43 protein-coding genes and 2 pseudogenes (1 of these 45 cut by a window edge) are annotated in these 53,142 nt (G+C 46.8%); 26 read left to right on the top strand and 19 right to left on the bottom strand.

The features are described 5' to 3' along the window. The 3 genes from H6F93_RS00635 to H6F93_RS00625 form a co-directional block, all read right to left on the bottom strand. On the bottom strand, positions 1-2,812 hold a 2,812-nt coding region (locus H6F93_RS00635), incomplete at its 3' end, for a P-loop domain-containing protein (RefSeq protein ID WP_199313400.1). A gap of 171 nt (positions 2,813-2,983) precedes the next feature. After that, a complete protein-coding gene (locus H6F93_RS00630) occupies positions 2,984-3,994 on the bottom strand; it encodes a transglutaminase-like domain-containing protein (RefSeq protein ID WP_190678239.1) in 1,011 nt (336 codons plus the stop codon). 25 nt (positions 3,995-4,019) lie between these two features. Next, the gene (locus H6F93_RS00625; RefSeq protein WP_199313399.1) at positions 4,020-5,471 is read right to left on the bottom strand and encodes an alpha/beta hydrolase; all 1,452 of its coding nucleotides are present in this window, start codon (positions 5,469-5,471) and stop codon (positions 4,020-4,022) included. 926 nt (positions 5,472-6,397) lie between these two features. Here H6F93_RS00625 and H6F93_RS00620 point away from each other — a divergent pair. Continuing rightward, positions 6,398-6,583 carry a hypothetical protein gene (locus tag H6F93_RS00620; RefSeq protein ID WP_190678237.1) on the top strand — a complete coding sequence of 62 codons (186 nt, stop codon included), beginning with the start codon at positions 6,398-6,400 and terminating at the stop codon, positions 6,581-6,583. A 201-nt stretch (positions 6,584-6,784) separates the two neighbouring features. Here H6F93_RS00620 and H6F93_RS00615 read toward each other — a convergent pair whose 3' ends face one another. Both H6F93_RS00615 and H6F93_RS00610 read right to left on the bottom strand, forming a co-directional pair. Then, positions 6,785-7,138 (bottom strand): hypothetical protein, encoded by a 354-nt coding sequence (locus H6F93_RS00615; RefSeq protein WP_190678234.1) that lies wholly within the window; start codon positions 7,136-7,138, stop codon positions 6,785-6,787. 47 nt (positions 7,139-7,185) lie between these two features. Further along, positions 7,186-7,494 carry a hypothetical protein gene (locus H6F93_RS00610; protein WP_190678231.1) on the bottom strand — a complete coding sequence of 103 codons (309 nt, stop codon included), beginning with the start codon at positions 7,492-7,494 and terminating at the stop codon, positions 7,186-7,188. A 449-nt stretch (positions 7,495-7,943) separates the two neighbouring features. Here H6F93_RS00610 and H6F93_RS00605 point away from each other — a divergent pair, with 449 nt between their 5' ends. The 5 genes from H6F93_RS00605 (at position 7,944) to H6F93_RS00585 (ending at position 11,139) form a co-directional block, all read left to right on the top strand. Continuing rightward, a complete protein-coding gene (locus tag H6F93_RS00605) occupies positions 7,944-8,291 on the top strand; it encodes a hypothetical protein (RefSeq protein ID WP_190678228.1) in 348 nt (115 codons plus the stop codon). Between the two features lie 80 nt (positions 8,292-8,371). Then, a complete protein-coding gene (locus tag H6F93_RS00600) occupies positions 8,372-9,457 on the top strand; it encodes a hypothetical protein (RefSeq protein ID WP_190678224.1) in 1,086 nt (361 codons plus the stop codon). 117 nt (positions 9,458-9,574) lie between these two features. Further along, on the top strand, positions 9,575-10,294 hold the full coding sequence (locus H6F93_RS00595; protein ID WP_190678220.1) for an S-layer homology domain-containing protein: 720 nt from the start codon (positions 9,575-9,577) through the stop codon (positions 10,292-10,294). A 112-nt stretch (positions 10,295-10,406) separates the two neighbouring features. Beyond that, positions 10,407-10,610: a hypothetical protein gene (locus H6F93_RS00590; protein WP_206755688.1), complete on the top strand. Its 204-nt coding sequence runs from the start codon at positions 10,407-10,409 to the stop codon at positions 10,608-10,610. 46 nt (positions 10,611-10,656) lie between these two features. Beyond that, positions 10,657-11,139: a hypothetical protein gene (locus tag H6F93_RS00585; protein ID WP_190678213.1), complete on the top strand. Its 483-nt coding sequence runs from the start codon at positions 10,657-10,659 to the stop codon at positions 11,137-11,139. A gap of 64 nt (positions 11,140-11,203) precedes the next feature. Here the strand turns inward: H6F93_RS00585 and H6F93_RS00580 are convergent, their stop codons facing one another. The 11 genes from H6F93_RS00580 to H6F93_RS00530 form a co-directional block, all read right to left on the bottom strand. Next, on the bottom strand, positions 11,204-11,422 hold the full coding sequence (locus H6F93_RS00580) for a hypothetical protein (protein WP_190678210.1): 219 nt from the start codon (positions 11,420-11,422) through the stop codon (positions 11,204-11,206). Positions 11,423-11,629: 207 nt separating this feature from the next. Then, a complete protein-coding gene (locus H6F93_RS00575; protein ID WP_190678205.1) occupies positions 11,630-12,187 on the bottom strand; it encodes a hypothetical protein in 558 nt (185 codons plus the stop codon). Between the two features lie 234 nt (positions 12,188-12,421). Beyond that, positions 12,422-13,735 (bottom strand): hypothetical protein, encoded by a 1,314-nt coding sequence (locus tag H6F93_RS00570; protein WP_190678203.1) that lies wholly within the window; start codon positions 13,733-13,735, stop codon positions 12,422-12,424. Next, a complete protein-coding gene (locus H6F93_RS00565) occupies positions 13,732-14,193 on the bottom strand; it encodes a hypothetical protein (RefSeq protein ID WP_190678200.1) in 462 nt (153 codons plus the stop codon). Before H6F93_RS00565 ends, H6F93_RS00570 begins: the two co-directional genes overlap by 4 nt. Continuing rightward, the gene (locus tag H6F93_RS00560; RefSeq protein ID WP_190678198.1) at positions 14,186-14,500 is read right to left on the bottom strand and encodes a hypothetical protein; all 315 of its coding nucleotides are present in this window, start codon (positions 14,498-14,500) and stop codon (positions 14,186-14,188) included. The genes H6F93_RS00565 and H6F93_RS00560 overlap by 8 nt, the downstream gene beginning before the upstream one ends. Next, positions 14,497-14,835: a hypothetical protein gene (locus H6F93_RS00555; protein WP_190678195.1), complete on the bottom strand. Its 339-nt coding sequence runs from the start codon at positions 14,833-14,835 to the stop codon at positions 14,497-14,499. Before H6F93_RS00555 ends, H6F93_RS00560 begins: the two co-directional genes overlap by 4 nt. A gap of 198 nt (positions 14,836-15,033) precedes the next feature. Continuing rightward, entirely contained in the window at positions 15,034-15,609 is a 576-nt protein-coding gene (locus tag H6F93_RS00550; RefSeq protein ID WP_190678192.1) for a hypothetical protein, read from the bottom strand. Between the two features lies 1 nt (position 15,610). Further along, a complete protein-coding gene (locus H6F93_RS00545; RefSeq protein WP_190678190.1) occupies positions 15,611-16,030 on the bottom strand; it encodes a hypothetical protein in 420 nt (139 codons plus the stop codon). 284 nt (positions 16,031-16,314) lie between these two features. Further along, positions 16,315-16,521: a hypothetical protein gene (locus H6F93_RS00540; protein WP_190678187.1), complete on the bottom strand. Its 207-nt coding sequence runs from the start codon at positions 16,519-16,521 to the stop codon at positions 16,315-16,317. Continuing rightward, positions 16,518-16,928: a hypothetical protein gene (locus H6F93_RS00535; protein ID WP_190678184.1), complete on the bottom strand. Its 411-nt coding sequence runs from the start codon at positions 16,926-16,928 to the stop codon at positions 16,518-16,520. Before H6F93_RS00535 ends, H6F93_RS00540 begins: the two co-directional genes overlap by 4 nt. Next, positions 16,925-17,287, bottom strand: a complete 363-nt coding sequence (locus H6F93_RS00530; protein WP_190678181.1) for a hypothetical protein — start codon at positions 17,285-17,287, stop codon at positions 16,925-16,927. The genes H6F93_RS00535 and H6F93_RS00530 overlap by 4 nt, the downstream gene beginning before the upstream one ends. A gap of 98 nt (positions 17,288-17,385) precedes the next feature. Between H6F93_RS00530 and H6F93_RS00525 the strand changes: the two genes are divergently transcribed. The 5 genes from H6F93_RS00525 to H6F93_RS00505 all read left to right on the top strand — a co-directional run bounded on the left by H6F93_RS00525 (position 17,386) and on the right by H6F93_RS00505 (position 24,914). Beyond that, positions 17,386-17,634, top strand: a complete 249-nt coding sequence (locus H6F93_RS00525; RefSeq protein ID WP_190678178.1) for a ribbon-helix-helix domain-containing protein — start codon at positions 17,386-17,388, stop codon at positions 17,632-17,634. A gap of 579 nt (positions 17,635-18,213) precedes the next feature. Further along, a complete protein-coding gene (locus tag H6F93_RS00520; RefSeq protein WP_190678175.1) occupies positions 18,214-21,897 on the top strand; it encodes a primase C-terminal domain-containing protein in 3,684 nt (1,227 codons plus the stop codon). 50 nt (positions 21,898-21,947) lie between these two features. Next, positions 21,948-23,762 (top strand): DEAD/DEAH box helicase, encoded by a 1,815-nt coding sequence (locus H6F93_RS00515; protein WP_190678172.1) that lies wholly within the window; start codon positions 21,948-21,950, stop codon positions 23,760-23,762. Positions 23,763-24,093: 331 nt separating this feature from the next. After that, positions 24,094-24,690 (top strand): nucleotide-binding protein, encoded by a 597-nt coding sequence (locus tag H6F93_RS00510; RefSeq protein WP_190678169.1) that lies wholly within the window; start codon positions 24,094-24,096, stop codon positions 24,688-24,690. Continuing rightward, positions 24,687-24,914, top strand: a complete 228-nt coding sequence (locus H6F93_RS00505) for a hypothetical protein (protein ID WP_190678166.1) — start codon at positions 24,687-24,689, stop codon at positions 24,912-24,914. Before H6F93_RS00510 ends, H6F93_RS00505 begins: the two co-directional genes overlap by 4 nt. A gap of 636 nt (positions 24,915-25,550) precedes the next feature. On the opposite strand, the gene H6F93_RS00500 is transcribed toward H6F93_RS00505, so the two are convergent. Continuing rightward, positions 25,551-26,513, bottom strand: a complete 963-nt coding sequence (locus tag H6F93_RS00500) for a tyrosine-type recombinase/integrase (protein WP_190678164.1) — start codon at positions 26,511-26,513, stop codon at positions 25,551-25,553. A gap of 95 nt (positions 26,514-26,608) precedes the next feature. Next, positions 26,609-27,064 carry a hypothetical protein gene (locus tag H6F93_RS00495; RefSeq protein WP_190678160.1) on the bottom strand — a complete coding sequence of 152 codons (456 nt, stop codon included), beginning with the start codon at positions 27,062-27,064 and terminating at the stop codon, positions 26,609-26,611. Positions 27,065-27,435: 371 nt separating this feature from the next. Here H6F93_RS00495 and H6F93_RS00490 point away from each other — a divergent pair. From H6F93_RS00490 to H6F93_RS00480, 3 genes and pseudogenes are all read left to right on the top strand, one after another. Beyond that, positions 27,436-27,806, top strand: a pseudogene (locus tag H6F93_RS00490) (IS1 family transposase); the annotation flags it as partial. 56 nt (positions 27,807-27,862) lie between these two features. Next, positions 27,863-28,727 (top strand): annotated as a pseudogene (locus H6F93_RS00485) (IS630 family transposase). A 124-nt stretch (positions 28,728-28,851) separates the two neighbouring features. Continuing rightward, a complete protein-coding gene (locus tag H6F93_RS00480; RefSeq protein ID WP_190678157.1) occupies positions 28,852-29,307 on the top strand; it encodes a hypothetical protein in 456 nt (151 codons plus the stop codon). 415 nt (positions 29,308-29,722) lie between these two features. Here the strand turns inward: H6F93_RS00480 and H6F93_RS00475 are convergent, their stop codons facing one another. Beyond that, positions 29,723-29,920, bottom strand: a complete 198-nt coding sequence (locus H6F93_RS00475) for a hypothetical protein (RefSeq protein WP_190678154.1) — start codon at positions 29,918-29,920, stop codon at positions 29,723-29,725. A gap of 371 nt (positions 29,921-30,291) precedes the next feature. Between H6F93_RS00475 and H6F93_RS00470 the strand changes: the two genes are divergently transcribed. From H6F93_RS00470 to H6F93_RS00415, 12 genes are all read left to right on the top strand, one after another. Then, on the top strand, positions 30,292-30,960 hold the full coding sequence (locus H6F93_RS00470; RefSeq protein ID WP_190678151.1) for a CIS tube protein: 669 nt from the start codon (positions 30,292-30,294) through the stop codon (positions 30,958-30,960). Between the two features lie 45 nt (positions 30,961-31,005). After that, positions 31,006-31,296: a LysM peptidoglycan-binding domain-containing protein gene (locus H6F93_RS00465; protein ID WP_190678148.1), complete on the top strand. Its 291-nt coding sequence runs from the start codon at positions 31,006-31,008 to the stop codon at positions 31,294-31,296. Between the two features lie 10 nt (positions 31,297-31,306). Continuing rightward, a complete protein-coding gene (locus H6F93_RS00460; protein WP_190678145.1) occupies positions 31,307-32,443 on the top strand; it encodes a phage late control D family protein in 1,137 nt (378 codons plus the stop codon). Further along, positions 32,440-33,243: a phage baseplate assembly protein V gene (locus H6F93_RS00455; protein WP_190678143.1), complete on the top strand. Its 804-nt coding sequence runs from the start codon at positions 32,440-32,442 to the stop codon at positions 33,241-33,243. The genes H6F93_RS00460 and H6F93_RS00455 overlap by 4 nt, the downstream gene beginning before the upstream one ends. A 12-nt stretch (positions 33,244-33,255) precedes the next feature. Beyond that, positions 33,256-33,579, top strand: a complete 324-nt coding sequence (locus H6F93_RS00450; RefSeq protein WP_190678139.1) for a hypothetical protein — start codon at positions 33,256-33,258, stop codon at positions 33,577-33,579. A gap of 2 nt (positions 33,580-33,581) precedes the next feature. Continuing rightward, a complete protein-coding gene (locus tag H6F93_RS00445; RefSeq protein ID WP_190678136.1) occupies positions 33,582-33,938 on the top strand; it encodes a GPW/gp25 family protein in 357 nt (118 codons plus the stop codon). 1 nt (position 33,939) lies between these two features. Beyond that, positions 33,940-36,480, top strand: coding sequence for a putative baseplate assembly protein (locus H6F93_RS00440; RefSeq protein WP_190678132.1), 2,541 nt, complete (start codon positions 33,940-33,942; stop codon positions 36,478-36,480). Continuing rightward, positions 36,477-41,801 (top strand): putative baseplate assembly protein, encoded by a 5,325-nt coding sequence (locus H6F93_RS00435; protein ID WP_524537872.1) that lies wholly within the window; start codon positions 36,477-36,479, stop codon positions 41,799-41,801. The genes H6F93_RS00440 and H6F93_RS00435 overlap by 4 nt, the downstream gene beginning before the upstream one ends. A gap of 167 nt (positions 41,802-41,968) precedes the next feature. Beyond that, positions 41,969-47,164 (top strand): ligand-binding sensor domain-containing protein, encoded by a 5,196-nt coding sequence (locus H6F93_RS00430; RefSeq protein ID WP_190678124.1) that lies wholly within the window; start codon positions 41,969-41,971, stop codon positions 47,162-47,164. Positions 47,165-47,176: 12 nt separating this feature from the next. Beyond that, positions 47,177-51,202 (top strand): DUF6519 domain-containing protein, encoded by a 4,026-nt coding sequence (locus H6F93_RS33220; protein WP_199313398.1) that lies wholly within the window; start codon positions 47,177-47,179, stop codon positions 51,200-51,202. Between the two features lie 330 nt (positions 51,203-51,532). Next, complete coding sequence (locus H6F93_RS00420) at positions 51,533-52,963, top strand: phage tail sheath family protein (RefSeq protein ID WP_524537871.1); 1,431 nt, start codon at positions 51,533-51,535, stop codon at positions 52,961-52,963. Positions 52,964-53,019: 56 nt separating this feature from the next. Beyond that, positions 53,020-53,142, top strand: the 5' end (the start) of a protein-coding gene (locus tag H6F93_RS00415) for a phage tail protein (RefSeq protein ID WP_190678118.1). The gene runs 402 nt beyond the window's last position; the window shows 123 of its 525 coding nt (coding positions 1-123); its start codon is at positions 53,020-53,022; its stop codon lies off the right edge, out of view.

Below are 53,142 nucleotides of genomic sequence, written 5' to 3'. Positions count from 1 at the left end.
CCTGGGCACGAGAGGACTCAGACTCAATGGCTAGAGCCGCTTCTAGTGCTTTGGGAAGTGCCTCAGGTAGTTTTTCTGCTAGTGCCATCAATGCCTGGGCACGAGAGGACTCATCCTTAATAGCTAGAGCCGCTTCTAGTGCTTTGGGAAGTAGGTCTGGAGTCAGTTTTTCTGCCAGTGCCTTTAATGCCTGGGCACGAGAGTACTCAGACTTAATGGCTTGAGCCGCTTCTAGTGCTTTGGGAAGTGCCTCAGGTAGTTTTTCTGCCAGTGCCGTCAATGCCTGGGCACGAGAGGACTCATACTCAATGGCTTGAGCCGCTTCTAGTGCTTTGGGAAGTAGGTCTGGAGTTAGTTTTTCTGCCAGTGCATTCAAGACCTGGGCACGAGAGGACTCAGACTTAATGGCTTGAGCCGCTTCTAGTGCTTTGGGAAGTAGGTCTGGAGTCAGTTTTTCTGCCAGTGCCATCAATGCCTGGGCACGATAGGACTCATCCTTAATAGCTAGAGCCGCTTCTAGTGCTTTGGGAAGTGCCTCAGGTAGTTTTTCTGCCAGTGCCATCAATGCCTGGGCACGAGAGAACTTAGACTCAATGGCTAGAGCCGCTTCTAGTGCTTTGGGAAGTAGGTCTGGAGTCAGTTTTTCTGGCAGTGCCGTCAATGCCTGGGCACGATAGGACTCATCCTTAATAGCTAGAGCCGCTTCTAGTGCTTTGGGAAGTACCTCAGGTAGTTTTTCTGCCAGTGCCGTCAATGCCTGGGCATGAGAGGACTCATCCTTAATAGCTAGAGCCGCTTCTAGTGCTTCGGGAAGTAGGTCTGGAGTCAGTTTTTCTGCCAGTGCCTTTAATGCCTGGGCACGAGAGTACTCATCCTTAATGGCTAGAGCCGCTTTTAGTGCTTTGGGAAGTGCCTCAGGTAGTTTTTCTGCCAGTGCCTTTAATGCCTGGGCACGATAGGACTCATCCTTAATGGCTTGAGCCGCTTGCAGTGCAAATTGCAATACTTGATTTTTTAATGTCTCTGAATCTGGCAGTTGCTCAGCTAGTGCTGTTAGATTCTCAAATCTCTTCTTCGGGTCCAGAATCTGGCGAGTGTAGGCTAAAGCTTTAGCGGGTTTCCAGTACTGATGTTTAACGAGAGCCACCATCAGTGCGGCTGGAATCCTTGCCAAACTATTAATCGAAGCTTCTACCAATGAATAGCGGCACTGCAATCCAATACTTTTTCCTCGTTCGCAGTGATCCGCCTCATCAGCTTGATGATACGCCTCATCAGCTTGAGACCATGCTAAATCTACATCTGCCAGGAAACTAGCGGTGTCTCCCTCATCGTCGTTCACCTTAAACCAGGCGTTTTTGCCCTCTTTCTCCAGATTCAACAGCGTATGGAGTTCCTCCACTTGATCTGCCTTCACAAGATGTTGAGCTAGGAAGCGCCGTCCATAGGGGTCAATCATCTCTAGCTTCACCTCGTTCCAGGGTTTATCTTCAGGGCAGTAGTACTCTACTATCCGTTGATGCTGTTCCTGCGCCGACAAATAATAAAGGTTTTCGCTCTTTTCCCCATCAAGCAACACTGATCGATGCTCTAGAAAATCTGTAACAGACTGGTGATAAATTCTATACTCATACTCATCTTGCTTTAACTCAATCTTGTCTAAGAACTGCCGCAAATTATTCAAACAACTAAAGATAGCGGTCTCTCCCTGCCCTGTAAATGCCTTTAACTGTTTCAAACTGAGGCTTTCTTGAGCGGCTAGAAGAACACCCATTAGAGGAGCATAATTCTCAGACCAATCCTTCTTTTTTTCTAGATTGACAACACGTTCTAAGGATTCGTAGTACAACTCATCTAATCCTTGAGGTAATCCCTCTAAATTAGTGATGGAACGCTGTCCACTAGCAACTGCATCTAACAGAAATCGGACATACAAAAAATTCCCGTCTGACTTATTCGTGGTTGTTTCAATATGCTCCTCTCGCTGGCTGAAAGCTAAACTCTCAAGCTGTACCATCAAAACTTCATCTTCAACCAGTCGCTTTTTGACATACGCTTTTATATCGTCCCGATTCTGCTGGATGCGTTCTGGAGCTGAAAGGAGTAATCTTTTGGCACTTCTAATGACATTTCTAACCCGTGCTTCATCTCGGCTAGTCAGAATAAACCTTACTTTCACGCTGGAAGACAGCTTCGAGAGCAAGCCAACAATCGTGCTTTCTCCATCATGGGTTAATGCCTCATCCAAACTGTCTACCAAAATGGTTACAGGCTGATTAAACCCCTCTTCCCGAATCTGCCGCAACGGATTCACCACCACCTGGGTAAAAGCTTCCTGCCCCGTCAAACCCGAAATCGTTAGATTCTGAATAACCACTCCCTGAATTGTGCTGTTTTGAGCCGTTCCAACGCTGATATCGACATTGATATTGTTGGTTTTTTCTCCAATATCTTTCAACGCCAGCCCAAACTCAGGGATACTTTGTGCTAGTTGCAAGGCAATAGAGCGAACAAAGTTCTTCGGGTCTGTCCAAACACTGTCCCGTGCAGAACAAAAGTGAACTGCATGGAGAAACCCTCCATCAAACCCCGGATACGATACCTCACCCTGAGCAAATTGAGTCAAACGAGCCGTGATCGCCGTTTTACCACTCCCCGGCTCCCCCGTCAATAAGAAAAAGCGCTCTCCTTTGGGGTCAGTTAGCCAGTTCTGAATTGCCTCGAACACCCATTCCCGTCCGGTGAAGTTGGTAGTGCGATCGGCAATGTATGCTGAGAAGTCAATTCCTAGTTTAGGGTTTAGAAATGGCATGGCAGGTTTCAGTTAGAAGGTTGTCTATAGGTCAAGCAACATAAAAGGCGATCAAACTCTTCCCTACTTCCGGTTCCCCCGTCAGGATGAAGAAACGAAGAACCGTTCGTTGTCCTGTTGCTTCACTGAATTAAAATTTTGTTAGTCAGGTAGACATCTATAACTTTTAAACTACATCTGCTTGTGTTCTTGTCCTGTAAGTTTTGCTCGATTAAGTGAACCTAAATCTTGTTTACTTCTATACTCACCTGAACTTCCCTTGCCTTTGTTTACAATCCCTATAATTACCGAATCCTCTGCTTCTCTCACTTTTTGATCGGCTTCCATATCAACTAATTCATTAGAGTCATTTTCAATACCAAGGGCTGTAGTTCTCCTAATATTTTCGAGATCCTGCTTGGCATACATTTTAATTACTGGTTTTTCCCAGGTGTTTGGAATCTCAAAAGATGCTGGCTTAATTCCCCAAGACTCATGAGCAACAGCAATATCAATCGCATACCTGAAAGGTAATCGCTCTAATTGCTTACGACCAACTTCTTTTGCCTGTTGAAACGTCAGAAATCCATCGGGGTTTCGTGCGACTCCTGCCAGCTCGGTAGAATCAGGTTGCAAAGTCTTGCTGTAAGCAAAGCCAGTGCATTCAACAATGCAGTAGATACCATTACCATTATCATCAGCAATCATCTCTTTCAAAGTCTCTATATCTCTGAAAACTTCAGGTTCAATTCGCTCAGTTCCTTGTAAATCTTTCACCCGCTTCCCCAAAAACTTTTTCTGATTATCTCTATTGCTGTTCCACTCACTACGTTTCAAGGTGAGTGACACGGCAACTAAGGCATGACCTTCTAGCAGAATTAGCTTCGGCAGTAAATTGCAACCCAGACATAAACCACTAAACAGGATTGCAAGATCCAGACAGGTTCCTTGGCGTGGTTGGGAAAGAATTTCAACAGGTGTGCGAATGCGCTGATGGGTTTCTACTGTGCTGAATTTTTCGAGGTCATATTTGATTTTCTGCTCGACAAGGGTGTTGTAGACAGTCTCTATCAAACTCTCAAATTGCGCTTCTCGAATTAGATCAAAACTGCTGACATTCAAGTTAAACAGTTGAAGCGCTGAGTCTGTAGCAAACTGAGCTAACTCCTTCTCATTTGCTTTCGTCCAAATCCATTCCATCATCCAACTCCTATAATTACTACCAAAACTAAACTTGCTTCACCACCTCAAACAAATCATGCACAGGCGTAGGAGCCTTTAGACTCCCTTTTTCGACTCGAACCTCTACTCGGTGTAATCCTCCAGTCGGAAAAGCATTTTTGTCCAGATGCAAAATCCATCGACCATCTTGTTCTTGAAAATCAGCACGTAATGAAAAGTTCTCATCCGAAACAGACGTAATTCGCGCTTTCAGTTTTCCAAAATCCTCACTCGCATTGATGATGTTGGCACGAAACTCAACAACTTCATCAGGAAGATATACGTCATCAAGATCCAAACTGATTGCTGCTGGCTCTCTTGAAACCTTGACTATTCCCGGATTTTGGAAATCTTCTATTCCCTTAACTTGCATTGCTGCCATCAGATTGCAAAGTTGATCTAGGACTTGTCCATGATTTTGAATAGAGCCATGTCGTTCAGCAATGTAGCTCTGTCGATACTCTGGAGAAAGTTCGATAGGAATGGCAGATATGTAAGGAACTGTTCCATCACCACTTCCTAGAATCGGATCAGCCCCTTCGGGTAGTTCCAAACTGATCTCAATCTGACCATTCGTGGTTAAACTCGCCGATTGAAACGTAGGTTGTTTCGTACCTACTACAGGGATAAGTGCATACTTATTTGCTAGATAATTTGCATCTTGACGGTGCTTGTTTACAGCATCCCGGATTTCATGATGAAATTTCAAAGCATCTTCAGCTTTTGCCTTGTCAATGTTAGGAAGGTCAATACCTGCTTCAGTAATTCGCTTATACTCGTTATCAATCTTGAGTATTGGATAGATTGGCATCAATTGATAGACCGAAGGCAGTGATCGCATCACCTCTGTGAGATCGAAGAATAGCTTTTTAAAGCCATTTGCAAGAAAGTTAACTGTATTGACAGATCCACGATGAGGAGTACCAAAGGTAACCAAAGCTCGACAATCTTGCCATCCTTCCAATACTTCCAGATAATAGCGAGAAATCAAGCCACCCATACTGTGCGCCAATAGAATCACCTTTCCGTCCTCAGCACCTTTAGGAGATTCTCGCCACTTCGTCAACCGTTCATCTACAAAACGCTTTAGTATACGAGCATTGGCTCGATTGTCGCGTCGCCAATCATAAGGAAACTTAAAAAAGTTTTCACCCTGTATTACGTCAAAATAATCAGTAATAGCCTGAGAAATTGCTGTATAGCCATCGATTTTAACTAACCCTGGTACAAGGTGGGCATCTTCCACAACTCGAACAGCTTTAATCCCGTCTCCCAGATCCTCACGCTCAGGATCATCATGGTCTATCTTCAAGTGCTGAAATGATTCTCCACGAGTGATGAGCGCTTCCCATGCGGCTTGTCCTGATACTGCCCAGATATCTTTGCCATCCTTTTGAAGAACGCTCCCTGTAATTCCTGGCAGAATGATTACAATATCGCGCATTTTAGTTCTTGGCATTGCCTATAGCTCCTTCTAATTTGTTTGATGATTGTGAAGAATGTCTACGTGAATCGAAGTTTTTTTCAGGGGAGACTCTAGCAGATTAAACATCACAGACCCTACCAATGCTCTATTAAACATTGATAATGGTTTGCTGGTAGTCGCTTCATCCCTATAAATACATAGAAACTCTCTTACGAGAGTTCCCTGCAATGCTTTAACAAAAGCATATACAAAAGATTCTTTCTTTCCAGAAAGTAGCTAGTAACAAATTTTCATTGATTGCCTACAGTTATCCGGAAAAAATTAAATTAAATAATGAGCAAGCGACTACCTATCAGATTTCACAGTTTTTATGGGTTCTGAGATAAGTAGAGATCGCCATTAATCAAGGACTGAATAGTTTAACATCAATCTAGCCTCCGTAGAATCACGGTGTCACCGAGTAGTAATTTTTATTTAGAGGCTAGGCTACTTTAATAAATGCACAAGTAGTTGGCTGGGCGTAACTTCAGAAATACCTGAATCATCTCAACTTTCACAGGTTGCTATAGCAGAGATTACAGAGAAAACAGCAGAAAGATAGGTTGGCGTCCACCTAGTTCTTAACTGGAAGCTCTATCTTTCGGGAGTAAAGAGGTAGCTGAACTTTGGAGAGTACGTTCTGAACATCTGCAAGTTAATCAATAACTTACAGAATAAAAGCTAAGCGTCACTGTTGGGAAACTACCAGAACAGGGCATCCGTGGTGGCTCAGGAGAAATAATGAGTCTTATGTGATTTCATTATTCAATCATTGGCTTGGAGATTTTGCTTGCCGACTAGCCTTCACCAGTTTCTTTTTCAAGGACAGTGTTAAGCGCTTCGATAAATGTGTCAATGGCCTGCTGAATGCGCTATCTACTTCCTTCACATTTGGCCACCTTCTAATTCTTCACAATTTGATGCTTCCCATTCCGCAAGTTGGGTATGGAGCTGAGCGTTTACAGCCGCTAAACGCCTACAAGTGGCCTCTGACTGCTCTAGCTGTCGGCGCAGATAATCGCATTCAGACTGTACAATTTCGAGCCGCCGGTGAAGCTCAACTCGTTGAGCGCTTGCACTCCAGCGAGCTTTATGAACTGATTTAAAAACTAGAATTAATCCTAAAGTGACAACGATTACCCGAACTATAGCCCAATACATTTCAGGGTTCTCGTAAAAATAGATAACTAACTTTATAAAATCCCAAGGATTCCCGCCAGAAAAAGGAAAAGGAAGGGGCATAAGGCTAAAAAATGTAATTGGTTTTTTCTTGAAGCTGTTTAAGAGCCAAGATTAATGTTGCTTTATTACTCCGGCATTTTTGGGTTCGATGATGGACTATGTGCCTCCCACCTTGCCGATTGAATTTCATCCAATAGTGCAACAACAAATTTCCACCGGGGTTGCTCTGCTTTGCCGGCAGATGTAGCCATCCACTTTTCAATCACCTCAGCAAGTTCTGATGAACCTGGATTAGCTGGTGTGTTGGCTAACCATTCCGCAATCTGCTCTTGAAGCTGTGCATTCTCAGCCTTAAGCTTTTGGCGGGAAGTCTCGGATTGCTCTAATTGCCGACGCAGTTCATCCTGCTGTGTCTGTAATTGAATAATGAGAGCATCCTTCGCCGCACTAGCTTGGTGCAATTCCGAGACATCTAGCACCAACGCCTGCCTCTGTTCATCCCAATCACGCCTAGCCCTTTCAAGAGTTAGGCCGCCTGCTTTCCCATTCCTTCCTCAATGAGAGCGGCAAGTTCAGCCCGTGCTTTCTCAAATCGACTCTCGAAATTATTCTCTAGCTCCTCAATCCGTGCCTGCAGTTCACTTTCCGCCTCTCCTACACGCTCATCTAGGTACTGTGTAGCTGCTGGCAGCGAAGTCTCTGGCATCTCGCCTAAATAAGTTTTTACCCATCTCACAATCAGGTCACTGCCGGTGAATCCTTCCTGCTTTGCCTTCTCTAGAAAGCGTTCTTTCAGGTCTGAGTCGATTCTGATGTTGAATTGTGGGGTGGCCATCTCTACACATCTCCTATCTACTTGCCTACACATTCACCTTAACATTTACCTACACGTAGTGTCTAGAAATTTGTGTATAAGAGCGACTTATGATGTGTAGACAGCTAGATAGGTAATTGTGTAGCTAGGCGTATTGACAGCTTGTATAGAAATTGATTACACTTCTGTGTAGAACGGTGCAATACATGGCAACACAGATGTTTACCTGCCACCTCCACACAGAACTTTGAAAACGGAATCCCGAAGCGTATTAAGCGAAAGATACCTGCCGCCAGAACCCTTGAAACGGGTGGCGTGGCAAGCCCTTTCGCAGGTAAAGGCAATTTGAGAGAAAGGAATTCTGCATAAAAACAACTTCCTCCGCGTACCCAAGCGGACAGGGGCGTGCAAGTCCCCCAACAAATCAGCCGGCAACTACCTACACCGCCGGCGCTTAGGAGGAAAACAAAATGTTACACGTAGCCATGTTTACTGTTGATTTTTTGCTCTGTGTCTTGCCGATTGTGTTTGCTTTGATGATTGCCCACGACTTTGTTTTCTACGTTCAGCACCAGCTGCGATTAGCTCAAGCGCCGGCACAACCGCAGCTCGTCACAGTCGAGGTTAAGGCGCAGCCCAAAGCCGAACCGCAAGAGCCGGCACTACCAGACTTGAGCCAATTGAAATTTTACAAACTTCACAGTTACGACGTTGTCCTACTCGCTGACCTGCCAAACACACCACCGGCAGAAATCAAGCGCTACAAGCTTCGCGGTAATGACTGCGTCAGATTGGCTGATTTAGAAGTCAGTCTCTAGACCCGAACACAACAATGCCGGCCCCAAATCTTGGCAGAAGCAGGCCGGCAGTTATCCCACTCATCAATGGAATAGAAATCATGTTATCAGTTACCTTCCAACCTCTGACGAATTTCACCGATGACCTGCTGAGTGCGATCTCAAATTTCTTGCGGCCCGTAATTATCCAGTTTGCACCTGGGCAACTCGGCAGTGTTGCAGCCTTACAGCTTGACCTAGCGATGGTGCCCCTACGAATCATCGCCGCTGCTGTCGGCAGATACGAATCCCCTAAAGTTGCAACAACTGATTGGTTGAATTTGGATGAACCGGCGCTCGACAACGAACTCATGCCCAACATTATTGACATGGCCAAAGCACGGCAGCAGCGCGAGTTGCCGCAAACTAAGTCACCCATACCGACAGATGCTTTCACTCTGTTTGGGGCTGACGGTCGATTTGAGGTCAGGGAAAGTGAGGCCGGCCACATCGTCTATCGATGGGTGACCCTCAAAAAAGGCTTGAAGGTATCGCAGCACATTATCCCTGACGGTGACAAATGCGATTGCCGGCAGGCTGAACTAGGGCGAATCTGCTGCCACCAGAAAGCAGTCGCTCACTACTTGGAAACACAGCGCATTGCCGAAACCGTTGCCGGCTGGAAAGAACAGGAACGAGTGCAACGATTGGAGGCATTTCGCTATCAGGTCATCGTATGGCGTGAAACCGACAGTAGTCCTGAGACATTCTGGGAAGGAGCTAACTTAGAGGATGCCGAGTTTAAATTGACAGTCGCTGCTCAGCAGCCCACGGTGAACACAGGGACGATTTACGACCGCCGACAAGACGAGAATTTAAAGTTCTGGCATCGGTTCCAAGCAGCCCAACAAGTAGAAGACGCCCGACAAGCGTTAGGATTCTCCACTGCTCAACCTGAAGACTGGAAACGCCGACAGGACCTTGAGGATTCGATTGTAGAAACTGCTAGTAAACTTGGATGGTTGCCGGCGCAGGCAACCGCGTTTCAGAAATCAACTTTGGGATTGCCGATAGACAGCAACCTGAGCCGCGCTGAGATGACGATTGATCAGCTGCAACCAATCGCTGACGCCTTCGCCCTTGCACTTAAAGACAAGCGCTCTGAACAACGTCGGCAAGCTGCTCTGAAAAGTCGCGCTGCAAGCTAGAACGGCAACGTCTGCCGGCACCAGAGCGATGACGCCGGCATACCCTCCCACATTCGACACATATATGTCGAGAATAGTGTCGATACAATCAAACTCCACTCACTAGATTTAGCACGAATGTCTATTTCATCTCAGTTGTCTAAGACTGCTGGCCGCTTCATGATCTTTGGAATCCTAGCAGCGCTTTTCGTACAAAGTCCAGTTCAAGCGAAAACTACCTTTCCAGATGTACGACCGGACGATTGGGCATCCGTTTATATTCAAGCCCTTGCAGAACGCGGAATCATTCTTGGCTTTCCTGATGGCAGCTTTCGCCCGAATGATCCCGTTACTCGTGCCCAATTTGCAGTCATGATTGGAAAGGCATTTAAGCTAGGCTTCGCGCGGAATGCAATTCGCTTTACAGATGTTCCCAATAACTATTGGGCAGCAAACGCAATTCAAAAAGCTTACACAGCACGCTTTCTGAGCGGCTATCCGGAGAGTGTCTTCATGCCAGATCAACCGATGCCCCGCGTTCAAGTTTTCGTGGCACTGGCAAGTGGACTACAACTCAGCGACAGAATAGTAGGAAGCTCTGATGCATACGTTGGTACTTTAAAGGATTCCAAATCGATTCCAGAGTATGCGCTAAATGGTTTGCTGGAGGCTCTTTCATATCGATTTTGTATAAACTATCCTGATGTCCACGTTTTGAATCCCAACCGAGCATCCACTCGCGCTGAGGTTGCCGCTTCAATTTATCAAGCGCTGGTTGCCACTGGCCAGGCTCCCAGGATCCCTTCTCCCTACATTTTTGAAGATTTCCTGTATGAGCCAGGAAGGCCAAAGCCGTGACCAACTTGTCCAAGCTGGCAATCCTGCTGAAGCAGATGCGGGTAAAGGCTAGAAGCTTATGTAACCCGCTGAGGAAGAACCTGTCGCTCTAGCCTCTATCAATGGACAATCGGTGGTGCCCGCAGAGAGTCAGTTTTGGACGAAGGAAGACATCAGCCAGTTTATGGGTTTGGTCGCAGATTACTCAGCCGCTCTCGGTCACTGCCTGAAAGGGGCCGACAAATATCGGGAAGCCGGTCTGGTGCAGGATGAAGAATCGGTGAGAACGTTGGCAACAACACGATTCATCGCAGCAACCAGGACAATGAAAAAGTAAGTTTGTAATTCTTAGTCGGTGGCACCTGCCGGCTAAACACCATCTGATGAATCAAAAACTATTAGCAGTCTTAATCGTTCTACTCATAGCCGGCTGCCTTGCTCCCGATGTATCTGAGCCAACTGATAACTTGATAGTGGAGAACATCGAATCAGGCACATCTGTCGCCCTCTGGGATGGGAAAGAGGGGAAGCGCTACGAGATACAACTGGCCTGCATTAACGAAGCTAATGGTGCAGAGAGTCAGCACGTTTTGGCCACCAATCTTGAGGCAGCTGATGAAATAACCTTTACCCCAGTTGAGGAGATCAAAGCTCCCGTCTACCCGCAAACTTACGCGTTAACGGCTGAGGTATTTGTCAATCTGGGCGACGGGCCGCAAAGCGTTAATGAGGCTCAGCTACTGGCCGGCCAAGCCCTACTTCGTAAAGATGCCAACCGCCAGAACTGCCCCAGGCTTGCTGCAATGAAGCAAGCCCAGCAAGACGCTAAGGATTCAAGGGTCGGTGTCTGGGGGAATGTCAAATAGTTAGCAAAAAACCCATCGGCTTTCAAGCTGGTGGGTTTTTGTTGTTAATCGGTAGGGCTGGAGCCTACCGTCGCTTTTGGGATTTCTTCTGATGCCGCTTGATGGATTTTTCAATCCGGTATGGGTCATCCTCAGCTTCTGACTGTGCTCGTTCTGCCTCCCACTCTTTTCCCGATTCGTAGCGCTCCTTGGGAGTAGGGGGAGTCACCGGGGTTTTTGAAATAATTAGCCGTATGACTTTTTTCTTTTCTCCACCGCCAAAAAACTTGTCAAAAATTCCCATGACTTTTGCTCCTTAATTCGTTAGTCAACGCTTCAAGCTTTTTTGAAGACCGATAAATTTGCTCTATCAACAGGCTTCTTAATCTGTCTTCGCTTTTCTTAGGTAGGGGGCACTGAGCCTTAATATTCGCTATCTCCGTCTCTATCTCGGTATCTCTCATCCACTGGATTGGCTTGCTTAAAAACATATCCCTTTTGCTCCTTAAATTCATTCAAATCTGCCGTTTACATTCACGGTCTGGGGAGCTTTGCGTCTGCCTCCCATTGTTGCTTCAAAGTCATCCTCAGCCGCTGCCGTAGCTAATGCCTGACGTTTACAGAAACGCGCTAGGACAAAGCACAGGTCACTCAACAAAACGATAAGGATTGATAGGGCGTAAGCATTAAAATCTGTGGTGCGAGGCTTCAAGTAATCGGCTGTACTGATGAGGCTTATCCAGTAAGTCGCGATGATTGAACCGCCCAGAAACAGCGCAAGAATTGCCGTCCCTAAAAGCTCAGATAACCGCTGAAATGGATCATCAATTCTTGCTATCTGACGCGGCCTCTCAAAAGCAAATCTCAAAGCCCAAGGGGCACAAAACACTCCGCCCATTGAGCTAGTAACTACGGACAAGGAGAACGATAGAAGCTTAGTTAAGTTGGCATTCTCTACCATTGCGAATAACCAGCCATAACTTAAACTTGTGTCAATCCATATCGCCGCGCCGGCAGCGAAGTAACACAGGAATCTCCCTATCCGATAAAGCCATGCCTCTCTTCCCATTGTTTAATTCCTCTTAAACTAAGTATTAAATTTCACTAAATATCTACAACTTTTACAGACTTCCATCTGCCCTTGCAGGCAATCTCCTCTACCTACTAGGAGGGTCTGCCGGCATCTGTCGAGCACTGTCGAGTAAATCTGTTGGGTGGGTGTCGAGTAGCCTGTCGAGCGCTGTCGAGTAACGATTCGACAAGGTGTTTAGGGGCTTTACTCGACAGTTCGACAGCTCAAAAACTACTCGACAATGAACCGTTGTTCGCTGCCTTCCCCCTCTAGGCGACCTCTCCCTAGACGGGCGAGTTCTTCCATGTAGCCCCTGACATTTATTGCATTATTAACGTCAGTTTCTATCAAGTCTTTGAGATTACCTCGCTGAATATCTCGCGCTGTTACGGTGCCGCCACGTTTGATTGCGTAATCAAGAACTGCTTGAAGTTGAGGCGATAGTTGTGGCTCATTCTGCTGTTCGTGTTGAGGCGTTTCTGCCGGCAATGAGTAGAGGAATGCGAGTTGAGATTGTTTGGAGGAAAGTATAGTGTCCTCATCATCAATTTGCTGGGTGGTTGAATTCTTTGTTTGGCTCATCCCTAAATACTCGAATACATAATCAGCGGACATCCATTCTTTATCAAGGGTGATTTGGCGAGTTACGAATTTGCCTTTTTCGTTAGGAATCCCTGACAGTTCACCTTTGGAAAGTGGATAGAATTCTCCGTTCTTTGAGGTACTGAACAGGTGCAATTGTACTAATCCTTCTTCTTTGGCTTGGTAGGTGCCAGGTGAGCCGCCGGTTAATGCTTTTGTCTTTCCGTGGGCTACAAGAATTGGGGCTTCTCTTGCTTTGCGGCAATCACTAATCAGCTTTGTTCCTAATGTGCTGGCCTCTTCCTTGATGTCGGGTTCATCTGCGTATTGTGTCGCCTCGTCGAAAATTGGCGAATACCAGTTTTTATTGGGCGTGGCAGCTTTCAACCTGTCCACAAAAGCCTTGATTCTTCGGGCAATTGATAGATAGTTGAAGCCTTCTTCTTCGCTACCGTTACGTCGGCTTCCGAAGGTCTGACAGCCAAAATCTATGAGGGGCTTCCAGGCTTCTTCCCGATTAAGCAGTATGTGCGGGTCGTTGATTTCGACTATGTGCCCGTGATAAGCGATTCTAAGAGCGGCAAGAAACGCGGCAAAGCGGCTTTTGTAGCTGCCCATTGCCCCCCAGATCAAGATAGGGCGCTGCATGATGTCGAGTATCCACCCATCCTCGTGCTGGGCAATGCGCTGCCATAGTTCATCACGTCGGCTAAGTGCGGGCATCGGTGGCTCTGGAGCTTGGTCGCGGTCGATGGGCTGGTCAGTCATTTGAGGTGTAGGGCTGTAGGGTTTGAAGGCTGGTGCAGGTGTGTTGGCTCTAGGAGATGCCGGCGGTAATTTGTTTTCCAGGGCCTCGCCGCTTTCAATCCGCCGGCGCTCTGCTTTGTATGAACCAACAGCGACCGGGGCAAAGGCTCCCAAGATTGCTGTGGCTACGGAACAGACGATAAAAAGTTCAATCATCGTTGCCCCTCCCGTTCTATGCGAATGCGTTCTGGTTGATGAGGTGAGATATCTCGCTCAACACTGCTGGCCACAAGCATTGCGCCCACTATGGCCATTGAGATAATCAGGCAGAGAAGCTGAAAATTAGATGGGGGTTCGGCATCGGCAGCGGGGTGATAGGTAGGCCGGCGCTCCAATCGTTCCACCCGATTTTCAAGGGCATCTTGCCGGCGGCAAAGGGCTTCCATTTCCGGTTGAAGTTTCTGCACCCATTGGTATAGGCGCACGTCCTGCCGGTTAATAGCCGCTCTCACCAGTTGCTCGATGCTGCCGTCTTCCCTTTGCTGGGCTAGGTAAATGATGGGCTGCCTGAGCTGTTCGCGGTACTTACTGGGCACTCGCTGGAGGCATGACTCAGCAACGATTTCAGCGTCGATTACGGATACTGAAGGATTGAATCTTGCTAGGTTACCCACTGCGCCGGCCCTCCTGATATCCGAACATATAGTGCGGCTCGTTCATTTGGGGAGGGAAATCGTATATGGCAGCAAAAAATCCTAGTTGCATCAAGTAGTTCTGAAATGCCGGCTCATCAAGGAATTCGACGGGGTAGGTATGGCAGTCGCGGGTAATGATGATGCCGTTTATAGCGCAAAGCTCGATAGCATTGTGCAAACGGGTTCGGGCATGGCGTTGAACGGCTTCTTCCTCTATCTGTGCCGATGTTTTGCCGGTGAACGCTCTGATAAGCCATTCAGCAACCGTTAAAGCTGTTTCTTTCATTGCCGACCCTCCATTTCATGCTTGCCTCGTTGGTAGCCGGCGTAATAGTGCAGATTGCTCAGCCAGTCTTGCTGAGGTGGATCATTGTGTACGGCGTCGCTGCATCCTACAGCCCATAGAAATTGCTGAAAGGCTGGATGGTCAAGGTATCTAATCGGCACCTGGACGTTCTCGCCCTCATCAATATCAATTCCGTAGCGCAGGCAAAGCAAGGTAGCTTCATTAACCCCACGCCTCGCCGCCCACTGCTTATCCTCGAAAGCTTTGAGTTCTTCCAAGGTGTGGCCGGTGAGCGCTCTCCACCCAATGTTTAAGATTGCGTCTTTTGTTATCATGCCGGCCTCCCTAACAGTTCAATTGAGAGCGACCAATCTGCGCGAGGTATAAATCCTCGCAACAGTAAGACAATGGTTTTAATCATGTGAAAAATCCTTCTAGTTTGCAGTGGGGAAGCTTAGCCGACTTCCATGTTTTTTCGTATTAGCAAGGTCTCATCAGACATTCAACAATTTGGGCTGCTTTCTTCCCTTCCCTCAGTTCACACCGACGCTTTCCAAACGCTCTGGCAGCGATGGCGATAACCAGCCAATTATCGAGGGCTGGGCTAACTTTGGGGCGTCTTCGATGTATGTCCCTTCGACATCAATTACACCCGTTAGAGCGTCCATCACTTCGTCCTCAGAATCGCTCAAGGCTGCCCGTAGTTCAGGCGTTAATTCTTCCTCGTCGATGCCATTGCGTAACCAGTCTGCTAGCTTTTCATTGGACTCTCGAACGATGGCAACGAACCGAGCTTGAGTGAGCTTTTTCGTTGTCTCGCGGTCTTTCTGTAGACGTTCCTTGATGCTGCCTTGTCCATTAGATTCACCGGCTCCATTGCCATTTTTTGCGACTTTTTGGTGTTGTTTTTCGCACTCTTTTTTATGCTTGTCGCAGGCTACGGCGGGGGTTTCTTTATGAGCTTTGATGCGTTCCAGAACGGCTGTGATGTGACGCTCTGCAAGTTCTGTCGGTACTTCAGCCTCTCCAAATAGATGGGTATAAATTGTCTGGATGCGCTTCTCGGTTGTGCTGTTTGCTTTGGCAATAAATGGGATATTGATAGACATTTCAGACTCCTTCAGTTCTCAATTTATTTACGATTTGTTTTCGCTTCAGCCCTAATTTGAAGAATGTCCAAACCTTGACGAGGGCTTTGTATTGGTCATGGTCGAAGCACTCGCTGCCCTTGTCGTACAGAAATTCTTCAGGCACGGCTTCTAGTAGCAGGTTGATGTAGTTGCAAAGATGCCGATCTGAGATTCCGAACTGCTGACGGACATCAGCACGAGGGTGCAATTGGGTGGTCAAAATTTCTTCGCCAGTGTTGGCGTCGATTACCGTGAATATTCTCAATGCTTCATGCAGCGCGGGTTCCATTGATTTGTATTTCTGGATGTGTTCTGGTTTGGTTCCGGTGGCGTGCAGAGGTGATTCATGAATCGCTCCCGAATCGCTAATGTATTGCCTCGGAACTGCTTGTGAATTCATACTAAAAAGCCTCCTGGGGAGGAGGCAATGTTTAGTGGAGAATAGCCACTTTTGGCTATTGAGTTAAGCGTAGAAGCCAGTATTTATGGGCGAGAGCTAGGCGGTGCAGATGTTGATAATTAGGGTGCAACCGACGTGATGGATTCGCTCGAAACCAGCTCTTGACTGTGTCTATTGGCGCGTCGGTTAGTAATGCCAAATCGCTCTGGGAAACCTGCCAATAATCTTGGAATTGGTCGAGGTCGATAAGGCAGATACTTTCATCAAGCTTCTTAGCGGTATGCTCAACGGAAACGGGCGGGAGATTTTGACGTATCCTTAACATAGATGGGCACTCCAAATCGTTCATCGATCGCCTCAGATGGTTGCAACATCTGGGGCATTAAAGTTTTCACTGGACAGTCACGGCGAGGACAGCGGTCATCTTCATGGGAATCGGCAACAAGGGCTGCTGGCGGGGATAAGACAAAGACAAGGGCAAGCCGCATCATGACTCTGAGGCCCCCAGCATTAAGCGCACTTGCTCAATGACTAGGCGATCAAATTTGCTATAAGGTGGGCTAGCGAAACGGATACTTGCAGCCCTTTCAGCGAGGGTTGTCGGCACGCCGCAATTAATCAATCCCTGCCCATACTCTTCAGGGCAGATTGGCACTTCACCCCCGATTGTGGGATAGCGCTCTTTGAGGTATTTGAAGGTTATCAGCCCGCAACTTTGATGAGTGCAGAGGTCGGTAGGGAGACCGAATATCGCTGTATACAGCCTGCCTAGGTTGTCGAACAGCCCCTCAGTGGCACTGGATGGGTGGGCATAGAAACTTTCGAGCCAAGCTTGCCCAGTGGTTGCCGGCAGCCGGTCAAGATTGCTGTGCATTGTTTCTGTCACGTCAATGCTCATAGTCCAGTTTTCTCCAAATAAATTTGCTCGGCGGCTTGCCATACTTCAGCGCGATCAGTTGTCATGTCTACATCGTGATACCCCTCCCATGTTTGCGAGGGGAAGAAGGCCGTTAGTAGGTCATCCAGAGCTTTCAATGCTGGGGCGTCCGGGTAATCAGCTATCGGTCGATATCGGGCGAGGAATTGATGCGCGGCGATCAGGATGCCGATGAGTTTTGTGCTGCCGAAAAAGCTCCAGGTATCACCTAAATAGATAGGCTCAATACCGAACTCTAAACGCTGGCCTAGGGCTATCAGATGCCGCTCAGCCTGGTATTCCGCTACGGGTGAGAGAAGTTGACGCGGGGTTACTGTCATAATTTTGTTACTTAGCTCCTACTTATGTTAAAGTAACAAAGTTAAAGTAACATAAAGTTAGTTGATTAGACAACCTCAGATGCAAAGGAAAATGTACGATGGTTTCATCCCTTGCCCCGACCCCACCCACCTTGCCCAACAGTCGATTAAAATCCTCAATCCTCAGTACCTACCTCGACCCTAAAATAAGGGCCGTTCTGAAGATATGGGCAGCGAAAGAAGGCAGAACTATGAGTAATTTGGCAGCATTCCTCATTACCAATGCCGTGAATGAATACCTCGACTCGCAGCAAATAGGCATAGACGAATACCTCGAATCGCAGCAAAAAGACGCCGACAAGGACTAACCCCGCCAGCTCTGCATTAAATATTCAGGAGGGAAAAGGCTGAAGTGAATACCCCGTATGAATCTATTAAATATTGACTGGGTTACAGGAGATTAGATTGCTAAAAAATGGCCATCTCACTTTGGGCCATTTCATGTATAATCAGCTCAGCGATGGCCCACCGGCTATCGACAAAAAAAATGCCGTCTGCTTCTTAGGCAAACGGACAAGCCAGATGGTTTTCAGCCATCCTTCAAATAATTACTTGACTTCAGATTAACACCGTTTAGCCGCTATTAGCCTGCTCTAAGCCTGCTCTAAGCCTGCTCTAAGCCTGCAAATAGCCGACTAGCCAAATATTCAGGCTACGGAATAATTTTCAAAAGCTTGTCCTAACTACCCGAAAGAGCAAGACGGCGACACCCCTCTTCTACAGGAGTACCGCCGCAAATGTCTTGCAACAATCATAGCACGGTATCTACACCGCAAAACCGTAGATTAGAAAATTTTCCTGCTCCTCTTCACGGGTGGGAAGCTTGCACCCAGTTCTTATCAGCCATTGCCCACACCGGCCCCATCTGGATTAAGGCATCTTGGGATTTGCGGACACCCCCGCCCCATGACTGGCCACTAAAAAAAGACGGCTCCCCGGTCAACCACGTCTACACCGGCACCGTAAACAAGACAGGCTTTTCCCTAACCCTCTGCGAATACGTCGGCAGGGACGAGAACAGTAACTCAATCTGGCAACCAACCGGGCAGCACTATAGCGACGGCTTTACTCACTGCCTCGACTTGAGCCACGCCGGCGCAACGATCTACTTTTACCCTAATCAACCACAGGGGGGCATCAGCAACGCCCATGTTACCGGCACAGACCTCGTTTTTTATGAGATTGACGATTTACCCCTCGCTCAGCAGCAGGAAGCCCTAAACCGATTCTGTACGCTCACAGGGTTAGAGCCGACAGCGGTCGTGTTCACCGGCGGCAAGTCCCTGCACGTTTATTTTCGCCTCACTGAAAATGTCAGCCCTAGCGAATGGCAGAGACAAAACCGCAAGCTCACTATCATTCAGAACTCTGACCCTGCGCTCTGTAACCCCGCCCGTGCGATGCGCGTGCCTGGTTTGGTGCGGCGCAAAGTCGTTGACGGTAAGCTGACTGAGCCAGTGCAAATAACCCTAGAGCGTTTCAGCGACGCAGCCTACACCCCAGCAGACTTTGAAGCCTCGCTCAACTCCACCGGGTTATTCCCCCACGGCCTTAGCGATGAGCGCTGGCGGCAATGGCAACGGGCAAAGCGCGATGGCCAAGACACTTCGGCAATTCTGCAAAAGCCTGAGTCGGATCTGGTTCCCAAATGGGTGCCGGCAGTTCGCACCCTGATCAACGATGGGTCAGCCGTACCGCTCGAAAAGCTACTATCCAAGGATGACCAAGCGCTCTACAACAACGGGGCCGGCGAAGGCAACCGCGACAATGCCGGCTACAAGTTTGCCCGAAATGTATTCGCTACCCATGCCCGCGCTCTTGAATTAGGTATCCGAATTATTGGCGACCCACTGCAATACATCGAGGAATATGGCAGTCGGTGTACCCCTCCCCTTCCTGAAAGAGATATCGACCGGATTTACCGCTCAGCAACCCGTGGCAACCCCTCACCCACTTTTAGCGATGAAATCCTCCTAGCGTGTGCAGCGGCCTATCAGCACCGACAAAACACCTCAATCCTCAGTAAACCACCGGGGGAAATCAGCCGCGCCGAGTGGGAGAGCCGACACAAGTTGCAGCAGGACACGAAAAAGCTGGCGAATTTCCTTACCGGCAAACTCAAGGCCCTGCTGCGTAAGAGCAATCGATTCTCCTCTTCTGTGTTTGCCGGCCCCAAGACTCTGCCTCCCATTGCTCAGCCTGAGATTGCCGGCGGATTATTGCCGTATGGCGTGCGGTTGGATGCTGCAGGTAAACGCACATTTCGCTACGAAAAGGGCAATCTACCAACGCTAGATCGCTGGATATGGTTAGGCCGACCTCGCATCCTATGCACATTTGACCTGGCGCAAGTGATGGTTGCCGAGGGCCTAGAGAAGGGATGGAAACACTTCCACGATAGAAGCGGCACAGGTAGCGGCAAGTCTTACCTGTGGGGCGATATCAACCTAGGTCATTTCCCTAGCATTGACCAAGTGATCATGACTACGGGCAACCCAGAGAACCCGACAACCGCACCCACCGAGAAGAACTATGCACGGCTGCCGGCACGGCACAAGGGGCTAGTTTATGAGCACACACACAAAACGCCTAGTGGGAGGTTGCACCGGCGTCGAGCGAAAACAGGCGAGAACCCTGACATTCCCGGGAACTGTCCTGAAACCGACACATTCCGCAAGTTTGACGAGCGCGGTGTCATCATGCGCGGTGGCAAAGGTTCGGCGGTGTGCGAATCGTGCCAACTCTTCGGGTCGAGCTGTGAGTTTATCCCGGCACGCCAACTGACACTAAAGGACGAAACCTGCATTATCTGTCACATCAATCAGGTGCCTGAGAAATTCCCAGAGGGCTGGAATGTTCTCGGCGTCCATGATGAGCCGGGTCAAACCCTGAAAACCACCAGGACTATCCGATTTCCTTGGGAGGGGCTACGGCGCGGGCTTGAGAAAATCCGCTCTCTTGACCCCGGCCTACATAGCTATCTATTCCCTATTTTCATAGCTTGGCAGACAGCCATCCCAGCAAAGATTCATCAGCGCTTTGGGTTGAACTTCATTGAGTTGGTGGAGTCCCTGCCAGTACCGCGATTCATCGCCGGTGACGGGCAGACTAGAGACTTCCTTGAAGCAGGCAAACAGGCTGATAAACTCCTTAATCCTCAATTCTCACTATCGGGCATTCAGACGCCCTCACAGAAGCAAAGCTGGATTGATGAGAATATTCACCCTCACTACTTCACCCTGCTGTTTGAGGCGCTCACAGATACCGATAAGCGCTCATGTGTAACCCTCGACCATAACTGGAATTTTACAGTTACCCGCCGTAACTACCACTACCCACGCGTGGCTGAGGCGATGGCCGGTAATGTGTGGTTGGATGCGACTTTATCCACCGGCGACCTAGCCATGAAGATTGGTGCGAAGACTAACGACTTCCTACCCTACGAGATGGTCGCTGAAGATGCGCCGGCGGATGGCAAACCTTACGAAAACTTGACGCTTAAAGTTGTCAATCGCATCGGCAAGTGTGGACGAAACCGGGAAGCCGGTAGCCAGTACACGCAGACTGAAAGGCTAGCAAAACTTGGTGAGACCATCGAACAGCAGATTTTTCAAGCCAACCCCACCGCTTCAAAACCCGCTGTTATTGACTTTAAGGTACACGCGACAGAGGGACAAGGCTATTGGCATAAGGACTCGCGCGGCTCTAACGCTTACCAGGATGCTGACCATCTCATACTTAAGGGCCTGCCAGTGCCGAACCTTGGGGCGATGGCCGCTGAGTACCAAGCGCTCACCGGCAATGCAGTCAGACCCGATGACCTTACCGGCAGCAAGGGCGACTGGGTACATCCTTCACGGCTCATCACACCAAAAACCAGAACCGGCCACAGCATCAGTTACGGGCGATGGGTAGATCGACAAGTTGTAGCTGAAGTGATTCAAGCAATTGGGCGGCTACGAGCTAACCGCACAGACAAGGCAAAGACGTGCTGGTTAATTAGCGATGACTATGACGCCTCAGTCGTTGCCAAGCTGCAGCGGGCATTTCCTGGTTGCACAGTCGAGGTCATGGCTGCGTCTGACATCTGCGTTGAAGCCGCACCAAAGGGTGAGCAGACAAAGTTAGCGGTGATTGAAGCTGGCTGGCATCTGCTCAAGGCCGGCAAAGCAGTGACTACTGGCGCAGTCGCAAAACTTGCCGACATCTCGCGCTCTCGTGTTAGCCAAATTGTTAGCTCTAATGGGGGTTTCAGCCAACTTCAGGGGGTGTTAGAAACCCTATATAGCTTCTATATAGGAAAACTAACACCCTCAGAGCTGAGTAAGGACGCCCGCTTTGTGGCGCAAACTTGGCTACCGGATATTGCTGCACAGATAGCTGCCGGCGAAGAAGTAGATGTTATAGCCGAGCTTGCCTACATCCGCGACGGCTTTGGCACACGCACTTATATGGCCATACTCGCCAGCACTCCGATTAGGGCGATTGGCAAGCTCTTTGAATGGGCACTTCTTCGCCTACCGCCGGCCATTCTCCGAGATATAGGGGAAGCCGAGCCGATTCTTGCCTAAGAAAAACCCCGCTTCCAACGGGGCGACCAAACAATAACCACTTAAACAATATGTCACTTCATCTCTTCCCAACAGGCGGACGCGACGGCGTTCAGCTTGACTTTTTGCAATCTTTCACCCCTCAAAACCACCGCAAAGCCCTAGAACTGCGTGATTACCAAAAGACAATGAAGAGTGAAATCTACCAGCTCATCAAACCATCGTCGGGTGAACCAGGGGTTAAGCGAATTTTGGTATACTCACCCACCGGCAGTGGCAAAACGTTGGTACTCTCCTCAATTGCCCAAGACGCACTATCAAAAAGCCGAGCCGCTCTCATAATTGTTCATAGAGATTTTTTAATTGAGCAGAGTCTCAGCACCCTTTGCAACTTAGGAGTTGTGCGAGAACACATTGGGGTTATAAAAGCCGGCTACCCAGAAAATACTGAGCGACCTCTGCAACTCGCTAGCATCCAAACCCTAATCAGAAGAAGAGATGCACTCCCTTGCGGCATTGGCCTTGTCATTGTTGATGAGTGCCATTCAGTCGCATTTCACAAAGAGTATAAGCGGATAAAGGAAGCCAATCCCAAGGCGATTCACTTAGGGTTCAGCGCCTCGCCTTGGCGCTTAAAACCACACACAGAGTATTTTGGATTGCATTATCAAGCCATCGTGCGCGGCCCATCAATTGCTTGGCTCATCAAGCGCGGGTATCTTTCTCGCGTTCGCTACTTTGCCAAGGGCGGAGTTGCCGACATCAGTCAACTCGAAACTAACCGCGAAGGGGATTTCAAGGAACGACAAATGGAGAAAGAGTTCATTCGCTCCCAAGTCCCCCAAGTCGTCGTTGAGCGACTGTTAGAGCGGGCTAATGGGCGCACCGGCATCATTTTCAACGCAGGCCGTGAACAATCCATTCTACAAACCCGGCTGCTCAATGATGCAGGTATATCCTGCGCTCACGTTGATGCCCACACTCCAACTGATGAGCGCCGACGAATCTATCAGCAACTAGAGACCGGCATCCTGCGCTGTATTTCATCCATCGGCTGTTTAACTGAAGGGTTCGATGTGAAGTCTATCAGCTTCATTGTTCTTGCCCGTGCCACAAAATCTCGTGCCCTCTACGTGCAGATGGCAGGTCGTGGCATCCGCAGCGCACTGGATAAAGACGATTGTTTGCTCCTTGATTTTGGGGGAAATATCAAGCGCTTAGGATTTCTCACTAGCAATTGGGAAATTACCCTCGAACCAAAGCCCAAAGCTGAGGGCGAAGTCGGAACCAAGGAATGTCCAGTTTGTGGTTGTATTTGCCACAACTTTGTGAGAATTTGCCCAGATTGCGGCTATGAATTCAGTGGTGAAAAAGATGTAGAACCCGGTGCTTATGAGAAAGAGTTTGGAGAGATATTTGACCCCCAAACCCGTGAGCTAGTGAAGTATACTCGCGCCCAACGCAAAATGCGCTATACCAAAAATCAGCCTCCCGACAGACTTTGGGAAGTTTTTAAGGAGAAGTATGGGCGTGATACTTTTCTCATTAATGATTGGCTAAAAGGTGCTATTTTCGCCGGCAAGAAAACCCGCGCTAATTTCCAGCAGCTCTTAGATTATCTCGACGCGCTTAAGCGGGACAACTCCGAGAAATCAGAGCAATGGGTGCGGTTTCATCTTGGCTTAGAGTTTGGGGCACTTCCTAGCTCAATCCCCAGGATTTGTTGCTGGCAGTTGCTTGAGGTTCATAATCTGAGCAGCGAGGCTGAAATCAAGGAAGCCTACCGCAATGCTCTACGAAAAATTGACATTGAGGCAGATGAAGCTGAACAAATCGACCTTCTCAATTGGGCATTAGATAAAGCGCTGAGACGGAGCCGGCCATAGAACACAGCGCTCAACGAGGTCACGCATGGGCGTGGCCTTGTTAAATTTCTACGTCCTCAAAGCTAATGAGAAGAAATTAGAGGACAGCAATTAGGTTGAATCTGTACAGCGCCTTTCAATTCAAGCATCCTTTTTGGTATTGGAGATAAGAATCTGGAAAACCAGAAAACCAGATACCCATAAAACATCCTTTCTGGTTATACTAGGCTCAGCAGTGCTTCTGCGTCATCTGTGTGTATTCTTGTGAGCAGCCTCATCTGAGTCTGAATACCAGATATCCAAATATCTGCCTTACCAGAAAACCAGAAAACCAAATAGCCAGATAACAATCGTGAAAATATTGACAGTCACAGGGTACAAAGGGGGGGTCGGCAAAAGTACAACCGCTGTCCATCTAGCAACCTACTTTAGCGAAAAAGGAAAAACCGTTCTAGTTGACGGTGACCCTAACCGCACCTCAGTCGGGTGGGCGTCTCGTGGCTCTTTACCCTTCACTGTTGCTGATGAACGGCAGGCGATGCGCTTAGTCCCTGGAGCAAACTACGTGATCATCGATACGCCAGCGCGTCCTAACTCAGACGATCTAAAAGAACTTGCTAAGGGGTGTGATTTGTTGGTTCTACCGACAGCCCCTGATGTCTTGAGCCTACAGCCCATGCTCGAAACCGCTCGCGATTTAGGGACTGCCCAGTATCGAGCTTTGTTAACGATTGTTCCCCCTTACCCATCCCGTGAGGGAGAGCTGATGCGTAAAGACCTCAAAGATGGAGGGGTGCCCGTATTTGAAACAATGATTCGTCGGACTGTTGGGTTTGCCAAAGCAGCACTGGCGGGTCTGCCAATTCGGGATCTTAACGAAGAACGCATTAAAGCAGCCTGGGCCGATTATCAAGCGCTCGGTGACGAAATTATGGAGGTACTCAAATGAGTGGTAAATACGGGGATTTAATCAAGCAAGCCAGAAAACCAGAAAACCAGGAACCCAGAAAAACAGAAGTTGAAGAAGCGGCAACGCAACCGGAAGTCAACCTCTGTATTAAGGTGCCTGTCTCGTTACGCCGGCATTGGTCAGCTGAGGCTAAACGCACGGGTGTGACAATGACAAGCGTGATCGTTGAAGCGCTAAAAGCCAGATTTGGAGAACCGGAATAAAACCAGAAGACCAGAAAACCAGCTTTCTGGTCTTCTGGTTATCCATTGAATGCAGTCAGGCTGTTCTTGCTACTTAGCCTCTGGTTAAAATGAACCGCTTTATTTACTCCAGATGCCAGAAATAGCTGGAGGAGGGGATAACCAGCACAAATTCATTCACTGCATCATATTGGTCAGAATTTGCTACATAAACCCAAAAGAAAGCCTTGTCTAAAGAAAAAATTAGGCCGATGAACCTGTTGATAATCGTCGTCTTGCCAGTGGAAAATCTGTAGCTGTTTAGCCGGCAAAACTAGACTTCAGGCACTCTTTTGGGTTTATATAGCTCTTTTCTCTCAATCGTCTGATAAATAACTCAGCCTGACTTCCCGGTTGTAATGCAACCGTGCTTCTATCGTTTTGAACTGTTCCCAATTGATCCCCAGCACCCACTTGTCCTATGGCTATGGGGCAGATTTTCTAACGGTAGGTTCATCATATAGCAGTTTTATTGGAGACGTGAAATGTTGACAGGGCAGGGGAGACAAGGAAGATAAGGCAGAGATGTTTGACAAATCATTGAGGCTGGCTATCGCCTGATACCTAATGGTCATATCTATAAATATCAAGTTACTCTGACACTTAATTGCACTCTGATTAAGAAAGGTGGCGACGAGTGTAGGGAATGCCCAACTGTTCCACCGCTTTACGCTTGACTTCCTCACCCCGCCGGTCATACTTAGCCGTTGTCACAGGTGAAGCATGACCCGCGAGTTTCTGTACCGTCACAATATCAGTCCCTGCATCCAACAAATCTGAACAGAACGTTCTGCGAAAATCATGAGGCGAGAACGACTCCACCCCCGCCTCAGCGGCACGTTTCCTGAGAATCAAAAGCACTGCTTGGGGAGTCATGCGTCTGGGCTGTATCTTTCCCCCCTTACGAATGGGACATAACAAAGGGCCGGGTTTCTTCCCTCTAATCGTCAACCAATCTTCCACCACGGTGACTGCCACGCTGGACAGATACACCGTGCGGTCTTTCCCTCCCTTGCCATCGCGGACTTTCAGATCCCCGGTACTCACAGTGAAGTCCCGCAGTTCCAAATTGACCGCTTCTGCCCGACGCAACCCACCGCCGCGTAGGATAGCAATTAATGCAGCGTCCCTAGCTCCCGTAGGGGTGGAGTCGTCCTGGCAAACTTGAAACAGGGCAGCAATTTCATGGGGACTGAGCGCCCTACCTCTAAGTTCTTTTTTGGTTTTAATGCTGGGAAAGTCCACAGCCTTGGCATAGTCAGTTGCATCCATCAAATCCAGTCTCAGCGCTTCCCTCAACACTCGGCGCAGGGCACACAACATTTTATTGGCAGTTGCCGGGGCGAATTGTTGCATCAGCGACGTGCGGATCGCAGCGGTGTGCTGATAGCGCAGGGCTGCCCAGTTGAGGGTGTAAACATCCCCCTGGCCATTCGTGAGCAGTCGGGCGATGGTATTGAGAGCCTGTTCCATAGTAGGTCTAGACCCCGCTGCTAGATGGGCCAGATACACCGCTGCGGGGTGCAGGGTGAGTGGGGGGGGTGTCGTCAACACCAGGGGGGCAACACTCAGGCGGCTCATTTACTTATCAGAAGTATTCTTCTAGAAAGTCATTCTTACACAATTATGACTGCCTACAAATCAGCAAATTCGCCCATCCCCACAATCTCCTAAACTCACTCTTCTACGGGATGAAACATTTCTCCTTCCCGTCTCCAAAGTCGTTTGCCCGGATCTCGGTGTCTGCACCATTGCTGAAATTCAGTTTCTCCTTTGCTCGCCACATCTAACAGCAGTTCTGAACTCACCCCCATTCTGCGTGCAAGTTCCTCACGGCTAAGGGATTGCAACATGGGATGAGGTTGGGATGCGCTCCCTTTGCGCTGTGCTGGGCGAGTTTGTGCTAATTGCTCCAAAACGCCGATCCTCGAAAGCACTTGTTGCATTTGGGTTTTCAATGCGGCCACCTCCGCTTCTACATCCGGGTGTGCGTTGGGTGTGTCAAAGAATTGCTTCACCATTCGCACCAGTGCTGCACTCTCGCTGATGTGTTCCCGTTCCATGTACTCACGCAACTGGGTGTAATAGTCCTTGGGCAAATACCCGACAATTCGCTTGTTCTCTGTGGCCATTGATATGCCGGCGTTGGGATTGATAGCATATTTTAGCTCGTGAGTGTGCCGTTAGTTGTTACGAGGGTGGACGTGAGGGTGGGTAACAGATGGCATTTTTTAGCACGTAGCGGCACACTTAAGGAATGGAATCACGATTGCTTTGTCTACATAACCTACGATATCAATCGCCTGCTAGTAGCTATGCACCTGTCTTTATCGGATAGAGAGGTGCAATGATGACTTGGGAAGTGGAGAATATTGTAAGAAAGTATGCTCTAAAATCTGGTTTGAAAAAGCTCAATCCTCACATACTAAGACGCACCTTTATAAGCAATCTGATAGAGCAGAGGCCGTTGCATAATGGAAATATAAATTGAGGTCAATTGAGGATGCATTGCCCGGAATGCGGTTGCACCCATATCCGTAAAAATGGGAAGAAACAAGGTAAACAAAATCACATTTGTGTAGCTTGTGGTCGCCAATTCATCGAGAGCTACGAATCAGCGAAAGGTTACTCAGATCAAGTTAAGCGAGAATGCCTGAAAATGTATGTTAACGGCATGGGCTTTTAGGGTATCGAACGAGTCAAAGGTGTGCATCACACGACGGTGATTACTTGGGTCAAGCGCGTGGGACAACTGCTGCCTGATGCTCACCTACCAGAGACTGTGCCCCTGGTAGGTGAGCTAGATGAATTAGAAACCTTTGTCGGTTCAAAAAAAACAAAATCTGGCTGTGGACGGCGGTTCATCACTTCAAGTAAGGCATTTTAGGCTGGGTCTTAGGCGACCACAGTGCAGAAACGTTCGTCAGAAAATGATCCAAGCGATCAAGTTAGATGGCCTGAAGAAATGCGAAGCGAGTGAACTGTTCAATCTCAGCCGCAACACGATCAACCTATGGTTGCAGTGCAAAGCCCAAACGGGAGATGTAATGGCATTGCCTAACGGACCCCTGGAAACAACCATCCTCGACTGGGAGGAGTTTCGGGCATTTGCCAAGACTCATGGAGATAAAACCCAGGTGGAGATGGCGCAACTATGGCAGGGTGACATTAGTGATAGCGAAGCGCTGCTGCGAAGCGCAGATCTCACAATCTCACGAGCGTTGAAGAAAATTGGGTTCACGCGAAAAAAAGACCTACGGCTACCTCGAGCGGGATGAATCAAAACGGCAAACCTTCATAGAGCAGTTGGCTAAGTGGGCAGATGGAACGATTGTTTATGTGGATGAAGCAGGCATGGACAACCCTTGAAGACTACGGTTATGGCTGGAATGAGAGAGGACAACGGTTTGATGCCTTGAAGTTAGGACGACGATAGGGGCGAGTGAATATGATTGCCGCTGTCCAATGCCTTGGGTAACTGATGGCTCCGCAATACCCATCGAAGGAGCCTGTAATCGAACTGTATTTGAGATTTGGCTAGAAACTTGTCTGATTCTGATGCTGAAACCGGAGCAGGTAGTGGTCATGGATAATGCCACCTTTCATAAAGGGGGGCGGACCCTTGCAACTGATTCAGGAAGCCGGTCGCCAGTTACTGTACTTGCCAGCTATTCACCGGACTTCAATAAGATTGAGCGATGCTGGTCTTGGCTCAAAAGTCGGTACGCCACGCAACTCGACCAGTTTGATTGTCTACGCGATGCGATGGAACCCGTCCTACACCTAGTATCTTAACCGCCAAGGCGGTTGCTATAATACACAACCTCTAGAGGTTGTGTGTAAGCTCTAAAAATTTTTAGAATTTAAGAATTAACAGCAATTCAGTGATAGAATTCAAGAAAATCGATGGAACAGTTTAATGATGAACCTTACCCCTTATCGATCGAATAAATCGTTAGTTACTTGGAGTGAAGACGAGAGTATTTCCTATGGTTATGCTATTGGAAAAAGCCTCGGCTTCCTTGGGAATATGGTTAGGCTGGTTTTTTTACTAGCACTCTTAGGAGTTGCCTCTGTTGTTTGGCTTTGGGTTGCTAGCTTTCGTAGTGGTTGGAGATTTTGGAGTTGGCTAAATGCTCAACCCAATGACCAAACAGTTATCGCAACAAATGTGGTCTACCACTTCATTATTATGCTAGTATCTCCTTTTGCCCTATTTGCCAGTTGGTCTCAAAAACACCTCCAGCAATGGTTGGGAATCTCATTTCCCTCGGAAATCGACTTGCGCTCTACCATTGAAGAACAATTGGGTTTTAAATTAGGCGATGCAGTTTCCTGTTTCCCCTCATCTACCCAAAAATCCTCTGATACTTGAACGTTTTCTAAAAGGGTTTAGTCATCTTTTGTTACCCTGATGAGAGAAAAATATAAGTTAAAGGGTGAGAAGCTTTCCCAATGCACGGTTTAGCAATTGCTTTCCTAAGAAAAATGTTGAAACATAGCCTAGTTGGTAAAAAGCCCTTAGTATAAAATTTCAGATTTCTCTCTGCTGAAAGTGACAAAAGAGGGAGAGACTGGCTCTTCCCGAGAGGCGATCACACCATTCCTCTTTTGTCACTTTCCGGGAGGGCAATCTATAGAAGCTTCATCAATCGATTAATACAAGCTATCCTATTAGAAAAAATTGGCTGTTGTATTTATTTTTAGAAAAAAAATCTGGTGATCGCTTAGTAGACAAAAGCTCTAGAATTCAGAAATGGAAAATTTCTTCGGAGAGTGACAGAAGAAGGCTATGCCCTAGCTTTCTCAATGGCTTCACCACTCGATCCTGGGTTAGATAATTCACCTGAAGTAGAAGCCAAACTTGTAGCTTTTTTTGGCACTTCGTCAGCAAGTTCCGCGAGTGTACGAAGCAAATTTGCCATAAACCCGAGAATAAATGCCAAAGTAACAGGAACTACAATCAGCAAGAAGATGATCGAATGCATAATCCGGTCTCCACATCAAATGCTTCTAATTATACAACGCACTCATCGAAACACCAATATAATTCTGTAAAATAAACTAATATTAAGTTTTGATAGGAAATATAGATAAAAAATAAAAATAATATTAAGTTTTGAGGAAAAATATAGATAAAAAATATAATAGGATAATTGTAAAGTGGCAATCAGGTATTATATAGTCTAGATTCAGAATCAAAACTGTTTATCAAACTCAAGTTTAAGCTTTTATCTGGACAATTTCCAAATAATTGACTAAAAAATAAGCAGATGATTATCTGTAATGATTAGGGTGTGGACAAGCCATGTTTTTAGCACGATAAAAGCCCTATTTATAAGCGAAGGATTACTGCCTCGTGACGACTTTCCCTGGTTCCCCAAAATTACCCAAGGGTGCGATCGTAACTGTCGATTCATCTACAAATAGGGTGGTCAGCACAGTCACATTCCAGTACAATCCAGAAACCCTGACACGAACCCTAAAGCCGCAAGTAGCGAGTGGAGATGGAGAAGAGGGTGCTAAAGCTGAAGCTTTGCGCGTAAAAGGAATGCCTGTAGAAACCATCAAGCTCGATGTTGAACTTGATGCGACTGATCAACTTGAACATGCTGAAAAAAACGCGGTTGAATTGGGTATCTATCCTCAACTCTCTGCATTGGAAACCTTAATTTATCCCCAAAGCACACAAGTAGTTTCCAATATGCAGCAATCAGAGAAGGGTATGACCGAAATGGTGCCAATGGAAGCTCCTATGACTTTGCTCGTGTGGGGTAATAAACGGGTACTCCCTGTTCGTCTAACTGATTTCAGTATTACTGAAGAAGCGTATGACGTTAACCTCAACCCAATTCGGGCCAAGGTATCCCTCAGTTTGCGAGTTTTGAACTACAACGATCTACCCTGGGGAAAACCGGGAGCTAAATTATTTCTGGCACATCACAAAAGTAAAGAACGTATGGCAGTTAAAGGCAGTGTTAGCAATCCATCTGCCCTCACAGGTGTCAATATTAATCAACGTCTTTAAGACATTTACCTATTCATTTTTGACTCCCTACTTAATTTAAAGATTATGTTTGAGCATACTAGCCGCTACTACAACTTAGAAACAGCGCAATACACTACCGCTGATGGGGGTAAAATCGCATACAAACGCCGTCGTTTTTTAGCGCAAGGACAAGCGATGCCACTATTACAAGAAGTTATAGTGGTAGAAGGCGATCGCTTAGATTTAATTACTCATAATACGCTGGGTGATGCTGAGCAATTTTGGCAGGTGTGTGATGCTAATAACACCCTAAATCCAACCGAACTCATCGCTGAAATTGGAAAGACAATCCGAATTCCAATGCCGCAGGTTTGAGGAGGTTGCAATGCCGCTGGGAATTAATCTCACTCTTTTAATTGGTACTAATCAACCTAAACCTGCTCCTCAGTTGCTGATGGAAGCGATTCAAAGTGTTGAAGTCAATTGTAGTGATGAAGGGTCTTCTGGTTTTCAAGTTATCTTTCAAGTGGGTCGCGCTGGACGCAATGATTTGCAGGACGATCAACTGCTAAAAAATCCTTTGTTAAATGTTTTTAATCGGGTAATTTTAATCATGACGTTAGGAGCTAATGCTCAAGTCCTGATGGATGGCATCATTACAAACCAGCAGTTTTCACCGAGTATGACACCAGGGGGTTCCACGTTCACCATTACGGGTGAAGATGTCAGCGTCATGATGGATTTAGAAGAGAAATCAGTGGAACACACTGCCCAGGATGAAGCGACGACCGCTCGTCTTTTAATTGGTAATTATTCCAAATACGGTTTGATTCCCAAAGTGGTGAATCCCCCCCTGCGAGATCAACCGACTCGCAATGAACGGATTCCCTCTCAACAAGGCACCGATCTAGAGTATCTTAGAGCGATCGCACAACGCTTTGCTTACGTCTTCTACGTCATGCCCGGCCCCGCATCCGGTAGTAACATCGCCTACTGGGGGCCGCCACAGCGCCAAGGTCAAGCCCAGAAGGCATTAACCGTTAATATGGGTTCCTTCAGTAATGTTGACTCAATCAACTTTCAGAATAATGCCCTTGCAGTGACAGCCGTAGAGGGAAGCGTTCAAGACCGCAAAACGAACAAAATTCGACCCGTACAGGAATATAGCAGCGATCGCCCCCAATTAGCCAAGCAAGCCGCACTCACTCAGCAAACTCATCGACGCCTCAGACAGTTTCGCCAAACTGGTCGAGAAACCGCCCAGGCAGATGCCCACGCCCAAGCGATAACCGACCGCTCTGTGGATGATGTGGTCACAGTTACAGGGGAACTCGATACCCTGCGATACGGGGCGCTGCTGCAATTACGAGGATTGGTGGGTTTGCGAGGGGTAGGATACAGCTATGACGGCTTCTACTACGTCAAAAGCGTCACCCACAAAATTAGCAGGGGGCAATATAAGCAGAATTTTACCATTACCCGCGAAGGACTCGGAACCACAACACAAAGGGTGCCAATATGAAACAGTTTTTCGGCAAATATCGCGGTAAAGTAGCGGCAAACAAAGACCCCTTAAATTTAGGTCGAATTCAAGTTAGCGTTCCGGCAATCTTTGGAGAGGGACGCCAAAGTTGGGCATTGCCCTGCACTCCGTATGCTGGCAAAGATGTTGGCTTTTTTACCATTCCACCTGTTGATGCCAATGTGTGGGTGGAATTTGAAGGCGGCGACCCCGATTATCCGATTTGGAGTGGTTGTTTTTGGGGGGAAAATGAATTGCCTCAAAATGCCCAAGTTGATGATCCAGTTAAGGTACAGGTGTTTAAAACGGATGGAATTACGATTACTTTAAGTAATTTAGGAAATAACAAAGGGTTGACGGTTGAAGTTGATAAGCCAATAGTAGAAAAACCACTAAAAATGGTCTTTAATGCCGATGGCATCGAACTAAATAATAGCAACAAGACCACGGCTAAACTCATAGCAGAAACCATTGAATTGAAGAATGGGGAATCCTCTACGGTTACGATTGCGAGTGATAGTATTCAACTCAAGGAAAGTGCTATTGAAATTAAACTGACGGCTAATAGTATTGAACTTAACTGTAATCCAGCAACAGTAAAGTTAACAACTTCCTCTGGGATTGAAATCGCAAACACCCCAGCAACAGCAAAGATTAGCTCGTCGGGAATTGAAATGAGTAGTACGCCAGCTAATGTCAAGATTGCATCGTCGGGAATTGAACTGAGTTATCCCATCGCTAATATCAAGCTTTCTCCGATAGGCGTGAATGTGAATAACGGTGCTTTGGAAGTGATGTAAGGAGGTGCTGTCATGCCTGGTTTTCTACTCAACGTTGGTTCTACAGTGATTTGCGCTCATGGAGGACAAGCAAAGCCTACCGTCCCCAATCCCAGAGTGCGGGTGATGGGAATGCCGGTGACAACGCAAGGCCCCCCTTATGCGATTGCCGGTTGTGCCAATCCCCCACCACCTGCTAACGTCGGCCCCTGCATCATTGGCAATTGGGTGGTGGCAGCACTGCGAGTCAGGGTAATGGGAATGTCTGTTCTGATACAAGATAGTCAGGCAATCTGCGTTCCTACTGGTACGCCGCTTACTGTACTTCTCACTCAAACTCGCGTTAGGGGAATGTAACCATGCAGATTAACTATCCCTTGCAAATTGATGGACGCGGACGGGTGGCAGAAACGGATATGGCAACGCACATTCGTCAGTTAGTCGAACAAGTTCTCCTCACCTCACCGGGAGAGAGAGTCAATCGCCCAGACTTTGGCAGTGGGTTGTACCAACTGTTGTTTTCGCCCAACAGCAACGAATTAGCCGCAGCAACTCAGTTTTTAGTTCAGGGCGCATTAGAGCAATGGTTGGGCGATGTGATTGAAGTAGAAGGCATTGACATTGAAACGGTGGAGTCAAAGCTAGAGGTAACCGTCCAGTACGTGATTCGACGCAACCAGCAGCGACAGGTAGCGCAATTTACTCGCGAGGTTTGACATGACTACTCAGTACCGTTGCAATAATCAACAGCGACGGACACTTGTCCGAGAGACAAAGGTTAATGGACGCCCCCGGTTAAATGGGATTGATTACTTAGAGGTAGCATCTGATCGCAAAACACTGCTCGTTTATTTTATCCACCCGCTTGCTGAATCAACTGAAAACAAGCGTGTACCGCTCAATTTAGCTTCTTTAACCGCAGAGAATGTCGTGATTAGCGGTGGAACTCGCTTGCAGGGAGTACAAGTTGAATCCGTGAGTTCCTTTGCCAATATGTTAACCGTGCGAGTGGATCAAGTCGGTGACTTTTCCACCTATACCTTGCGCTTGGTAAAGTCTTCCCCCTCATCAACTCCTCCTGAAGGATTTGACTCCCAACTTGCAGCGATTGATTTTTCCTTTTGGACGGAGGCAATTAGTGAATTTGACTGCCAATCTCCAGAACCCCTAGCAGAAAAAGAACCGCCTCCACCGGTTATTGATTACCTCGCCAAAGACTATGCCAGCTTCTGCCACCTGATGTTAGATCGACTGGCGGTGACAATGCCGCAGTGGCAGGAACGCAACCCGGCAGATTTGGGCATTATGTTGGTAGAACTTTTAGCCTATGCTGCCGATCACTTAAGTTATTACCAAGATGCTGTAGCCACAGAAGCTTATTTGGGGACTGCACGGAAACGGGTGTCTGTGCGTCGTCACGTTCGTCTGCTGGATTACCTGATGCACGAGGGTTGCAATGCACGCGCTTGGGTGGTGATTCGCCTCAATAATCAGGACAATACATCCCAGAGGAAAGGAATAGATGGGATTAAATTACTCGGCCCCAACAAACAGCACAATTGTTCTGGTGTGCGATTTTTAACCAAAACAACTTTAGCCAATGCGGTGCTTCCTGCCGATAAATTCAACACAGCATTGCAAGCGGGTGCCCAAGTTTTTGAATCTCTGCATGACATTACCCTCTATCACTCCTTAGAGACCATCCACTTCTACACTTGGGGAAACGAGCAATGCTACTTGCCGAAAAATTCAACTCAAGTCACCTTACACAATAAAGATGGGTTGCTGTCAAAACGACTCACGCGCAACAGTGTACTGGTTTTAGAAGAAGTGCGGGGATGGGAGACGGGTGAACAGAAGGATACCAATCGGCAGCATCGCCATGTGGTGCGTTTAACTCAAATCGAAGACACAATCGATCCCCTCAATGGCGAGAAAATTGTGGAGGTTGCTTGGGCGGTTGAGGATGCCTTGCCCTTTGATTTGTATATTTCCAACGTCGATGCCCAGGGGAAACCGATTAATGAGATTAGCGTGGCACGGGGTAATGTGGTGCTGGTGGATGCGGGGCGATCGCTTGTTTCAGAAGATTTGCGTGAAAACCCAGGTTGGCAACGGTTTCGCCCTCGCTTAAAAGAAGGGCCACTCACCCAGCAGGGTTATGTGCAAGATCGACAGAGGCAATGGGTAGCCTTCGATCCGACTGCACCTGCGAGTGCGGCAATGCAATGGCAATTACGAGATGCGCGTCCTGCGATCGCACTTTGGGAAAATCAGCTAGGGGAAAACGGTGTACGCTGGGAACCGCAACGAGATTTGCTAATCAGCGATCGCTTTGCTCGTGACTTTGTGGTAGAAGCAGAGGATGATGGACGGGCTTTCCTGCGTTTTGGGGACAATACTTTAGGCAGGAGGCCGCAACCGGATACTCCATTGTATGCCTGTTACCGCATTGGCAATGGTCGTGCGGGTAACGTGGGTGCAGAAGCGATCGCACATATTGTAATCCAACCTGAGAACCTGGAACCCGAAGACCAACTTCGCCAAGAAGACATCCAAACAGCCATTATCGGAGTGCAGAATCCCCTCCCTGCCCTTGGGGGAACCGAACCCGAACCCATCGAACAAGCCCGCCTTTATGCGCCCCAAGCGTTTCGGCAACAGCGACGGGCTGTAACGGAAGCCGACTATGCAGAAATGGCCCAACGTTATCCCGGTGTAAACAAAGCGCTGGCAACACGGCGTTGGACAGGAAGTTGGCACACCATTTTCATCACTGTTGATCGAGAGGGAGGGCGTCCGGTTGATAGCGAATTCCAGCAACAATTAAAGACATTTCTCGAAGAGTTTCGTTTAGCCGGACATGACATTGAAATCGACGCGCCTCGCTTTGTCCCTCTTGATATTGCCATGACGGTACAAATTAAACCCGAATATTTCCGCAGTACCGTGAAAAAAGCCTTGATAGATGTCTTTAGTAATCAGATTTTAGTTAACGGGAAAGAGGGATTCTTTCATCCCGATCGCTTCAGCTTTGGTGAAACCGTTTATCTCAGTCCTGTGGTAGCGGCAGCCATGCAAGTATCCGGGGTGGAATCGGTGAAAGTTAACCTGTTTCAGCGTTGGGGGCAATCCGCCACCGGAGAACTAGAGACGGGAAGAATTGAGTTTGAACGGTTAGAAATTGCCCGTTTAGACAATACCCCCAATGTACCGGAAAGCGGCAGAATCGAGTTTAACTTGGAGGGCGGTTTATGAATTACACACCCGATCCATTCCCAAAGCCAGAAAACCGTCCGGGATTATCGCAAATTGCTTATCGCATTGCCGATTATCGGGGGTTTTTGAATCGGTTATTGAGTCAGTTACCTGCGCGGGAAGGGGGACTGAAAAAACTCACCACTCGCTTGAATGATGATACTGCAATCGCACTTTTAGATGCCTGGGCTGTTGTAGCGGATGTCTTAACCTTTTACCAAGAACGAATTGCCAATGAAGGCTATTTACGCACCGCAACCGAACGCCTTTCTGTTTTAGAACTAGCACGGGCAATTGGTTATGAACTCAATCCAGGCGTTGCTGCCAGCACGTTTCTCACCTTTAATGTTGAAGATGTGCCTGGTTCGCCTAGGGTAGCAACCATTCCTAAAGGGACTCAAATTATGAGTATCCCTAGTAAGAATGAACTCCCCCAAACCTTTGAAACCAGTGAAAATTTTACCGCCTACGCTGACTGGAATGCTCTAACACCGCGTTCCACTCGGCCCCAAAAAATTACCAGCAACACTCGTCAACTCTATCTCAACAGCATCAGCACCCAGTTGCAAGCGGGAGACTTTGTACTACTCATTGACGAAGAGCGAGAAATTCACACTTATCTGCTTCCCCTGACTGAAGTCGTACAAAACTCTCAGGCAGGATATACCCTCGTGCAGTGGGAGGAATCTCTTCCCGAAATTACAACCCCGCTTCGCAATCCCAAAGTGTTCGCTTTCCGTCAACGGGCCAACCTGTTCGGGCATAATGCACCCGATTGGGAACAGATGCCTGCTGAGATTAAATTGGCAGTGATCGCAGATAAGGGTAAGCTTGATTTACTTCAGGGAGGTATCTTCCACACCGAAAATCATGGCGATACCTGGAATGCGGCTAGTAAAGGGTTACCTAATGCAGATATTCTTTGTTTAATTATTCGAGATGGCGTTTTATTTGCGGGTACTGCGGGTAAAGGGATTTTCCGTTCTATGGACAATGGCAACACTTGGGAAGCTGTCAATAATGGTTTAACCAATCTAAATATTCAGGCACTTTATACAGCACCCGACGGGCGCAGTCCCCTGTTTGCTGGTACTCCGGGTGGTGGTGTTTTTCGTTCCAAAGATGGCGGTGAAAATTGGGTTCCTATTAATACTGGGAATGTCCGGGTTGAGGGGCAAGGTAGCACCAACTGGCAATCTGTTAATACCAGGCTGCCTAACAGTATTGTGCGTTCGATTTTAACCTATACGGCTGAGGATTCCTATGGTACAGGAACGCTTTTCATCGAAGGCACCACAGTTACGGGTTATGGTACTGAATTTACAAAAGAACTAAAAACGAGTAACACGATTACTGTCAATGTAGAAGGAGAACCTCAAACCATTGCAGTAAAACAAGTCTTCTCTGATACACTACTCACGATTAACGATCCATTTACACCATCTGTTATACCTTTAGGAACATCCTTTCAACTCTCAACGCCTGTAGAGCGGAGCTATATATTTGTTGGAACTGACGAGGGCATCTATCGTTCACACAATCAAGGAAACGACTGGATCGCCAGAAATTTAACCAATAATGTAGTGTATTCTCTCTTATATAAAAAATCTTACCTTTTTGCAGGAACTGATAAAGGTCTTTATCGCTCTTCAGATCATGGTGAAAGCTGGAACCTTATCCAGCAGGAAGAAAACAACTCATCATCCTTTAATGAAAGAGCTGTATTTGCTCTCATTGCTAATGAAAGTTTTATCTTTGCTGGTACGGATGCTGGTATCTTTTATTCCTCAACACAAGGGAACAAGTGGCAAGCAATCAACATCAGCCAAAATGATAAAAAAAACACATTTAAAATTTATAAAATTCGTTCATTATCAACATACAACTATGATAAAACTTATTATCTTTTTGCGGCTACTGAACAGGGAGTTTTTTGCTTAAAATACACCGATAATGACGTAAAAATAGTTAAAGAATTCCTGATCTTTGGCTACAACAAATTGTATCGAGAATTACAAAACAATCAACTTATAGATTCTGAAACGCTCGATCTATGGTTAGTAAGTCTTGTTTATTACCTCATATCTGGAATAGCAGTTCAATGGACGCAGGTTAGCGAGGGTCTACCAACGCAAGATATGACCGCACTTGCCTGTAATGAGGCGCAGAAACCATTATTTGCTGGCAGCAAATTTGCAGGATTTTTACAATCAGACATTGAAACTCAAACTAAAAATCGAGTAAATAGTATCACACCTCAAACAAATAAGAAAGAAGAATGGCCGGATTTCAAGCTTCAAAGTAACCAAATTGATTTTGATACACTCTATCCTCAGATTTTGCCGAAGAGTTGGATTGTTTTGCTCGATAAGGGTAACTCAATCAATCAAGATAACAATCAACTTACTGTTGCTGTACGCCAAGTTAAAAGCACATCTACAATTACTCAGAATGATTTCGGACTGACTGCCAAAATTATTCGAATTGAACCGAATAAGGCAGTAGAACACTCAGATAAGTTTAAATTGAGATCGACGGTTGTTCTGAGTCGTAGTGAGGAATTGGATTTAGCTAAAGAACGCCTCACGGTGAGCGAGCGCCAACAAGAAATCTTCCAAGATCCAATTCAAGGAAATACCGTTTTCCTGAATCAGTTCGTTCAGGGATTGCAACCGAATCAAACTGTCATTGTCAGTGGTAAGCACCTGCGTGTTCAGCTCAATGATATTGGCGGGGTGTGCCATTTGGGCGCTGAAACCAAGCCAGAATCTATCCGATGGAAAAAGATAAATCGCGGGTTGACGAATTCCCAAGTGCGCTCGCTCGCCAGCAATCCTCAAGGAAACGTCATTTGGGCAGGAACAACTGAAGGTATCTTCCATTCTTTCGACAAGGGGGAATATTGGCAACCCGTTGATAGTTGGGAAAACATCAACAAAACTTTGAAGAAAAAAGAAATTCAGGCATTATTGACCAAACCTAGTAATGATTCTACTCAACCTGATCTGATTTTTGTCGGGACGACTGAAGGCATCTTTCGCTCTAACAATGGCGGGAACCAATGGCAAAAAATTAATCAAGAGCAAGGACTAACTTACACCGATATCCGTGTGATCGCATTCACCTCCCAAAGTAAAACCCTATTGGTAGGAACGATAAATGGTGGAGTGCTCCAGTCTCAAGATGATGGGGAAAACTGGACAACAACCCGTTTAACTGGTACGGATGTGCAAGCGCTGGTAGTGAAGCAATGCACGGATGAACTGATTGCTGGAACCGTGCGAGATGGGGTATTTTATTCCACCAACAACGGCAGCACTTGGCAGCAATTCACCGAGATTCGACAGGGCAAGGGTACGATTTCTAGTGATGGCAACCAAGTTACCTGGATTGGCAGTAACTTTAATCAACAGCTACAACATGGAGATATTATTAATGCTGCCGATCAAAGCCGTACTATCATAGACAGTAATCCTGACAGCAACTCAGTTACCTTTACAGTAGATGAGCCTTTCCGTCCCGATTTGCTGCCAGGCACGGCTTTCACCGTTAATACTGGTTTAACTAATCGGAATATTACAGCAGTTGCGATCGCACAAAATTATCTCTTTGCAGGAACAGCAGGTAGTGGTGTTTTTCGTTCTAAAGATAACGGTGATCGCTGGGAACAAGTTAACACGAATTTGACGGATTTGGAGATTCGTTGCTTAACGGTTGATGCTGATGGGAAGGTGTGGGTGGGAACATCCAAGAGAGGAGTTTTCTATTCCGATAATCAAGGTGAATTATGGACACCTGCCAATACCAACCTAAATAATATAGATGTACAGGCAATCCTCATTCCTCACGGCTCTAAAAACATTTTTGTAGGCGGCATTGGTATTTTATTGTCCCTGGATGGCTTTGAAACTAAACCTGTTCAACGGCGGGACGTAGTACAACTGATAGAACCCCCAACTTCATTGCCAAATACCTCAATTCCCTATCAGCAGTGGAAGGTGATGGACAAGGATGGATTTCAGGGTAATCTCAGGACAACTCAGTACGACGCGATAGGAGTGGAAAGTAGCGATAGCAAGGATGTTGTTTCCCCCCAGCTAACCTTACTTCCCGCAGCAGCAGAGAGTGAGGTTGTCAGTGAAGTGGCGAACATCCAATTGCCTCCCACCGGCCAACAAATGCCTGTTCTAACACTGCAACAGCCTCTGAAATATAGCTACGATCCGGCAACGGTACAAGTCTACGCCAATGTCGTGCAGGCAACGCATGGCCAAACCGTCGAGGAAGTGATAGGAAGTGGCGATGGACATCAAACCAACCAATGTTTCGCCCTGAAAAAACCGCCCCTAACGTATGTACCAACGATAACTGCAAGCGGTGCCAAGAGTACGTTAGAAGTACGGGTTAACGGCGTGCTGTGGCAGGAGGTTCCTTCCCTTTATCCCCTTACTCCCCAAGACCAAAGCTATATTATCCGCATTGAAGATGATGGTACTACAACCGTTACCTTTGGTGATGGCATTCAAGGTGCGCGTCTGCCCAGTGGTAACGAAAATATTACAGCCACTTACCGCAGTGGGATTGGACTTGATGGCAATATTGCCGCAACTCGTCTCAGTTTGCTGAAAACTCGTCCCCAAGGGATTGTACAGGTGAACAATCCCATTCCTGCAACCGGGGCAGCCCCAGCCGAATCTTTAGAAGAAGCGCGGGCTAAAGCGCCTCCCACTGTGCGGACGTTGGATCGAATCGTATCACTGGGCGACTTTGAGGATTTTGCGCGAGGCTTTGCTGGAATTGGTAAAGCGCAAGCCGTTGCTCTCTGGCACGAAGAAAATCACATAGTGCACCTTACGATTGCAGCCGTAGGCGGAGAGAGTGTTCTCCCAGAATCGTCCCTGTACACCAACTTAATAAAAGCGATCAACCAAGCCAGAGATCCACTGCAACAAGTACAGATTGATTCCTACGATCGCATTTTATTCAACCTAGAAGCCCGATTACTCATTAATCCCCGCTATCAACCCGAAGAGGTGAAAAACAAGGTACTTACTGCCCTCAAAACCACCTTTGCCTTCCCTCGACGGCAGTTCGGACAAAACGTTACAGCAGCAGAAGCGGTCGCAACCATGCAAAACGTTGAGGGAGTAATTGCCGTTGATTTAGATGCACTTTATCCCTCCGGACGCAGTAAGGCGCTAGTCCAGTCCCTGCCTGCTTTTCAGGCTCGTTCCGACCCTCGGACGAATCAAGTGTACCCTGCTCAATTGTTATTATTCAATCCTGCTGGAATCAAACTTGTGATCGTGCCTACACTATGACATCAAATCCGTTTCAAAAAATACTTTTCGTTGGGATTGGGCGAAGCATTTGGATACCAATCTCTTGGGCTTTTTACTAAGCAAATCGCCCAAATGTTTCTCCCCTACAAGTACCTGTGCCCCTCGCCCGCTCCCCGCTCCCCCTCTTCCCCTCTCCCTAGCTACCAATGACTACATCTCCTCATGATCGCCTATACAAACTCCTTCCTGCCATCTATCAGATACGGGATGCGGTGGAAGGCGAGCCTCTGCGGGCACTGCTAGCCCTGATTGAGCAAGAATTGCTGACTATTGAAGGGGATATTACCGGCCTTTATGACAATTGGTTCATTGAAACTTGTGCCGAATGGGCGGTTCCGTACATTGGCGATTTACTAGATGTAGAAAAGCTGTACACCGATGATAATTCCCACGTTTACGGGCAGCAAGAGCGACGGGCTTATGTAGCGAACACCCTTGCCTATCGACGGCGCAAGGGAACGACTGCTATGCTGGAGCAGTTGACACAAGATGTAATGGGATGGCGGGCACGAGCGGTAGAATTCGCCCGATTAGTGGGAACTACCCAAAACCTCAACCATATTCGCTCCAACAGTACAACCTTCAATCTGCGAACCAACAACTCCCTGCAACAAACCGGCACACCCTTTGAACAACAAGCGGCATATACCGCAGAAATTCGCCCCATTCGTCGGGGAGGAAGGTATAGCGTTGTCAATATTGGCTTATTTGTCTGGCGCTTATACAGCTATCCTATTGAACGCAGTACAGCGCGTGCTGTTCTAGGACCTGGATCGGAAATTACCGGACAATATTACACCTTTAACCCGTTGGGGAATGATGCGCCCCTGTTTAACCAGCCCCAGACGGAGACAGATATCATTACCCTGGCTCAAGAAATTAATGTACCGAGTATCCTGCGCCGTGAAGTGCTGGCTGATGAACTGAAACAACGGCGACAGTTGCGCTTGCAAGGAAAGTCGTTAGAGGGGCTTCACTATTTCGATCTCGAACCCGTCTTACAGCTCTTCGTCAACGGCCAACCTAACCCCATTCCTCCTGAAGAAATCCTCATCTATAGTTTGGGAGAAGAAGATGAATCTGGTAAAACAGTCTGGCGCATTCCCCCAGATGAATCCGATCGCAGTACTGATGATACTCTCCTACCCACGCAAGTTGTCGCAGTAGACCCGGAATTAGGGCGGATTGCCTTTCTCCATCAACCCTGGCCAACGCGGGTGGAAGTCAGCTACTCCTATGGATTTAGCGATGATTTAGGCGGCGGTTCCTACAGCCGCAATGAACCCGATAGCGATCGCATAACGCTTTCAACTCAAAACCAGGAGACCGAAAACTCCATCTCCCCCCTAATTTGGGAGGTAAAACAAGCCACCTCAGCCGACTCCAATCCCCTCGCGACTGCCATTCAAACCTGGAATCAAACGGTTGAAGCATGGCAAGGATTAAAAGACTCTACCCATATTCCTTTAGCTCGCATTCAGATTCCAACCGTTCAGGTTATACACCTTGATCGGAAAAAAATTCGTCCTTCTTTTAGCCCAGGAATCATTGGTAAAGGGTTGAGAGTCATTGTTCGTCCGGGAAGCTCAAGTGTGATTGTTACTGCCGGTCAGGCTGTCGATCGCCAAGGGAGACTGATTCTTCTTGAGAGAGACTATATAGTCCCTCTCGAAAAATTTAACCTCACTCAAGACGCGAAAGGATGGCTTGTCATTTTTTATCGTCCCCCTTCTGCGAGGAGAGCAAGTGCGTCGGATGAAGCACCGATTGAGTTTGTTTCGGAAACCGCCTTCGATGAATATCCTCCCGGAACGTTTATCCCCCTCATCCATCTCACACTGAATTCGCAAAGGCCGAACCCACAGTTTGACGAGAGCATTTGTCGGTCTTTTCAGTTTAAGCCGGGAATCGTACAGGGATTGGAGGTTAAGCTGCAACCGAGGACGTTAGAAGCCGTGATTACGGCAGGAACGGTTGTCGATGAACGAGGGCGATCGCGAATTATTTCCAATAACTTCTCGGTTGATTTAAGCCCTTATCAAGGTGAAATCAAACGCTTGGTTTTAAGGAAAACAACGGGCTGGAGAAAACAGTGGCAAATTGAGCTATGGAATCAGGAGGATTCTCAAACTAATTTTGAACCCAATTGCATCTATTTAGCAACGTTAGAAATTCCTATAGTCAAAATTGTTGATAATTATACTGATGGAAGCAACGTTCAAAACAAATTTTTTACTAATACTAGCTTGCAGTCAAACTTCGCCAATAATGGGGATAAGGGCGACAAAGGAGAAAATTTTCCTGGTACTAACGCAACTCCGGATGAGATTAAAAGCAACGGTCTAATCGTTACGTTAGTTAATCCCGAACGAGCCATCATCGCTATCTCTCCAGGAACAGTGAGCGATGAGCAGGGACAAACCATTAGTTTAGATCGAGAAATGCAGTTTGATCTGAGTGCTTATTCCGGTCAAACGCTAATTCTATTCATCTCTCACGAAACCAAACAAGGATTACCCCTTACTCCTGTGAGTCTCAAGGGACGAGGATGGGAGCATCTAGGCATCGTCCCTGAAGAACCAGATGAGGCAGAAACAGGAACTATCTTAATCGCAGATAATTGCACCTACGAAGGGGACTTATCCATTGTCGTGCCTGCCGAGAGACGGCTTCAGATTCTGGCGGCTGATGGCTGTCGTCCCCACTTACACGGTAACCTCTCAGTACGGGGAACTGCGATTGCAGAACATCCAGAACCGGGCGAACTTCTTCTGGATGGACTGCTGGTGGAAGGTAGACTTACTGTTTTAGCCGGTAATCTCAAGCGGTTGAATATCAACCACTGTACACTTGTACCCCAGCAGGGCGGACTTTACGTGGAACCCGGATGGCTCGCTCCTCTCGATCTTAACGGCGAGGAGGGGTTCAATGCGATCACCCTAGTCATGTATTGCTTAAATTGGGTGTGGCAGTCGATTTGCCGGGATGTCGGGTTAAGCAATGCTTCTTCGGAATTTAACCCAACTCAACTCTTACAACCGGCCCTCCAGCAGCTACAGAATCGAGTTTCACAAATGTGGCAAACCATCCAACGTTGGCGGTGTCCCCACGAGTCAGAACCTGACACCGAAGCAGCGCCCCCCACAACCCAATGGGATAACGCCCGTTTAGAGATTACGCTTTATCGGAGTATTTGCGGCCCCCTGTACCTCACCGATACCGTTTCAACACTGTCAATTGCCGACAGCATCATTGATAAAGGGCTAGCCGGAGGGAAAGAACAACAACCGGAAGCCATCTCAGCCCCTGGCAGCGAGGTTGAAATCAAAACCACCACAGTTTTAGGCATGACAACCGTTCGCAATTTAGAAGCCAGCAACAGTATCTTCACCGAAAAAGTGATTGTAATGCGGCATCAAAGGGGTTGCATTCGCTTTTCTCATGTCCCCGAAGCATCCCACACGCCCCGCCGCTATCAATGCCAACCCGATATGGCGTTGAAGGCAGCATTGAAACGGGTGCCCACTGCCGTTACAGCGATTCAAATTCTCCCAACCCTTGACAACTCCTTTGTTTTCTTGGGAACGGCGGGGGATGGCGTTTTTCGGTTCGATGCTCAAAACAAGGAGCGTCCGTGGGAAGATGTCACTCGGAACTTATCCAATCGCTATGTCACAGCACTCCTTACCTCCATGCAACCTGGAATTGGCACGATTTCCAGCAGTGGTACTACAGTAACTGGAACTGTGATCGCAAATCAGGAAACGACTGAGGTTAGCACAGCTTTCACTCAACAACTCAAACCTGGAGATATTCTGATAGCCGCCAATCAGAGTCTAAAAATTAATGAAATTCTGAATAATAGTGAGCTAAAAGTTAAGCATTCATTCCAAACAGACTTAAGCACTCCCACATCTTTTCAAATAAATACGCTTTGGGTGGGTGCCATAGATGGGAGTATTTTTTGCTCAAAGAATAATGGAGAAACCTGGACAAAAATCGAAACCAAGATTAATATAGCAATTAATCATTTAGCTGCTTGGGCAAGGCAGGGCACAGGAACAATTTCCAGTGACAGCAGGAAGCTGATAGGAAAGGGGACTTTCTTCTCTTCTCAAGTGCGAGAGGGTGACACGCTTAGCATTGAGGAAGAAACCCGAATTGTAACTGCGCTTGGACAAGCTGGAATAGGAACAATTTCCAGCCAGGGGATTACCGTCAGGAGACAGGACACGAATTTTAACGAAACTCTACAATTAGGTGACAAAATAACTGCTTTCAATCAAACTAGGATTATTGTAAAAATCCACGCCAGCAAGTCAGAAGGAGATTGGCTGGAAATTAATGCGCCGTTTGCCGAGAATTTACCGCAAGGCACTCCTTTCAAAATCAACATTGATACAATCTTGGAAGTCAATGCAGCGTTCAGCAGCAACCTAAAGGAACAGCCTTTCAATATTCATCATTTATTAGCAGCAACGTTAGGAAACGGCATCCTATGGGCAAATGATAGAGGAGAAAACTGGGAAAAAATCAACACAGGTTTAACGAATTTAAATATTACGGCTCTTGCTGTTGATTTCACGGGGCAACTATTTGCAGGGACGAGCGGTGGAGGCGTATTCCAGTTTACCAGCCACGAGGAGAAAAACAAGACAATATCTTATCGCTGGATACCGTTCAACACAGGCTTGACTAACCTGTATATCACGGCTTTGGCCATTGATGCCAAAGGGAAATTATGGGCTGGAACAGCAGGTAACGGTGTTTTTTGTTGCAATCTAAATGAGAAGGGTTGGACGGAAATAAATGAGGAATTAACGAGCTTTGTGATTACGGCAATTGTTCCAGTTCAAATCACAGGAACTCCCAATCCTGTTGTATTCGCAGGAACAGCTAACGGGCAAATTTTTCGTTTAATTCATGAGGAGAAAAAATGGCAGCAACTCAAGTCAGATTCACAAGGAATTGATATTACCACCCTGACGGCTAACGGAAACACCGGAGATGTCTTTGCGGGGACAGCTTCGGGAGATATTTTGCAGTTTACAAATGGAAGCGGCCGATGGATATCAATCAATCAAGGACTGCCGAACATTGCAGAAAAATTGCTGATTATGGAGCGTTTGCAACCCAACTTTACTTCAAGTCAATACGGCAATCCAAGCTATGCCCAACTCAGTCAAGCCAGTATTCCAGAAATTCATACAGGTGCAGAAGATGGAGCTGAAATGGGAGTATTTAATTCCCTCAAGCAGCCCCAACGAGAGGCAAATTTACGAGCGAGTATAGACGAAAATTTGCGATTTGGTTTAGAAGCCGGTATTTTTTATATTACTTGAGGAAAGATTTGAATGAAAGGTGATTTTACCCGGTCTACATTTCAACCTGAAAAGCATTATACTAGCGTCCGGATGCAGCAAGGTCGCCTGCAACTGGACTCAGATTGGAACGAGCAAGTTGATATTGAAGCCTACCTGCGTCATGCTCAGTCAGTGGATATGATTGGTGCGGCTAGTGGCGTCCCTACGAGTGGAGGAGACTCCGAGCAACCCTATCGAGATAGCTTCAAAATTAGTATAACCCCAGATGGCAGCGATTTAGCGATCGCTCCTGGTCGTCTCTATGCTAATGGTACTCTCTGTGAATTAGAAGCAACTCCTTTGGAAGGAACGTTTACAGCTTCTAACCGCATTCAAGTTAATACACTGATTGCAGATGGTCGCCAACTAGACAAATCCCAGTGGATCGAGATAGCACCAGAGAATAATCCCGACTTTAAAGCAAGCGTTCAAATCGCAGATATTAATAATCAAACCCTAGAAATTACATTAAATTTTACTTCGGATGAAATCAAGAAAGGTGTAGAAGAAATCCAACAAAAATCGCAAAAATTGCAGTTGCGTCGGGTGATAACCTACAACACACAGCCCGATTATATCAAGCCTGAAAAACCTTTAGAAAAGGATACTATTTATCTTGTCTATGCCGATGTTTGGCAGCGTCATATTACGGCAATCGAAGACCCTACGATTAGGGAAGTTGCACTCAACGGCTCTGACACAGCAACTCGTACTAAAACCGTTGGTCAGATTAAGCTGAAAAAGCTTGATGAACTTATCAAAGAAGTTGAAGGGGAAGCTGGAAATCAACTTACAACAGCTTTTCAAGACAATAAACAACTGAATAACTTGAATGCCCCCGAATGGGAATCCTTGATGCAACAAGTATGGGGAAATTTTATCACCCAGCAAGAGCAGCGTCAAGCATTGATGAACGCCTGCGCTAAGCTGTGTTCTTCCTCTGGAAGCCAGTCGAATGGAAGCGGATATCAGCGCTTAGAGAATCTACTCTATCGAGTTGAAATTTACGAGCCGAGTCAGACTGAACAGGGCGAGAATAAAGGAAACAATGGAACGAACAAAGCAACCTTTAAATGGTCGCGTGATAATGGCAGCATTGTCAGTCCCATTGAAAGAATTGAGGGCAATATTATTACGATTCGCAAGTCAAGTCAGGATGCTTGGATGTCCTCCAGAGCTGGACAGTGGCTTGAAATTAGCAATGAGGAGATGGAATTAAAAGGGCAGCCAGGAGTAATGGTTCCCCTAAGCCGAGCCTTTGATACCAAAATTGAATTCAATGAATCTCGAATTTTGAATGGGCCAATTCCTAATAATCCAAGCAAGGTGAGATTATGGAGTCATGAAGTTAAAAATGCTCCCAATGGTGTGATTCCTATTGCGGATGATTGGATTGAGTTAGAAACAGGAATTAAAGTTAGATTTTATAAGGATTCTGTTTATAAAACCGGAGATTATTGGCTGATTCCAGCCCGAAACGCAACGAATGATATTGAATGGCCTCATAGCCAAGCCGAACTCCAAAAACGCCAACCTTTGCCTCAACCTCCAAAGGGAATTCATCACGATTACTGTCTCCTAGCATTGATTCAATTCGATGGGCAGGTGAAGGGCGAGGAAGAAAAGCCAGAGCAAGAGGAACAAGAACCCAAAACTATTCGAGATCTGCGGATAATTTTCCCACCTTTAATGCGCTGTTTAGATACAGCAGGAGGAATAATTTCTGGAACGCTAGAAGTGCAGTCTGGGCTATATATTACCAGTAAATACGATAAAAATGAGAAGAGATATATCACGGGTAAGCTCGGCGTTGGTACTAAAGAACCAGTTGCCAGATTGCATGTTCAAAGTCCTACACCTATCTCTGCTGAGGGAAAAATTTCTAGCCAAGGTAGCACTGTAACTGGTAGTGGAGAGACATTTGAAAGACTTGGTATCGGTGATGCAATTATCATTCGCGATTCTTTAGACGAAATCCAAACCAAAATTGTTACCAGTCCGCCTATTAACTTTGAAGGAAAGTCGTTAGAAATTGATAAACCATTTGATTCTGACCTGAAAAATGTAGATTTTGGATATCGACTAGCCAGCGAGCGCACATTAAATATTGTTCATTTCGTGGATCGCGATCAAACCATTCAATTCCTAGTCAATGCTGATGGTAATGTCGGTATTGGAATAGACCCTGATAACGATGCCAAGCTCAATCTTGGAGGAACACTAAAACTTACAAATAATGATCAGACGGCTGCGGTTAGTTTGCAAACAGATAAAACGAATAGCGAAAACTGGCTTCAGTTCACGGCAACTAACCTAACAGGATATTCCTTTGATCAGCAGCTTAAGGCTCGACAAGGTGTCGTTACCAATCGCATTGAGAATTACAACGACGAAAGCCTGATTCTGAAAACCAGCGGCGAGGAACGAATTGCGATCACTTACGACACAGGTAATATCGGCATTGGTATCAGTCTTCCCGTTCAACAGTTAGTTGTTGTCGAGAAGGGCAAAGTAGGGATTGGTTATAATCAGCCCAATCAAAGTGCTACGCTAGCTGTTAATGGCAATGTCGGCATCGGCACGCCCCAACCAGAGGCTCAATTGCATGTGGTGGGCACTGTTCAAGTTGAGACGACTCAAGACGCGATCACTCTTGGTCTAACCCAGAGCACCCAATCTGTCAATATTGGCTTTCAGGATAGCCAACTCAATTTCACCAGCAGAGAGCTAGAAGGGTATTCTTTTGATCAGCCAATTACTGCTCAACAAGGTGTCGTTCTTGGAGGAGCGCTAAAACTTACAAATAATGACAATAATCAGACGGCTGAGGTTAGTTTTCAAATTCATAAAATAGGTAGGGATAACTGGGTACAATTCACTGCTTCTAGCCTAGTAGGATATTCCTTTGATCAGACAATTACCGCTCAAAAAGGTGTTGTTACTAATCGCATTGGCAATCAGGACAAAAACCAAAGTCTTGTCCTGCAAACCAACGATCAAGACCGAATTGCGATCACTTCTGACGGGAAGATCAGTATTGGCGATACAGGTACAAAAAACGCCCAGCTTCAGCTCAACGGCACATTTCAAGTCGAGGCGGCTCAAAATGCCCTTGCTGTTAGTTTGACCCCAAACAACGAAGCCGATTTTGGGAGTGCTTTGCAACTGGCGAGAAATACTCAATCGGTTAATTTAGGCTTTCAAAACCAGAACTTTGTTCTACGAACCAACAACCAAGACCGAATTACGATCGCTCGTGATGGCAAAGTGGGCATTGGGGTTCCTAATTCTCCAAGCCAGCTTGATATCAACGGTACGGCGAAGGCAACACTATTAGAAGGAAATTTTCTTAAGTTAAAAGATTTAACGATTGACCAGTTTTCTAATGAAACTAATCTCACTGATAACGAAAAATCTGTGCCAACAGAAAAAGCTGTAAAAACCTATGTAGATATAGAAATTAATGGACTGAAGACAGACTTAAAAGCCTTCAATGAAGAGATTACTCAGGTTAAAACAACGTTAGCTGATAAGGCTGCACAGAAGGGTAACCTTGAGGTTGATTTTAATGTTAAAAGCCTTAATGTAGAGACAAGTATTTATGCAAAACAGCTGGCTACCGAGACAATTAATTCTAACCGCGTTTTAACCCGTGAAGCTGTTAGCAACGGCTTTTACCAAATTTCATCAAGGGCACTAAAGGAAGAGATTAATGACTTGTCTAGTCAGGAGGTTTCAGCCATCCTCAAAACTCTTAATCCCGTTAAATTTATCTACACAGAAGATGAGTCAAAAACGCCCCAGGCTGGTTTTATTGCAGAAGATACCCCAGATTTACTAACGGCTAATGACAAGCAAGCCATTAAAGTTGTAGATATTGTCGCCATTCTTACCAAAGTTGCTCAAGACCACCGAAAAACGTTGAGTGACGTGGTAAAAATTGTCAAAAAACAGCAGGCTGAAATTGTGGCTTTGACGCAAAAAATAAAAGAAATGGAGGAGAAAACCGATCCATGAGCAAAAAACACGCAATTCGTATAAGTGCCATTAAAGGGTGTTTATATTGGCGAAAAAGCTAACTAACAAAATAATTAGCGTCCGCTTTTATCACCCTCGACTTCTATTAACTCACGCTAAAACAAGGAATTGATTATGCCCGTCACACCTACTTATCCCGGTGTCTATGTTGAGGAAATTCCCAGTGGTGTTCGCACCATTAGTGGTGTTGCTACATCTATTACTGCCTTCATTGGTCGCGCCTTCAAAGGAAAGCTAGATGAGCCGATACGCATTCAGAACTTTGGGGACTTTGTGCGTCAATTCGGGGGGCTATGGAATCAAAGCACCATGAGCTACGCTGTGCAACAATATTTTCTAAATGGTGGTCAAGATGCCATTATCATCAGGGTTTATAAGGATACCCCTCCTGCAACTCCTCCAACTGATGCCCCTCATGCAACTCTTAGTCTTCCTAGTGGTACAGAAAGCTTAAAACTCGAAGCAGCTAGTCAGGGCAGTTGGGGCAAAGCTTTACGAGCAGTAGTTGACCATAACACGCGCACAAGTGGAAACCAAGAAGAAGACGCTAAATTATTCAATTTAACGGTTCAGGAATTAGAAGCACCAGGATCAAAGAAAGTAGCCGCGACTGAAACCCTCCGAAATCTTTCAATCGATCCTGATTCTGCTCGCTTTTACAAAAAGGTAATTGAACAAGAATCAACTTTAGTTAATGTTCCAGAAAGCGATCAAAGTATTATTAAAGCTCGTCCTGATGCCACAGAAATTGATGCCTCAACCAAGGAGCTAAAATATGTTACAGCGACTGGGGGCAGTGACGGTGAAGATATAACCGATACAGAAATTTCTGCTGATGCCTTAAAAGCCGATCGCAAAGGACTGTATGCCTTAGATAAAGCAGATTTATTTAATCTACTCTGCATTCCTCCCCTCACACGAAAACAGGACGATAAAGCGGACGTAACAAATGACATGTGGACAAATGCAGCTAAATATTGCAAAGATAAGCGAGCCTTTTTGATTGTAGACCCACCCTCAGTCTGGAAGAAGATTTCCGATGCCGTCAGTGGTGTGGATACTCTTCGTGGCACTATTGGGGCTGATCTTGCCACCAATGCAGCGATTTATTTCCCCCGCTTGAAAATGGCTGATCCACTTAAGGAAAATCGTACAGAGGAGTTTGCTGCTTGTGGCGCAATAGCTGGAATTTTTGCTCGTACTGATTCGCAAAGAGGAATTTGGAAAGCACCCGCAGGCATAGAAGCCTCAGTCGTAGGAGTACGAGAACTTTCCTACAAGATGAATGATGGTGAAAACGGTCAATTAAATCCTTTAGGCGTGAATTGCGTGCGAAATTTCCCCGTTTATGGCAATGTCCTTTGGGGAGCAAGAACGTTAGCTGGCGCTGATCAACTTGCTTCGGAATGGAAGTATGTTCCCGTTCGCCGACTCGCCTTATATCTGGAAGAAAGCCTATACAGGGGAACACAATGGGTAGTATTCGAGCCAAATGATGAACCTTTGTGGTCACAAATTCGGCTCAATATTGGCTCATTTATGAACAACTTGTTTAAGCAGGGAGCATTTCAAGGTAAAACGCCTAAAGAAGCTTACTTCGTCAAATGTGATAGTGAAACAACCACTCAATATGACATCGATCGAGGCATTGTCAATATCGTCATTGGTTTTGCACCCCTTAAACCTGCTGAATTTGTCATCCTCAAATTCCAACAAATTGCTAATGAAAGTGCCGCTTAAAGAAGGTAGAAGTAAGGGGCAGAAGGTAATTAAAATCACTGCAACAGGAGAAGATAATGGCTCAATTTAGTGTGAATGCTCAACGGTTTGACCCCTATAAAAACTTCAAATTTCGAGTTAAATGGGATGGTAAGTATGTTGCAGGTGTAAGTAAAGTTGGAGCTTTAAAGCGGACTACA

The organism is Leptolyngbya sp. FACHB-671, assembly GCF_014695745.1.
Lineage (GTDB): Bacteria > Cyanobacteriota > Cyanobacteriia > Elainellales > Elainellaceae > JAAUTN01.
Note: the sequence above shows the minus strand (reverse complement) of the source record. Positions and strands in the feature narration are given on the sequence as shown.

Excerpts from the sequence above, each read along its gene's own strand:
- H6F93_RS00630 (WP_190678239.1), bottom strand. The coding sequence starts at position 3,994 with ATGATGGAATGGATTTGGACGAAAGCAAATGAGAAGGAGTTAGCTCAG.
- H6F93_RS00445 (WP_190678136.1), top strand. The coding sequence starts at position 33,582 with ATGCAGATTAACTATCCCTTGCAAATTGATGGACGCGGACGGGTGGCA.
- H6F93_RS00575 (WP_190678205.1), bottom strand. The coding sequence starts at position 12,187 with ATGGGAAGAGAGGCATGGCTTTATCGGATAGGGAGATTCCTGTGTTAC.
- H6F93_RS00430 (WP_190678124.1), top strand. The coding sequence starts at position 41,969 with ATGACTACATCTCCTCATGATCGCCTATACAAACTCCTTCCTGCCATC.
- H6F93_RS00515 (WP_190678172.1), top strand. The coding sequence starts at position 21,948 with ATGTCACTTCATCTCTTCCCAACAGGCGGACGCGACGGCGTTCAGCTT.
- H6F93_RS00435 (WP_524537872.1), top strand. The coding sequence starts at position 36,477 with ATGAATTACACACCCGATCCATTCCCAAAGCCAGAAAACCGTCCGGGA.
- H6F93_RS00440 (WP_190678132.1), top strand. The coding sequence starts at position 33,940 with ATGACTACTCAGTACCGTTGCAATAATCAACAGCGACGGACACTTGTC.
- H6F93_RS00465 (WP_190678148.1), top strand. The coding sequence starts at position 31,006 with ATGTTTGAGCATACTAGCCGCTACTACAACTTAGAAACAGCGCAATAC.
- H6F93_RS00455 (WP_190678143.1), top strand. The coding sequence starts at position 32,440 with ATGAAACAGTTTTTCGGCAAATATCGCGGTAAAGTAGCGGCAAACAAA.
- H6F93_RS00560 (WP_190678198.1), bottom strand. The coding sequence starts at position 14,500 with ATGAAAGAAACAGCTTTAACGGTTGCTGAATGGCTTATCAGAGCGTTC.
- H6F93_RS00530 (WP_190678181.1), bottom strand. The coding sequence starts at position 17,287 with ATGACAGTAACCCCGCGTCAACTTCTCTCACCCGTAGCGGAATACCAG.
- H6F93_RS00495 (WP_190678160.1), bottom strand. The coding sequence starts at position 27,064 with ATGGCCACAGAGAACAAGCGAATTGTCGGGTATTTGCCCAAGGACTAT.
- H6F93_RS00555 (WP_190678195.1), bottom strand. The coding sequence starts at position 14,835 with ATGATAACAAAAGACGCAATCTTAAACATTGGGTGGAGAGCGCTCACC.
- H6F93_RS00500 (WP_190678164.1), bottom strand. The coding sequence starts at position 26,513 with ATGAGCCGCCTGAGTGTTGCCCCCCTGGTGTTGACGACACCCCCCCCA.
- H6F93_RS00610 (WP_190678231.1), bottom strand. The coding sequence starts at position 7,494 with ATGGCCACCCCACAATTCAACATCAGAATCGACTCAGACCTGAAAGAA.
- H6F93_RS00545 (WP_190678190.1), bottom strand. The coding sequence starts at position 16,030 with ATGAATTCACAAGCAGTTCCGAGGCAATACATTAGCGATTCGGGAGCG.
- H6F93_RS00480 (WP_190678157.1), top strand. The coding sequence starts at position 28,852 with ATGATGAACCTTACCCCTTATCGATCGAATAAATCGTTAGTTACTTGG.
- H6F93_RS00505 (WP_190678166.1), top strand. The coding sequence starts at position 24,687 with ATGAGTGGTAAATACGGGGATTTAATCAAGCAAGCCAGAAAACCAGAA.
- H6F93_RS00600 (WP_190678224.1), top strand. The coding sequence starts at position 8,372 with ATGTTATCAGTTACCTTCCAACCTCTGACGAATTTCACCGATGACCTG.
- H6F93_RS00585 (WP_190678213.1), top strand. The coding sequence starts at position 10,657 with ATGAATCAAAAACTATTAGCAGTCTTAATCGTTCTACTCATAGCCGGC.
- H6F93_RS00525 (WP_190678178.1), top strand. The coding sequence starts at position 17,386 with ATGGTTTCATCCCTTGCCCCGACCCCACCCACCTTGCCCAACAGTCGA.
- H6F93_RS00475 (WP_190678154.1), bottom strand. The coding sequence starts at position 29,920 with ATGCATTCGATCATCTTCTTGCTGATTGTAGTTCCTGTTACTTTGGCA.
- H6F93_RS00450 (WP_190678139.1), top strand. The coding sequence starts at position 33,256 with ATGCCTGGTTTTCTACTCAACGTTGGTTCTACAGTGATTTGCGCTCAT.
- H6F93_RS00550 (WP_190678192.1), bottom strand. The coding sequence starts at position 15,609 with ATGTCTATCAATATCCCATTTATTGCCAAAGCAAACAGCACAACCGAG.
- H6F93_RS33220 (WP_199313398.1), top strand. The coding sequence starts at position 47,177 with ATGAAAGGTGATTTTACCCGGTCTACATTTCAACCTGAAAAGCATTAT.
- H6F93_RS00580 (WP_190678210.1), bottom strand. The coding sequence starts at position 11,422 with ATGGGAATTTTTGACAAGTTTTTTGGCGGTGGAGAAAAGAAAAAAGTC.
- H6F93_RS00595 (WP_190678220.1), top strand. The coding sequence starts at position 9,575 with ATGTCTATTTCATCTCAGTTGTCTAAGACTGCTGGCCGCTTCATGATC.
- H6F93_RS00535 (WP_190678184.1), bottom strand. The coding sequence starts at position 16,928 with ATGAGCATTGACGTGACAGAAACAATGCACAGCAATCTTGACCGGCTG.
- H6F93_RS00620 (WP_190678237.1), top strand. The coding sequence starts at position 6,398 with ATGCTTCCCATTCCGCAAGTTGGGTATGGAGCTGAGCGTTTACAGCCG.
- H6F93_RS00460 (WP_190678145.1), top strand. The coding sequence starts at position 31,307 with ATGCCGCTGGGAATTAATCTCACTCTTTTAATTGGTACTAATCAACCT.
- H6F93_RS00625 (WP_199313399.1), bottom strand. The coding sequence starts at position 5,471 with ATGCCAAGAACTAAAATGCGCGATATTGTAATCATTCTGCCAGGAATT.
- H6F93_RS00605 (WP_190678228.1), top strand. The coding sequence starts at position 7,944 with ATGTTACACGTAGCCATGTTTACTGTTGATTTTTTGCTCTGTGTCTTG.
- H6F93_RS00540 (WP_190678187.1), bottom strand. The coding sequence starts at position 16,521 with ATGATGCGGCTTGCCCTTGTCTTTGTCTTATCCCCGCCAGCAGCCCTT.
- H6F93_RS00570 (WP_190678203.1), bottom strand. The coding sequence starts at position 13,735 with ATGATTGAACTTTTTATCGTCTGTTCCGTAGCCACAGCAATCTTGGGA.
- H6F93_RS00420 (WP_524537871.1), top strand. The coding sequence starts at position 51,533 with ATGAGCTACGCTGTGCAACAATATTTTCTAAATGGTGGTCAAGATGCC.